Source organism: Nocardia sp. NPDC058633, from assembly GCF_042717045.1.
Classification (GTDB): domain Bacteria; phylum Actinomycetota; class Actinomycetes; order Mycobacteriales; family Mycobacteriaceae; genus Nocardia.
On sequence record NZ_JBHXRA010000003.1, the window covers coordinates 226,844 to 282,511 of the forward strand.

Genomic DNA, 55,668 nt, shown 5'->3' on the forward strand with positions numbered 1-55,668 from the left:
ACCACATCGGCGGCACGCTGACGCAACGCGGCCACCGTGGGGGTGACCTCCGCCATGCGTTGCCCGGCAAGATATTTGGCGAGTTCGTCGGCGACGATGAGGCGCGCGGCGGCGGTGTCGTCGGCCGCGGCACCCGCGGCCGGATCGCGCTGCAGCGATTCGATGTCGATCACGGCGACGCCGGGCAGGCCCGCCACGGTGTGCTCCACATCGCGGGGCAAGCCGAGATCGCAGAAAACCAGAGGTCGTTCGGCGGCATCGGTGCGGGCCCGGCCGGCCAGCGCACGATGGGTGTCGGCCAGGGTCACCACGGACCCGACCGCGCCGGTACAGGTGATCACGACATCGGTGCCCGCCATGGCCTCGGTGAGCCGCGACATCTCGACCGCTTCGGCGTCGACACCGTGCATGGTGCGCCCGGTTTCGGCGAGGCGCTGTGCGCGTTCGAGCGTCCGGTTGACGACGATGATGCGCCCGATCCCGGCCCGCGACAGATGCGCCACAGCCAGCCCACCCATCGCGCCCGCGCCGACGACCACCGCGGTTCGCCCGGCGAGATCGCCGACGACTCCGCGCGCCCGATCCAGCGCGACCGACACCACCGACGCACCGGCCCGGTCGATCCCGGTCTCCGAATGCACCCGCTTGCCGACCCGCAACCCGTGCTGGGCCAACTCGTGCAGCGTGCGACCGACCGCCTGCTGACCGTCGGCGCTGGCATAGGCACTGCGGATCTGGCTGAGCACCTGCTGCTCGCCGACGACCATCGAGTCGAGGCCGCTGGCGACCGCGAACAGATGCTCGGCCGCGGCCTCGCTGTAGCGCACATAGGCGTGCTTGGTGAGATCGGGCAGTGCCAGTCCGGAATGCTTGGTGAGCAGGTCGCCGACCTCGCCGAGACCGCCGTGGAAGGCGTCGACGACGGCGTAGACCTCGACCCGGTTGCAGGTGGAGACGATCATCGCCTCCGACACGTGGCTCGAGGCGAGCAGCCGATCTACCAGCTTCGGCCGATCGGAGTCGCTGATGGCGACCTTCTCCAACACCGAGACCGGGGCACTGCGATGTGAGATCCCGACCAGAAGAACGCTCATGCCCGCACCACTCCCGCGCCCGGTGTCGTCATGCGCGTTCGCACACTGTGTTGCTGTTTCGCTCGCTCGCGCTCGCTCATGGCGTGATCACCGATCCCTTGGTGCCTGGCTCCGTTGCCGAGTGGGGGGTGGCCGAGTGCGGCGCGGTGCGACGCTGCGGCCTGCCGCGAGCCGGTTCGACCGGCGCGGCGTGCGTGAGGTGGTTCGGCGGCGTCACCCGGCGCGCGATCCGGCCGGAGCCGACCTCGGCGACCTCGGGCAGGGCGGGCGCGTCGTTGCGGGCGGCGTCGAAGGACAGCATCTGCAGTTCCATCGCCAGATCGACGCGGCGAACCTGGACATGGGCGGGCGCGCGCAGTTCCAGCGGCGCGAAGCTCAGAATCGACGGCAGCCCGGCGGCGACGAGCCGGTCGCACACGTCCTGGGCGGCCTCGTCGGGCACGGCCACCACGGCGATCGTCGGTGCCAGCGCCGGCACCTGCGCGGCCAACTGCTCGACATCGCGCACGACGAGACCGGCGTACGACTGGCCGATCACCGCGGTGTCGTTGTCGAAGATCCCGACCACGGTGAAGCCTCGTACCCCGAATCCGCCGTAACCGACCAGCGCGCGGCCCAGGTTGCCCGCGCCGATCAGCACTACCCGATGTCCCTGCGACAGTCCGAGCACATCTTCGATCCTGGTGCGCAACTTGGCTACGTCATAGCCGACACCCCGCACACCGTTGGGTCCGAGGAAGGAAAGATCCTTGCGCAGCTTCGCCGAATTGACACCCGCCGCGACAGCGAGTTCCTCACTCGATACGATGACTACACCCTCGTCGGCCAACCCGTCGAGAACCCGGAGATAGGTAGCGAGACGAGTCACCGTGGCCTGCGGAATGTCCCGCACGAGAGCCTTGCCGGAGACGCCACTCGGCGTCTCGTGCTGCTCTGTCACGTCGTCGGCTCCTCGTTCCGGGCCTGATCGCGGTCCGGATCCTCTGTTTCGTTCACCGGTGTGGGTCGCTGCGGTTGCGAGAGCGCGACCGGTGCCATAGGGGCGGTACAAACCCGGCCACCGCCGCTGCGTGCCAGGGGCGGTGCGGATTGCGTGTCACCACCGTAACTGCTTGTGCAGGCGTTCACAAAGTCGGTGAATTCGGCCTCATTTTCCTTCGCGACCAGCGATCCGGCTCAGGTCGGCCCGTAAACGCGGCTCGTCGACGTCGAAATAGCTGTGTTCACGGCCGTTCAACAGGACCACCGGCAGCCGATCACCGTATTCCGCGCGCAGTTCCGGGTCGCTGACCGCGGCTTCGTCGACGTCGAGGGTGGCGACCGGGAGACCGAAATCACCACAAATCCTCTGTAATTGCGTCAGTGCCGTGCTGCACAGGCCGCAACCGGCACGAGTCAACAAGGTCACCGTCGGTGTGGGATTCGTCATGAGCTCTATTTAATCCTCGAGCCCCCAGCGGGTTGTCGGTGCAGCCGGTTACTGTGGACATGGTTCGCGCGACTAGCGGAGGGTACTGGTGCCGGAACGTTCGAAGGTGACTAGGGCCGGATTCGTCGCAGGACGATTCGGGGAGTTCCCCGCCCGGTGGCAGCCCAGCCGCCTCGGCCAGGAACTGCAGGAACAGTTCGCACGGCTGCCACGCAGCCCGTTCGGGCCGAGCGAGGAAGAGCTACGCGCCAACCTGGCCGGTGAGGCGAGCGCCGACGCCGCGCTCGAGTTACACGATGCCGAGCTCGCCGAGCAGGGCACCGACGCGGGCCCCGAGGTCCCTCGCGACCTCACGGCCGCGGCGTTCTTCGACGTCGACAACACCCTCGTGCAGGGCGCCTCGATCGTCCACTTCGCCCGAGGGTTGGCCGCGCGCAAGTACTTCAAGACTTCCGACCTCGTCGACGTCGCCTGGAAACAGGTGAAGTTCCGGGTCACCGGCAAGGAGAACTCCTCCGACATGGTGTCGGGCCGGGAGAAGGCGCTCAGCTTCATCGCGGGCCGCCCCACCGCCGAACTCGCCGCGCTCGGCGAGGAGATCTACGACGAGATCATCGCCGACAAGATCTGGCCGGGCACCCGTGCGCTCGCCCAGATGCACCTCGATGCCGGCCAACAGGTCTGGCTGGTCACTGCCACCCCGGTCGAGCTGGCCAATGTGATCGCCAAACGCCTCGGCCTGACCGGTGCTCTCGGCACCGTCGCCGAGAGTGTCGACGGCAAGTTCACCGGCCGCCTGGTCGGCGACATCCTGCACGGACTCGGCAAGGCACACGCCGTGCGCACCCTCGCCATCCGCGAAGGCCTCAATCTCAAGCGCTGCACCGCCTACTCCGACAGCCACAACGACGTTCCCATGCTGTCGCTGGTCGGCACCGCGGTCGCCATCAACCCCGACTCCGACCTGCGCGAGGTCGCGAAGAACCGCGGCTGGGAAATCCGCGACTACCGCACCGGCCGCAAGGCGGCCAAGATCGGGGTGCCCACCGCCCTCGCGCTCGGCGCGGCGGGCGGGGCGGTAGCGGCTGTCGTAGCCCGCCACCGCGACAGCTAACCCAGAACCACGTTGCGGCGCTTGGCCAGCAGCTTGTAGAGGGTCTGCTGGATGGTCTCGCGGACCTGATCGGTGACCTCGAACATCGTCATCGGGTCGTCGGCCTCTTCCGGCTCGAACGCCGTGGTCGCGATGGGCTCACCGAACTCGATGTACCACTTCGACGGCATCGGCACCGCGCCCAACAGCCCAAGGTGCGGGAACAGCGGCGTCACCGGGAAGTACGGGAGCCCGAGCAGGCGGGCCAGCGGCTTGATGTCGGCCAGCTTCGGGTAGATCTCCTCCGAGCCGACGATCGATACCGGGATGATCGGCACCCCGGCCCGCACCGCCGCCGAGACGAACCCGCCGCGCCCGAATCGTTGCAGCTTGTACCGGTCGGCGTAGTTCTTCCCGACGCCCTTGAACCCTTCCGGGAACACTCCCGCGATGTGTCCCGCGCGCAGCAGGCGCTCGGCATCGGGATGGCAGGCCAGGGTGTGTCCGGCCTTGCGGGCGAGTGCTCCCAGCAGCGGCATCTCGAAGATGAGATCGGCGGCCAGCAACCGCAGAGCGCGCTGATTCGGGTGCTTGTCGTGCACGGCCAACTGCAGCATCAGCCCGTCGATCGGCACGGTGCCCGCGTGATTGGCCACCAGCAGCGCGCCACCGGCGGCGGGAACGTTCTCGATCCCCGACACCTCGACGCGGAACCAGTAGTCCGACAGCGGCCGCAGCGCGGGCAGGATGACCGATTCGAGCAGGTGCCGGTCGTAACCGAATTCGTCGACCTGGTAGTCGCCGGTGAGTCGACGGCGCGCGAACTCCGCGGTCCGTTCGATCTGCTCGCCGACGGCATCGCGCACGATGTCGGTCAACGATTTCGGCGGTAGCGCGGGCATTCCCGGACGGCGCTCGCTGAGGGAGGTGACCGGCATCGCCTGCGTCGGCTGATCCGGCCATCGCCGGGCCTGCGGTCGTTGCCGGGCCTCGACATTCACGTCGAGACGAATGACTTTCGCTCCCTCGTTCATGTACGCGCTCCTGTACCGGCCCCGATGAGGCCGAGCAGTTTGTGTTCTGCGGCGTCGATCCAAGCCGGATCGAAGACGGGCCGCAACGCTGCGCCCGCGATGAAGTCATCGAACGCCTGGACCGTGGTCCAGCGTGGGGTGAAACCGAGTTCGGTACGCATACGGGTGGTGTCGAGCCCGCAGCCGAAGTAGAAATAGTCGGGTTGTTCGCCACTGAATCCGCGCATGATCGGGCCCATCAGCGAGCGACCGACCGTGCGAAAGACGAAGAACGGCACCGGCGCGACAATGCGCCCGGCCCGGCGGATCGCCTGCGACATGGCCAGTGCGCCGTCGCCGGCGATATTGACCGTGCCACCATGTGCGCGCTGCGCCGCGTGCACCAGCACCGCGACCGCGTCTTCCTCGTGCAGTAATTGCAGCCTGGCTTCGCGACCGAGCACAGTCGGGGTGATCGGCGAGCGCAGATATTGCACGCCACGGTCGGCCAGGCGCGGACCGACGATCGGCGCGAAACGCAGGATCGATGCGGAGATATCGGGCCTGCGCCGCGCCATTCCACGCACCAGCGCCTCGATATCGATCATGTCGCGCGCGAACCACCCCGCGGGCGGAGTGCGCGCGCCCATTTCCTCGGTGAATTTCGCCGGATCCTTGGCGCTACAGCCGTAAACCGCCGAGGAGGACCGCACGACCACGCGCCGCACCGACGACGCTTTTTGACACACGGCGAGCAATTGCATCGCGCCGAGGACGTTGAGATCCTTCATCACCGCGCGACCGCCACCGGCGGGCGGGCGGGTGAGCACGGCCGCGTGCACGACGGTATCGACGTCGTTGCCCTCGACGACCTTGCGGATCAACGGATTTCTGATATCGGCGCGCACGAACTCGGCACTACCCATTTTGCGGCGGAGTTCACGGCTGGGGGTGACGGTATCCACGGCGATGACACGTTCGACGCCGGGTTCGGCAGCCAGACGTGCCGCGACATTGCCGCCGAAGAAGCGGCTGGCACCGGTGACCAGCACAACTTTCGGCTCGTGTCGTTCCCGTGTGTCGGAACTCGGACCTGACCCCACTCAAAGCCCCCTGCTGCTTCTCATGTTTCGCGTACCAGAGTAGCCGCATTCGCGCCACTCGCCGTCACGATCTACCACCTTTTAACACCGGCGACCCGTCCTCGCACAGCACCGTTCACAAACCCGGGCATTTCACAGCGAGAGCCCGCCACCTTCGAAGGTGACGGGCTCGTCGCAGGCATGCGGGCTTACTTGCCGAGTTTGCGCCGCTGAACACGCGTGCGGCGAAGCAGCTTGCGGTGCTTCTTCTTCGACATACGCTTGCGGCGCTTCTTGATCACAGAACCCATAGGGTTTCCTCGCGTTCTCTCTACTCGGCATACACACGCGGTGTTCACGTGCGTCGTTTGGCGTCCGCGCCGCCGGGGCAACCGGACACCACGAACGGTGCCACCGGCAGGCGGACACGAACCGGTTGTCCATGCTACCGGGGCACCCGAGCAGCAACGAAACCGCCGTATCTTTGGCGGCTGGCGCCGCGGGTTTCGCCAGGGACGGGACGAAACCACTCGGCTCATCCGGCGTCGAAGTACGACGTCTCCAGGTAGTCGTGCACCGCCTTCGCGTGCACTCGGAACGAGCGTCCGACACGCACCGCGGGCAGTTCACCCGAGTGCACGAGCCGGTACACCGTCATTTTCGACACCCGCATGAGATCGGCGACTTCGGCGACGGTGAGAAACTGCGTGCCACCGCCGATCACCGTTTGCGGGGTGGCGCCGACCCGCGGACCGGGCGAACCCGAACCACCGCCCGACGCCGAGGGATTACTTGACATTCTGTTCGCAGACATCATGGCACCATTGACCTCCGGCACGCCCGCGCCGCCGGCTTCCCCACCAGCGGAACAGACACGCACGTGCTTCTACGAGCTTAGCGGGACCAGTGGGATTACTGCGACGGGTGTGAGAAATCGGTTTTCAAACCGAGTACCCGATCGTCACTCGTTCGTTGCGCCCTGTTCGGCCGAGTGCCGCTTGGCCGCGTGTAGAGCTTCGGTGAATGTCGAGCGCAGCGCGCCACGCTCGAGTTCGCGCAGTGCCGCGGCGGTGGTGCCACCGGGTGAGGTGACCGCGGCCCGGAGCTCGGCCGCGCTCTGCCCGGTTTCGTCCAGCAGTGCCGCCGCGCCGATCATGGTCTGCACGACCAGTTCGTCGGCCACCTCGCGGGTGAGGCCGAGGCCGACACCGGCATCGATCATCGCCTCGACGACAAGGAAGAAATACGCCGGTCCCGAACCGGACACCGCGGTGACCGCGTCCATCTGCGCCTCGGGCACCGTCACCACTTTGCCTACGGCTTCGAGCATCTCGCCGACCTGCTCGAGCTGCTCGGGCTTGGCGTAGCGGCCGGGCGCCTGCACACACATCCCCTGGCCCACCAGCATCGGGGTGTTCGGCATCACCCGCACGACCGGGTAACCGGCGGGCAGTTTCGACTCGAGCCGAGCGGTGGAGACACCGGCGGCCAGCGAGACGAGCACCTGGTCGCGGCCGCTGTCGAGGTCGGCCTTGGACAGGTCGGTGAGCACCGAGTCGACCACCCCGGGCTTGACCGCGATGACCACGATGTCGGCGCCCTCCACGGCGTCGGCGACCGAGCCGCTCACCCGCACCTTGAACCGCTCCGCGAGCTGCGCGGCGCGCGGTGCGTTCGGCTCGACGACGACCAGATCCTTGGTCGCCCGGCCGGATTCCAACAATCCGGCCACCAGCGCCTCACCGATCCGACCGCCACCGATTACCGCAATTCTCGTCATGAGAACAAGGTTAGTTGGCCCGGTGGCCTCAGCGCGCCGCCGGGATCAGGGCCAGCTGGCGGCTCTGGGCGACAACGGCACCGGTGGAGTCGATGACCAGGTGGTCCTCGTCGAACATCCGCTCACCGACCTCACGGGCGGTCGCGACGACGCGCAGCCAACCGGGGGCGGGGATGCGACGCAGGTAGGTGGTCATCTGCACCGTCGGCGACCAGCCGAAGTGACCGAGGTTCATCGGCACCGGCGGGCTGATGTCGGCGGCCATCATCGCGAAGGCGGCGCGTGCCCGCGGATCGGATTCGTCGCCGTCGAACGGCCGGATCCACAACCGCAGCCGCGGCGGGCCGGTCTCGCCGCGCAGGAACTCACCCCAGGTGGGGTCGATCACCATGTGGGCACCCTGGCTGACGTGCACGATCTTGCCCATCGGCGAATCGGGGGTGTATTGGAAGGCCTGATCGCTCGGCTCGGCGGGCATATCGGTGTCGGGGCCGCTCCAGCGGGTTTGCGCGGAGTCGAGGTGACCGAAGGTGAACGCGGTCCGCACGAGCGTGCGGCCGTTCTGGATCAGGTCGACGTCGGCCAGGCAGATCTGGCGGCCCTTCTTGCGGATGTGCACCGCGTACTCGACCTCGCCGGGGTCGGGGGCGCCGAGGAAGTCGGTGCTGGCCGCGATCGGCGCCATCTGGGCGAGCGCTGCGTCGGCTTCGGTGAGCCACCGGGTCGCCGCGGCGGCGGTGGCCGCGACCATGGTGCCGCCGTGCACCTTGGGCCCGATGGTCCAGGTGGGGTCGATGACGCCGGCGTAGCGGCCGGTCTCGGCGTCGGTGGTGGTGAGCTCGGTCAGGTCGAGGACCTGGCTGAACGGCGCGTCGGTCGCGAGTTCTCGCGTCATCGTCACTCCTGGTCGAGGGGCACAGCAATTCGTACAGCGTACAAGCATGCCGCGGGCGCGACTATTCCCCGCCGCGTACGCGAGTCACAGCAGGTCGTCCCGGCGCGACCGCTCCGGCGCGTCCGCACGCGGTCACGACGGCGTCCAGGTAGCGCGGGACCACGCCGACCCGCGGTCACGGCAGGTCGGCGTGACGGGGCTGCGGGTCCGGCGTCGCACCGGTGAGGTGGCGGCGCGCGAATTCGAGCGTGCGCGCCAGTTGCGCGGAGCGTTCGGCGGTGGTCTTCGCGTTCTGGGTGTTGATCTCGGCGACCGCGTGGCCGCGAAAACCGGTGTGGATCAGGTGTTCACACAGTTGCGCGCACGGCTGAGTACCGTCACCGGGCACCAGGTGTTCGTCGTGCGCGGCCCCGCGACCGTCGGCCAGGTGCAGGTGCACCAGGCCCTCGCCCATCCGCCGTGCCAGGTCGAGCGCGTCGGTGCCCGCGGTCGCGGTGTGCGAGAGGTCGAGGGTGTAGTGGTCGAAGCCGGTATCGGTCGGATCGTAGGACGGGCTGAAGGCACTCACCGCGCGTCCGGGGCCCGCGCGCCGTTCCAGCCTGCGCACCGCGCCTTCGCGGAACAGGGTGTCGGCCCGCATCGGGAACATGTTCTCCACAGCCACCTTCACCGGGTGATGCGCCTCGAGCTCACCGACCTGGTCGGCGAAGCCCCTGGCGTAGCGGCGTTGCCAACGAAACGGCGGGTGCACCACCACGGTGTCGGCGCCGAGCGCTTCGGCGGTGCGCACACTGCGTTCCAGCTTGGCCACCGGGTCGGCGCCCCACACCCGCTGGGAGATCAGCAGGCACGGCGCGTGCACCGCGAGCACCGGAACGCCGTAGCGCTTCGCGTAGGACTGCACGGTCGCGATGTCCTGGCTGGCCGGTTCGGCCCAGACCATCAATTCGACGCCGTCGTAACCCAATTCGGCGGCATAGCGAAACGCCGCCTGCGTGTTCTCCGGATACACCGAGGCCGTCGAAAGCCCGATCGCGATGTCCGCCCGTGCGTTCCCCACAACCCACTCCTGTATTCAGCTGGTACTGAGGAGAAAGGCTAGCGGTCCCAGCGTCACGAAGACGCCGACGACGACGGCGATCACAGTGCTGAAGATGTCGTCGGTGCGGCGCAGGATGCGAACCAGCGCCACCAAACCCAGGATCACCACCATCGCCAGGGCCAGCGCCACCCACGGCAGCGTTTCCCACATCGTCTCGAAACCCTTGAACAGCAACATTCCGGCGATCGCCGCGCCGGTGCTCTGCGCGCCGAGGATCATCCACTGGCGGCGGTTGTCGTTGTCGGCGTTTCCGCGCGCCATGCTCGACACCCGGGCCGCTCGGCTCGCCACCGACCCGCCCGCGCGATTGCCCGCCATCCGGCTCGCGGCCCGTGACTCGGCCGGGCTCGCCACCTTCGACTTGCCCCGGCCCGCGATCTTCGACCTGGCTCGGTCGGCCACCTTCGACGCGGCCGCCTTGGTGGCGGCCCGCCTGCTCGCTCTGGTCGACTTCGGTTCCGGCTCGTAGTCGTCGTCGTAGTCGTCGTCGTAGTCGGACTCGGCGTAGTCGGCATCGGAGTAGTCGTTGTCGACGTAATCCCGGTCGACGTAATCGGATTCGGCGTAGTCGTCGGTGTCGGGCTCGTCGTCGTCGATCCGTTCGGCACCGACGCGATGGACCTCGGTGTGCGCCTCGGCACCCTGATCGGCCCGCTGTCGCAACAGATCCCCGGCCACCGACTGGCCGGACACCAGCGGCTGTTCCTGGCTGACCGGCGACCACGCGGCCGTCGGGAAACCACCGCTCTCCGGTGCGGGCGCGGCCTTGTCCGGGCGATGTCTGCGCGCCGACCACGACGGCAGCCCACCGGATTTCGGCTCCCCGCCGCGGCGGCGATCCAGTGCCGGGCGCTGATCCGCACCGCGTGCGGGCGGCGCGTCGGCGCCCGGCGCGAGGGTGAAGGCCTGCGTGGCATCGGCACTCGGCGGATACCCGTTGAACGCCTGCGCCGCATCGCCTCGACCGGGTGCGGGCTGCCCGTGAAAGCCGGGTGCGGGCGCGCCGTTGCGTCCCGAACCGTTGAAGCCCGGCGCCGGCCTGCCGTCGAAGGACTCACCCGGTCGCCCGTTGAAGCCCGATGCGGGCCGACTGTCGAAGGCCCCCGCGCCCCGCTGCTCGTCGAAGCCGGATCCGGGCTGATTGTCGAAACCGGGGCCGATGTCGGGGAGAGCGTCCAAGCCGCGCGATTGGCCCGGCCGACCCATGAACGCCTGCGGCGCATCGATGCCCGCCTCGTACAGCGACGCGTCGAACGACGGACGGCCGGGTGCCTGGCTCGGCTCGGCGGCCTCCTCGGCGGCTTCGGCGGCCCGCCTGCGCGCCGCCCGCCCGCCGGTGGTCGGCGGCTTCGGCGGCTCGGGATACGGCGCGACCTCCGGCTCGTCCGGGCGGTGCCGCCTGCCCCCACCGACCGCGGGGAGCGCACCGGAACCGAACATCTCGGCGATACCGGGATCCACCGGCTGCGCGGGACCGCCGGGAACGCCGAGCCGACCCGGTCCACGTCCGCCGCGTGCGGTGCTGTCGCGTGCTTCGGCCCGGAACGGCCCGAACGGATCCGACGAAGGACGCTGTTCGGCGAGACCGAGTGGATCGCGCGGATCGGGCGCGGAGTACCCCGCATCGGGGTCGAATCGGGTGATCGGGCCCGACATCGGCGAGAAGGCCGGTTCGGCGGGGCCGGGCGGCGGGTAGGGCGCCGGCTGGTAGCTCGCGGGCGGTTCGTAACTCGGCGTCGGCTCGGGCGCGTAGGTCGGCGGGGGTACATAGGCGGGTGGGGGTTCCGGGGCGGGCGGCGCGGGCGCGGCATGCGAGGTCGGCTTCACTGCCGCGTTCTCACCGGTCAGGTCGTTGACCGAGATCCCGCGCCCACTGCGCCGCCGTCGTCCACCGCCACCGGAAGCGGCGGGCGCGGCCCCCTGCGCGGCATTGCGAGCCAGCAGCTCGGCCACTGACAGCTGTTTGGAATCCTCGCCGCTCATGCCGACTCCACTTCCGCGACCGGCGTGACCGGCGGCGCCGCGGCCGGTCCACCTCCGTTGGGCTCGGCGTCCAGTTTGCGCAAGATGAGGCCTTCGCGCAGCGCCCATGGGCAGATTTCGATGCTGTCGAGCGACAGGGCTCGCATACTCGCCTCCGCGACCAATGCGCCGGCCACCAATTGCTGGGACCGGTCCGAACTCACGCCTTCCAGTTCCGCGCGGTCCGAGGCGGTCATCCGGGAGATGAACGCGATCAGCTGGCGCAGACCGGAGCTGGTCAGTGTACGTCGCACCCGAGGGCCCGCGGCCGAGGGCGCCGCACCCGTCAGCCGGGCCAGTGATCGGAAAGTCTTCGAGGTACCGACGGCCAGGTCGGGTCGACCGGCCTCGATGATGGTCTTGGACGGCACCACCAGTTCGGCGTCGAGCCAGTCGCGCAGGACCGCGATTTTGCGCTTGCCCGGCGGGTCGTCGCGCAGCCACTCCCTGGTGAGCCTGCCCGCCCCGAGCTGCAGCGACAGCGCCACATCGGGTTCCTCGTCGCCGCCGTTGGAGACCTCCAGCGAGCCGCCGCCGATGTCGAGATTGATGATGCGCCCCGCGCTCCAGCCGAACCAGCGGCGCACCGCCAGGAAGGTCAGCCGCGCCTCGTCGTCGCCGGAGAGCACCTGCAGATCGACGCCGGTCATTGCCCGCACGCGCGCGAGCACTTCCTCGGAGTTGGTCGCCTCGCGCAAGGCCGAGGTGGCGAACGGCATCAGCTCGACACACCGGGAATTGCGTGCCAGGTCGGCGAATTCGAGGATGGTGGCGATCAGCCGCGCCTCACCTTCCTCGGTGATCCGGCCCATCGCGTCCATGCTCTCCGACAGGCGCAACGCCGACTTCGACGAGCTCATCGGCATCGGGTGGCCACCACGATGCGCGTCCACCACGAGCAGGTGGACGGTATTGCTTCCGACATCGAGAACACCAAGCCGCACACGAATACGGTACTTGGTGATCCGGTACAACAGGCCAGGCGACTGAACTGTTAGCGTCAGCAGCTGTGACCGAAGGCGCATCTGGCACCGCGGAGACCGGGCTCCGACCTGGGCGAAAGATCGATCCTGCCCCGGAAGTCGAGCTCGATTTCCCGCGGGAGTGGATCGAGTTCACCGACCCAGCAAACGACGAGCACCAGATCGTCGCCGATCTGACCTGGCTGCTGTCGCGCTGGTCGTGCGTGTTCGGCACGCCCGCCTGCCAGGGCATCATCGCCGAACGTCCCGACGACGGCTGCTGCTCACACGGCGCGTTCCTCGCCGACAAGGACGACCGCAAGCGCCTGTCCGGTGCTGTGAAGATGCTCACAGCCGCCGACTGGCAGCACATGGGTGAGGCCACCGAGAACGGCAAGGTTGTCAAGAAGGGTTATCTCGAACTCGACGAGTTGGAGGACGAACCGGCCCTGCGCACCCGCCGCTTCGACGGCGCTTGCATCTTCCTCAACCGCCCCGGATTCGCCGCGGGCCCCGGCTGCGCGCTGCACATCATGGCCGTGCGCAAGGGCATCGAGCCCTTGGAAGTGAAGCCGGACGTGTGCTGGCAGCTGCCGATCCGGCGGACCCAGGATTGGGTGGAACGCCCCGACGGCGTACAGATCCTGCGCACGGTGGTCACCGAGTACGACCGGCGCGGCTGGGGACCCGGCGGCCTGGACCTGGATTGGTACTGCACCGGCTCCCCCGATGCCCACGTCGGCGCGAAGCCGGTCTGGCAGTCCTACGGCCCGGAACTGCGCGAGTTGCTCGGCGCACCCGCCTACGACGAGCTCGCCCGGCACTGCCGTCGGCGCGAGGGCCTCGGCCTGGTCGCGGTGCATCCGGCGACGGTCGAAGCCGAGCGAATGGCCCCCTGAACCTCACACCGGCGAATCACTCGGGGTGTGCAAGCTCCCCAGCGGTCCGGTTCACCTACTCGACATCCGTACGACACCGCGGTGGGGTTGAGTAGCTGACCATGTCGAAGAAAGCGCTCTCCCTGGCGACCCTCGTGATCGGCGCCACCCTCACCATGACCGGCCTGGCCAACGCCGAACCGAACGGCGACCCGGCCCGGTACGCGGACTTCACGACCGAATTCGTGAACTACAACGACCCCGCCGCGATCGACGCGGCCAAGAACGGCAAGTACATCATCATCTCCACGAAGGGCACCTCCTCCACCATCGCCTGCCGTGGCACCGGCACCGACGTGCCGATCTACGACTGCATGCAGGAAGACGCCTACGGCTGGGTCTCGCTGAAGAAGATCGAAACCCCCCTCGGCACCGCCTGGAGCGCGATCTCGATCTGAGCTCCCCCGCCCGGCGAGTCATCGGTGTTCTCGCTGGATCGGTTATCCGTTCTCGAACGAAAGAGTCCCGCCGGCGTTCCGACGGGACTCTTTCGTTTCAGGCGTTGATCAAGCTTCGAGCTTGTAGCCGAGGCCTCGCACGGTCACGAGGTGTTCCGGCTTGGCGGGGTCGGCTTCGATCTTCGAGCGCAGCCGCTTGACGTGCACGTCGAGGGTCTTGGTGTCGCCCACGTAGTCGGCGCCCCACACCCGGTCGATCAGCTGTCCACGGGTGAGCACGCGCCCGGAGTTGCGCAGCAGGTACTCGAGCAGGTCGAACTCCTTGAGCGGCAACGTGACCTGACCACCGTTGACGTGCACGGTGTGCCGATCCACGTCCATCCGCACCGGCCCCGCCTCCAGTACCCCGTTCTCGCTGCCCGAGTCCAGCTCGTCACCGGCACCGCGGCGCAGCACGGCCCGGATCCGGGCGATCAGCTCGCGGGCCGAGTACGGCTTGGTGACGTAGTCGTCGGCGCCCAGTTCCAGCCCGACGACCTTGTCGATCTCGCTGTCGCGCGCGGTCACCATGATCACCGGCACGCCGCTGCGGGTGCGCAACTGCTTGCACACGTCGGTGCCGCTCATACCGGGCAGCATCAGGTCCAGCAACACGATATCGGCGCCCGAGCGGTCGAATTCGGCCAGCGCGGACGGACCGTCGCCGACGACGGTGACGTCGAAGCCTTCCTTGCGAAGCAGGAACGCCAGCGGATCGGCCAGCGACTCCTCGTCTTCGACGATCAACACACTCGTCATCTGCGTGCCTCCACACCGTTCGTTCGTCCCGCGAGAGTGCGCGGGACGGTGGTTTCTCTCGTGGTGGACTCCGGCGTCTGTTCCGCGTCCTCGTCCCCATCGGTTTCCAGATGGGCGGGGATGCGCAGCGTGAACGTCGAACCGGTGCCCAGTTTGCTCCACAGGGTGATTTCCCCGTTGTGGTTGGCCGCCACGTGTTTCACGATGGCCAGGCCGAGCCCGGTGCCGCCGGTCGATCGGGAGCGGGCCTTGTCGGAGCGGAAGAACCGCTCGAACACCCGTTCCTGGTCTTCCTTGGCGATCCCGATGCCTCGATCGGTGACCGCCATCGCGACATGATCGCCGCGCAGCGACCGGCTCACCGAGACGTGCGAACCCTGTGGTGAATACGCGATCGCATTCTCCACCAGATTCGACAGCGCGGTAACCAGCAACGTTTCGTCGCCGAGCACTTCCAGCCCGCTGGGCCGGTCGGTGCTGACGGTGATGCCCGCGGCCTCGGCGGCGGTGCGCGAGCGGTCGACCGCCTGCTGCACCACCGTGTCGACGTCGACCACGGCCAGATCGGGCAGTTTCTCGGCGCCCTGCAATCGCGACAGCGCGATCAGCTCGGTCACCATCTTGCCGAGTCGGCGCGATTCGCCGAGCACGCGCGAGCCGAAGTGACGCACGGCCTCGGGGTCGTCGGCCGATTCCAGCATGGCCTCGGCCAGCAGGCTCATCGCGCCGACGGGGGTCTTGAGCTCGTGGCTGACGTTGGCGACGAAATCGCGCCTGGTCGCCTCCATGCGCGCCTGCTCGGAATCGTCGTCGGCGAACAGCACGACGAAGCTGGTCTCCTCGCGGGAAAGTTTGCGGGCGACACCGCGCACGGCGATGCGGCCGCGACCGGGTAGCGGGTTCTTGGCGGTGAGGTCGTACTCGGCGGATTCGCCGGTGGCCAGCACCTTCTCCACCGCCGCCCACGCGCGTTCGTCGAGCAACCGGTTGCGGACCAGCCCGAGTTCCTCGGCGCGCGGGTTCACCAGCACCACGTCGCGGTATTCGTCGACGACGGCGATGCCGCTCTCGGAGGCCAGCACGATCAGGTCGAGCACCTGCGACATGGTCAGCCCCGTGTCTTCCTGGGAGCGCGCGGCATGTCTGGCGTTGACGTAAGGGATCAGCAAGCCACCGACTGCCAGCCCGACGACAGCCGCGAGGACTGCCAACAGCACTGCCTGCGGAACACTCACAAGATTGATCGTACGAGTGCGGACCGACATAAGGTCGGCGGGTCGACGAAGTTTCGCGCAGGTCACAGGCACTTGGCATGGCGTTCTCTTGCCGTTCACCCGGCGGGCACCCAGACCCTCGCCGGGCGTGTCAGTGCGGCGGTTCGCCGTAACTCGCGAGGGTCGCGGCGGACAGATCCATGCACTGCGGGCATAACTCGCGGCGAGTAGATCGCGGACCATGTCGCGTCATCCGCCCGCGGCTCTCGGTGGTGCTTCGGCCTGCCGCCGCCTGCGTGCGAGCGTCATCCGCTGGTGTCCGCCGCGATGGTGGGCTGCTCGGCTCCCGACCACTCCCACCGGCGCCTCCGAGAAGTTCGCTGTGACGTTGCGGACCCTACGCGGCAGGGACACGACAGCCGACAGCCACGACTTCGCGATCGCATCCACCCGCGAAGTTCAAGCCGCGATCCCGAGCCCCAACGCCACCGCGACCGGCGCCAGGTACAGCAGCGGGAACGCGACGGTCTTGTACGAGCGGGCGCGCAGCACCGTCACCACCGCACCGGTGAAGTAGAGGATCAGCCCCACCGCGGCGACCACGCCGATCACCCAGACGAACAGCCCCACCAGCAGCCCCACCGACCCGAGTGCCTTGGCGATCCCCAGCGGTGTCCACCAGCTCTGCGGGACGCCGTATTCCTCCAGCGGCTCCACCACGAACGGCGCTCGGCGCAGGAGTGAGAACGCCGAGAACCCCACCCAGAGCGCGGCGACGACAGTGACGATGACATAGGCGGTGTTCATGGCGTAACTCCCTCGGCAGCCGCGTGTTTCGCGGAATCTACCGAGGTGACGACACAGCAGGCACGTGTGTGACATCGCCCGGGGAAACGCAACGGCCCCACACCATGGAAATGGTGTGGGGCCGCGGCGAGAGACTTACTTGGCGCCCTGATTGGCGACAGCGGCAGCGCCGGCGGCAGCGGCCGCCGGGTCCAGGTACTCGGCGGCCTTCACCGGACGCATGTTCTCGTCCAGTTCGTAGACCAGCGGGATTCCGGTGGGGATGTTCAGGCCGGAGATGTCGGCATCCGAGATGCCGTCGAGGTGCTTGACCAGCGCGCGCAGCGAGTTGCCGTGCGCCGCGACCAGCACAGTCTTGCCGGTGCGCAGTTCCTCGGAGATGGTGTCTTCCCAGTACGGGATCATCCGTTTCACCACATCGAGCAGGCATTCGGTCTCGGGGACCTCGATGCCCGCGTAGCGCGGGTCGCCGACCTGGCTGTACTCGTTGTCGTCGGCGATCGGCGGCGGCGGCGTGTCGTAGCTGCGACGCCACAGCATGAACTGCTCCTGGCCGTACTGCTCGCGGACCTGCTCTTTGTTCTTGCCCTGCAGGTCGCCGTAGTGGCGCTCGTTGAGTCGCCAGTCGCGCACGACCGGGATCCACAGCCGGTCGGCGGTGCCGAGGGCGTTGTCGGCGGTGCTGATCGCGCGGCGCAGCAGCGAGGTGTAGACGATATCGGGCAGGATGCCCGCCTCTTTGAGCAGCTCTCCGGCCCGTTTACCCTCGGCGATGCCCTTGTCGGTGAGTTGCACGTCCACCCAGCCGGTGAACAGGTTGAGGGCGTTCCATTCGCTCTCGCCGTGGCGCAGCAGCACGAGGGTGTAGGTCATAGGGCCATTCTGACATTGCGACGATGTCAGGCCCACTCCACCTCGTCGAAGCCGATGACGATCTCGTACGGCCCCCCTTTGACCAGTGCGTCGACCTGTAATCGCGACGCCACCGAATCGACTTCGCGCACTACGGCGCACACTCCTTGGAACGGACCCTCCGGAATATGGACGACATCGCCCGGCACGTAGTCGGCAGCCACCTCACCGAGGCTACGCCCGCCGACGACCAGGCAGAACGAACGCGCCGAGCGCACCGCCAGTCGGACCGAAGAGTCCTCCCGCCGCCTCAGCCCGACGCGGCTTCGACCGCGAGCACCCCCGCGCCGATCAACGTGGCGCCCTCGCTCAGCGTCGACAGCTCCACCGACAACTCACCGATGAACTCGAGCCGGGAATGCCGGGCGACGGCGGCACGCAAAGGACCCCACAGGGGCTCCCCCGACTGCGCGAACCCACCGCCGATCACCACCCGATCCACGTCCAGCAGCGCGGCTGCCGACGAAATACCCTGTCCCAAGGCAGTTCCCGCACGAGCCATGGCGGCGAGCGGTATCGGATCACCACGGTGGGCCGCCGCAGCGAGTTCCACACCGCTCTCACCCGCCCAGCCACGCGCACGCGCCCAACGCACCGACGACATCCCGCTCGCGACCGCCTCCACGCATCCGAACCCGCCGCAGGGACAGGCGGTGTCGTCGCCGGGCACCACGAGGTGACCGAGGTGGCCTGCGTTTCCCGTGCGCCCCACCACCACACGCCCGTCGGCGATGATCCCGCCGCCGACTCCCGACGAGACCGTCAACGCCAGCCCGTTGTCCACCCCGCGCAGGCCACCCACCCGATGCTCGGCCAGCACCAGGCACGCGCCGTCGATCGCCAACCGCACCGCCGCGTCCGGGAACAGCGTGCGCACCTGGTCGACGATCGCGAACCCGCCACGCCACGCCCGCAGGTTCAACGGGCTGATCACCCCAGTGGGCACGTCGACCGGACCCGCCGACCCGATCCCGATCGCGCTCACCTCGTTGTCACCGGCCACAGCGACCAGTAGGTCTCGGCATACCGCCCACGGATCGGCCGAGGCGGCGGCCGCCCGGCGCACCTCGTGCACCCTGTAGTGCGGGTCCACAATTCCCGCGGCAAATTTCGTCGCCCCGATATCGAGCGCGAGCACCGCCATCACCACTCCTGTTCACCCTGTCGTGCCACGTCGCCGACCGATTCACCAGCACTCGGTGTGAGTCATCACAACATGTGGCACGCGACACTTTGACTACTGGTCGGTACAAATCTTCAGGTTTCGTTGGATACTTCGACAGGGTCGGGTCTTCTTGTTGGGCAGCACTACTGTTGATGAAGGAAAGCTGTGTCGAAATTCGCTGTACTGGTGTTGAGTCTGCTATCGGTGGGCTTGTTCGCCGCACCTGCGGGCGCGAACCCGCTGTATCCAACACCTGATCCGGATCCGTTCTTCACCGCACCGGCCGACATCGGCGCGCTGGCGCCCGGTGATGTCGTGCGGACCCGCCACATCGACACCTGGATGTACCCGGGCACCGAAGGCCACCAGGTCGCGTTCCGCTCCACCAATTCGGCGGGCGAGGCGATCATGGGCGTCACCACGGTGCTGCTGCCGGTCGGCGTGGAGAATCCGCCGCTGGTGTCCTACCAAGCGCTGATCAACTCGATCGGCACCCGGTGCAACCCGTCGCAGTCGCTGTTCAACGGCGAGCTGCAGGACGCGCCCGGCGCCATGCTGCCGTTGGCGCGTGGCTGGGCGATCTCGGTGCCCGATTACCTGGGCCCGACGGTGGCCTACGGTGCGGCCAAGCTCAGCGGCATGGTCACCCTCGACAGCGTGCGGGCCGTGCAGAAGGTCGCCGAACTGGGTGTCGGATCCTCGCCGGTCGCGATCGCCGGTTACTCCGGCGGCGGCATGGCCACCGCGTGGGCGGGCGCGCTGCAGCCCACCTACGCACCGGAGCTGAAGCTGGCGGCCGTGGTGTCCGGCGGTATCCCCGCCGACCTCGAATTGATGGCCGACGCACTGGGTTTCGCGCCGCACCCCGGCTTCGGCCTCGCCTTCGCCGCCGCGATGGGCATCGAGCGCGAGTACCCCGACCAGGTGCCGGTGTCGGACCAGCTCAACGAAAACGGCCTGTGGTTCCGTGAATTCACCAAGGACGCGTGCCGTCGCTTCCTGCTGTTCCACGGCGCCCTGCGCAACGCCGATCAGATGGCGGCGTCCAAGGAACTGCTGGGCAGCCAGGTTGCCCGCGGCGTCCTGCGCGAGAACAGCCTCGTGCACTTCCAGGGCGCGCCGACCGCACCCACCTACATCTGGCAGGGCAAGTACGACGTGCTCACCCCGTACGCCCCGGTCGCCGAGACCATCGCCCGCTGGTGCAGCACGGGTGCGCCGGTGCAGCTGAACACGGTGGAGATCTCCGAGCACATGACCGCCGCCGTGGCGGGCTTCCCCGATGCCTGGAACTACGTCGAGGCCCGTTTCCGTAACGAACCGGTCCCGTCGAACTGCTGAGTCGACAACCGATGCCGGGCAGGGATCCCCTGCCCGGCATCGTCGTGTTCAGGCCTTGTCGGCGTCGTCGATGATGTGCTCGAAGGCGCGCAGGTTCTTCAGTGATTCACCGCGCGAGACACGCCACTTCCATTCCCGGCGAATGGATTCGGCGAATCCGAGCTCGAGCAGCACGTTGAAGTCGGTGTCGACGGCTTCGAGCACCTGGCCGAAGATACGGTCGAGCTCATCGGCGGTCACCGACTCGGCGGACATGCGCCCGACCAGGTAGATATCGCCGACATTGTCGAGGGTGTAGGCCACGCCGTAGAGGCGGCGGTTGCGGCGCAACAGGTACTTGTAGACACCTTCGAAGTTCTCGTCGGGCTTGCGGCAGACGAACGATTCGATGCGGACCCCGTGCTTGCCGACAGTGAGCATCACCGTCGTCTTCAGCTTGCGCTCGCCCGGCAGCACGACGATGAACGTGTCGTCCCCGTGGCGGGTGTATTCGATCTCGCGATCGCGCAGTGTGTCGTCGATGATCTGCGAAACGGCGCTCACCTGCGCACTCCTGTCCGGCGCCGCCACAGCGCCCGCGATCTGGCCTGACTTGTCTCGCCCGCGTGCAGGGCGATCGGACCGCGTTCGGTGCGGAATCCGGCCATCGCGGCAGCGTAGCTGTCGAGCAGGCCGTCGGCGGTGTGCGCCCAGGAAAAGCGGCTCGCGTGCTCGACGGCGGCGGCGCCCATCCGGGTGAGGCGGTCGGGGTCGTCGAGCAGGGCGGCCAGCGCGTCGGCCCAGTCGGGTGTGCGATGCCCCGGCACCAGCAGACCGGATTCGTCGTTGCGGACCGCGGTGCCGAGACCACCGACATCGGCGGCGAGGACGGGCGTACCGCTGGCCTGCGCCTCGATGGCGACCAGGCCGAAGGATTCGTTGTAGCTGGGCACGGCGACCACGTCGGCCGCGCGATACACCTGCACGAGCGTGTCGGCGGGCTGCGGCGGCAGGAACGTGACCCGGTCGGCGATGCCGAGATCGGCGGCCAGTTCGATCAGCGCGTCGGGTCTGGCCAGTCCGGTACCGGACGGTCCGCCCACGATCAGCACCCGGAGCTTGCGGCCCGCATCGCGGCTCAACAGTTCGGCCGCGGCCCGCACGAGCACATCGGGGGCCTTGAGCGGCTGGATCCGGCCGATGAACGCGACGATCTGCTCGTCGGCGCGCAGACCCAGCTCGGTGCGCGCGGCCAGCTTGTCGCCGGGTCGGTAGCGGGTCAGGTCGGCGCCGGGGGGCACCACGTCGATGCGGTCGGGCGAGGCGCCGTAGAGGTCGACGAGCTGATGGGCCTCGTCCTCGGTGTTGGCGACGAGCCGGTCGGCCTCGGCGATCACCTGCTTCTCGCCGATCACCCTGGTCTCGGGTTCCGGGGTGTCGCCCTCGGCGAGCGCGGCGTTCTTCACCGCGGCGAGAGTGTGCGCGGTGTGCACCAGCGGCACCCGCCAGCGGTCGCGTGCGAGCCAGCCGACCTGGCCGGAGAGCCAGTAGTGCGAGTGCACGAGGTCGTAGTGGCCGGGCAGGTGGCGCGCCTCCTGGCGCAGGACCTCGGCGGTGAACGGACACAGCTGGGTGGGCAGCTCGTGCTTGTCGAGGCCCTCGAACGGTCCGGCGACCACGTGGCGCACGATCACGCCCGGTCCGGCTTCGGCGACCGGCGGCAGCTCCGACGAGGTCGCGCGCGTGAAGATCTCCACCTCGGTGCCCCGTTTGGCCAGCTCGAGCGCGGTCTGCAGCACGTAGACATTCATCCCGCCCGCGTCCCCGGTGCCGGGCTGCGCCAGCGGCGAGGTATGCACCGACAGCACCGCGATGCGATGGGGAAAAAGATCGGGACGACGCTGGCTCACACTCTCCAGTGTGCACGCCGCGACGCCGCCACCGTTGCCCCTACCGGGTTCGGTGACGGCTGTCACAGCGCGAAAGCATGTGAGTTCACGTACTCGTCGCGGTCGAGCCTGCCCGATTCGACGTCGGAGCGCGAGCGGATTTCGGACGTCACTCTCGGTGCAGCGCCGCCTCGAACACCGGCCACGATTTGTGCATGTCCTGTTCCCAGTAGCCCCACGAATGGGTGCCGTTGGGGCGCATGTCCACCGTCGCGGGGATGCCGAGCGATTGCAGCCGATCACGCAGCTGTTGGGTGCACAGATTCGTGACGGCTTCGAGCCCGGCGCCGAACAGCAACTGCATCGTCTGCTGGGCCGGGTCGCCCTGGGCGCCGATGGTGTCGTGCGGGCCGGGAATGCCGGTGCCGGTGGAGATGTAGACGTCGGTGCCGCGCAACGCTTCCGCGTGCAGGTAGGGATCGTTGTCCGACCATTCGGGGTCGGTGGGCGGGCCCCACATGTTGGCCGCGTTGCCGAGCCTGCTGCCCACCACGGTTCGCACGATCGCTTGGCCGCGTGGATCACTCGTGCGCACGCATCCGCTGTAGGACCCGATGGCCCGGTACAGGCCCGGCGCGGAGAGCGCGAGCTGGAACACCGAGGTTCCGGCCATCGACAGTCCCGCAATGGCATTGGCGCCGGTGCCGTCGAATTCCCTGTCGATCACGGGTGGCAGTTCTTTGGTGAGGAAGGTGGTCCACCGCTGCTTGCCGAGCACCGGATCGTCGGTGCGCCAGTCGGCGAAATAGCTGCCTGCCCCGCCGAACGGGATCACCACATTGACCTGTTTGTCCTTGAAGAACTCCACGACGTCGGTGCGATCGAGCCAGTTGCCGTCGCTGCCCCCGCCGACCCCGTTGAGCAGATACAGCGTCGGCGCAGGCTCTTTCGGGTCCGCGGCCCGCAGCACCCGCACTCGGGTGACGATGTCCATCGCCGGGGAATACACACCCACGTCGATGGTGCGATCCGGCTCGACCCGCTGATCCTCGATTCGTGCCACCCCCGGCTCGGCGCCCGCGGGCACCCCCACCACGACACCGGCCAACAGGCCCATCACGGCAACCGCAACCCGTGCGCCCACTGCCCGACCAAACATCATCGAACTCCGTTCTCGACGCCGAATCCTCTTCTCCACATACGATCCAACGACATTCCAGAACGCTACACACGAATTCAGCGGAAGTCTGTGACGGTTCCCAGAAGATTTTCCCGAACTCTGGACGTTGGATCTGATTGGTTAGCGAGCACAATCACAGACCGATCACGTCAGCGCGGCAGACCAATCACATCATCAACTCTACCTGCGTGGACTCCTGGCGGACCCGCAACTACCGGGCCTCCTCCGCCGCGAACGCCGACACATTTCCTCGCGACAAACAGACCGATGAGACCCCTTCGGCCGTGGCTGGGAATTGCGAAATATGACACAACCGGTCTGCGAAATTATTCGCAGCACAGGAATCCACGGCGAAATCGACACCGAAACCGCAGGCCCGCGTCAGTACCGCTGCCGGCGCGCACGGGCGGGTTCAGCCGACGCGCAGCGCCGCGGCGAACATCGACCAGGAGTGACGCAGGTCCTCGCGCCAGTAGCCCCAGGAGTGAGTACCGGTGGGGCGCAGGTTGACCGCGGCGGGGATCGCCAGTTCGCGGAACCGGGCGGCGAGCTGCTGGGTGCACAGGGCGGTGACCGCGTCGAGGCCGCCGCCGATGATCAGCTGGTCGAGCAGCTTCATCGAATCGCCCTGTAGTCCAGGGCCGTTGACGGTGTCGAGCGCACCGGGAAGACCGGTGCCGGAGGAGATGTAGATGGCAAGACCGCGCAGGCGCTCGGCATGCAGGAACGGGTCGTTGGCAGCCCAGAGCGGGTCGCCCGGTTGTCCCCACATATTCACAGGGTCGCCGTTCTGGCCGGAGACAACGGTGTTGACGATGGCGCGCCCCTGCGGACCACTGGTGGAGACACAGCCGCTGAAGGAGCCGACCGCTGTGTAGAGCCGGGGCGCGGCGAGTGCGAGCTGGAAGGCGGCGGTGCCCGCCATCGAAACTCCCGCCACGGCATTGGCGCCACTGCCGTGGAACTCGGTGTCGATGACGCGGGGCAGCTCGCGGGTGAGGAAGGTGGTCCAGCGCTGGCGCCCGAGGACGGGGTCGTCGGCCTGCCAGTCGGCGTAGTAACTGCCCGCGCCACCGATCGGCATGACGACGGTGACCTGTTTGTCGGCGAAGAAGGTGTCGGCGTCGGTGCGGGTCAGCCAGTTGCCGCCCTCGCGCCAGTCGCCGGTCGCGTCCGCGCCACCGTCGACGCCGTTGAGCAGGTACAGGACCGGCGCGTTCGCCGCACTGTCGGGCGCGGGCAGCACCGCGACGGTCACCGGTTTCGCCATGGCCGCCGAGTGCACCACCAGCTCGACGACCCGACCGGGGCCGGGCGTGACGGAGATCAGCCGCGCGGCGTCGAGGCTCGGACTCGCGACGGCAACCGGGGCTGCGCACGCCAATCCGGCCGCAAGGACGAGCACACATCGCGTCAAGACGCTCATGCGCCACCTCCATGCCCGGCCGCGGGACAAGGCCGTCGACCTCAGGGTAAGTCGGCCTCACCTGCCTCGGACATGTTTCTGAAACATTTACGGTTCAGAGCGGAGGCGGCGCGTCGGGCTCATTCCAGCGCGTCGACAAACGCGCTGACCTCGGCAACGAAGCGCGGCCGGTCCTCGATGAACAGCCCGTGCTGGGCGCCTTCCCAGAAGGAACCGCGGGCGTCAGGGGCGTTGTCGAGGATGTACTGGCCATTGGCTGCGGGAACCACCGGGTCCTCGGTGCCGTGCATCACGAGAACCGGAACATCGAGGGCACGAAGGGTTTCGGTGTTGTCGATCGTGCGGTAGAACAGCGCCTTGCGCACCGAAGGCGCGGTGGCGAGACTGCCGCCGAACAGCCGTTGCGCGTCCACTCCCTTGTCCGCACCCGGCCCGGTGTTGGCGTTGCCGAACACCGCGAAGGCCCGCACCGCCCGCCCGGCGGCCTCGTCGAACACCCCCGGAATCGCCTTCTCCATCGAGGGCCCCGGCGCCGCGCCGGGCACATCACGGCCGATGTGCGCGGGCGCGCCGCAGTAGACGACGCCCGCCACAGCCGAGGTGCCGTAGGTGGCGAGGTAGTCGGTGGCGACAATCCCGCCGTAGGACCAGCCGAGCAGTACCGCCCCGGCGTCGACGCCCTCGGCGGCCAGCACCGCCGCAACGTCGCCCGCCCACGCCTTGGGATCGTCGTACCCGGCGCCGGGATCGTCGGAGTAGCCGTGCCCGCGCAGGTCGACAGCGATCACCTGATAGCGCTCGGCCAGCTCGTCCGCGGCCGCACCCCAGCACCGCAGATTGCCCGCCCACCCGTGCAACAGCACCAGCGGCCTACCGGTACCACTGACCCGGTAGACGATCCTCGTTCCATCGGCACTGACAGCATCGCGAATAGCCATACCGACAGGCTAAACGGCGCGGTCGCGAAGCGTTCCCCAGCCGCTCATCCGCCGCAGCGAGGCGGCCTGAGCGCACCGTGATCGCAGCCATGGCGACCGCGAATCCGCAGCGAATAAGATCGACGAACATGAGCACTCGCACCGCCGTCGTCACCGGAGCCAGCTCGGGGATCGGTGAAGCCACCGCCCGAAAACTGGCCGAGCAGGGCTATCACGTCTATGTGGGGGCCCGTCGATTCGACCGGGTGCAGCACCTCGCGACCGAGATCGGCGGCACCGCCATCGAACTCGACGTCACCTCCGAGGAATCGGTGCGCGCGTTCACCGACGCCGTCACCCACGTCGACGTGCTGGTCAACAACGCGGGCGGCGCGAAAGGCCTGGCCCCTGTCATCGACGCCGACCTCGACGACTGGCGCTGGATGTGGGAGACCAACGTCGTGGGCACCCTGCGCGTGACCAAGGCCCTGTTGCCGAAACTGATCGCCTCCGGCGACGGCCTGATCGTCACCATCACCTCCATCGCCGCCTTGCACACCTACGACAACGGCTCCGGCTACACCTCCGCCAAGCACGCCCAGGCCGTCGCCCACCGCACGCTGCGCGGTGAACTCCTCGGCCAACCGGTCCGCCTCACCGAAATCGCCCCCGGTGCCGTGGAAACCGAGTTCTCCCTGGTGCGTTTCGACGGCGACGCCGACCGCGCCGCCAAGGTCTACGAGGGCATCGACCCGCTGCACGCCCAGGACATCGCCGAGATCGTCGGCTTCGTGGCATCGCGCCCGCCGCACGTCAACCTCGACACCATCGTCGTCAAACCCCGAGACCAAGCGGGCCCCGGCTCCTTCGCTCGCCGCTCCTGAGCACATCGGGTACCCACCCGGAGCACCCCGGGCGCGAGCCGTTTCTCCAGCACCACACCGTCCCCTCCTCTCAAACGTGAGCCTCGCCACCCCGCTCGCGCGCCCTTTCCCGCGTGCAGGCCGCATCCCACTGCCAGGCGGAGGGTCAATTCCCGGGCTGTCCAGGCAGATCCGGGATCGATCGCCCTCGACTGGCGGAGTCGGCGGCGGGAATTGACACTGGGAGCGAATCGTTCGGATGTTGCTGTGAATTCGCCATGCCTGGATGGCGACCCTTAACATGGCCGTTTGCCGTTTGCCAGTCCTGAGGAGTAGAAATTCGATGCTCGGTATGAAGTCTGTTTTCAGTGGGTTCAAAGATTTCCTGATGCGCGGCAACGTCATCGACCTCGCGGTCGCGGTCGTGATGGGTACCGCGTTCACCGCGGTGGTCACGTCGGTGACCAAGGGGGTCGTCAGCCCACTGCTCGCCGTGTTCGGATCGACCAACGAGCTGGGCCTCGGCGTGCAGTTGGTCGCGAACAAGCCGGCCACGTTCATCGCCATCGGCCCGATCATCACCGGACTGATCGACTTCGCGATGGTCGCCGCGGTGCTGTACTTCGTGCTGATGCTGCCCATGACCACGATCAAGAACAAGTTCGGCACCACCAAGGCGGCCGAGCCGACCGAGACCGAACTGCTCATCGAGATCCGCGATCTGCTCGCCAAGCAGCAGGGGCTGAGCACCGACCAGGCCGAGTCGTTGAGCAAGCAGCGCGCCAGCGAGTCCGCCGACGCCTGATCCACCGAAAACGAACCCTCGACGAGCAAAGTCGGGAGTTCGTTGCCGTCCGGCGCCGTTCACGCGTAGGACGCGGTCCTGGTCGGCCAGCGGGGATGGTCGGGGTCGATGACGTAGGGATGGGTGTGCCGAAAGTGGCGGGGGCCGATCTGGATCGCGTCGGCCAGGATCGCCGGGTCGACCGAGCCGAGTTCGTGGACGTGGGCGATCTCGGCCGGATCGTGGCGGGGCCACAGGCGAATCGCCGCGGTGGTGCCGAGCGCCGCGATGACGGCGAGGGTCGCCCAGGTGGCGGTGAAACCCGCGGTGGTGGCCAGCCAGCCGGTGATCGGGTAGGTGATCAGCCAGGCGAGGTGGGACAGGGAGAACTGGGCCGCGAACAGGGCGGGGCGGTCTTCTGGGCGCGCGGAGCGGCGCAGGACCCGGCCGGTGGGAGTGAGGATCAGGGCGGTACCCGCCCCGATGGTGGCCCAGGCACCGAGGGCGGCGGGCCAGTGCCACTCGCCGACCGGCAGGATCGACAGGGCGAGAGCCGCGCCTAGGCCGGCGAGGAGAACGGCCGCGCCGCCGAGCATGACCGGGCGCTCGCCACGGCGGTCCAAGATTCCGGGCAGGGTGAGGGCGATGAACATGGTGCCGAGCCCGTTCGCCGCCAGCAGCAGCGCGACACCGGATTGACTGCCGCCCAGCACATCCCGTGCGTAGTTCACGGTGTTGACCATCACCACCGAGCCCGCGGCAGCGACCACCAGGTTCAACCCGAGCAGTCCACGCAGTCGCGGAGTCGCCGCGAACAGTCGCAGACCGGCGGCCAGTCGTTCGGTGATCGCGCCGTCGCCGACCACCGCGTTCGGGATCCGCGCGGCCAGCACCAGCGCGACCGACACCGCGAAGCCGAGGCCGGTGCCGACGAACAGCCAGTGGAAGCTGATCAGGCTCAGCGCCAGCGCCGCCAGCATCGGACTGAGCAGCGTCTCCATGGTCGCCGCGAGCTGGGCCGCCGACAACGCCTTCGTGTAATCGCGTTCGTCGGGCAGGATGTCGGGCAGAACCGCCTGGTAGGTCGGGGTGTAGGCAGCCGAGGCGATCTGCAACAGCGTGATGAGCACATAGATCTGCCAGATCTGGTCGACGAAGGGCAGGGCCAGCACGATCGCGCCGCGAATGCCGTTGAGCGCCATCAGGAACTGCCTGCGCGGTACTCGGCCCGCGTACGCTCCCGCGATCGGCGCGACGGTCACGTAGGCGACCATCTTCAGCGTCAACGCGGTACCGAGCACGATGGCCGCGTTGCCGCCTGCCAGTTCATAGGCGAGCAGACCGAGGGCGACGGTGGTGAGTCCCGTGCCGAACAGGGCCGCGACCTGGGCGGTGAACAGCAGTCGATAGTCGCGGTGGGCGAACAGTGAGGTGGTCATGGCGCCTATCCTTCATAAGCTGCTTATCTGCGTATGAATGCAATAAGTAGCTTAAGGCCGAAAGTATTCCCGGCGGCCCAGATCTCCTCGGCTTGACCTCGAGCACCATTGAGGTAGGACGGTGGAGCGCAGCGGCGGCCGAGGGGCCGCCATCGACGAACAGGAACGTCATGAGCGCCACGGTCGACCACATCCGAACCGCCGACACCGCAGACGCGCGGCGGTCCTCAGCCACGCACGGCCGCGACGAAGGCGCGGGTACGCCCATCAGTCCACTACAGCTCGCGGTCGTCATCGGCAGCACCAGGCAAGGGCGCTTCGGGCCGACGATCGCGAACTGGTTCGTCCGGCAGGCCGCACTGCGCGACGCCGTCACCGTCGATGTGGTCGACACCGCGAGCACCGAACTGCCGCACGTGTTCGGCGCCGCCACCGACCACCCCTCGCTCGCCGAGGCCACCGAAAAGCTCGCGCGTGCCGACGTGTTCGTCGTGGTCACCCCCGAGTACAACCACAGCTACCCGGGCTCGCTGAAGAACCTGATCGACACCCACCACCTCGAGTGGCAGGCCAAGCCGGTCGGCTTCGTCTCCTACGGCGGCATCTCCGGCGGGCTGCGCGCGGTGGAACACCTGCGCCCGGTCTTCGCCGAACTGCACGCGGTCACCGTGCGCGACTCGGTCTGCTTCCCGAATCCGTGGGGCCGTTTCGACGCCGCGGGCGAGCTGACCTCACCCGACGATGCCGACGCCGCCGCCGCGACCATGCTGGATCAGCTGACCTGGTGGGGCGAGGCCCTGCGGTCCGCTCGCGCCGCCCACCCGTACGGGAAGTGACGGCGATGACCACTACCGTCCAGCCGGTCATCACCCGTGATCCGATGCGCGTCGCATTGGTGCTGGTGGTCGGCATGATCATGGCGACACTCGATCAGACCATCGTGAACGTCGCCATCAACAAGCTCTCCGTCGAGTTCGGCGCCGGCTTGAGCACCATCCAGTGGGTCGCCACCGGCTACTCGCTCGCCCTCGGCGCGGTGGTGCCGACCTCGGCGTGGCTGGTCGGCCGGTTCGGCGCCAAGCGCCTGTACCTGACGGCGATCGCCGCGTTCGTGGTCGGTTCCCTACTGGCCGGGCTGTCCTGGAACATCGAGTCGCTCATCGCTTTTCGGCTGATTCAGGGCGCGAGCGGTGGACTGCTGATGCCGGTGGGCATGACGATCCTGTTGCGCGCGGCCGGACCGGAGCGACTGGGTAGGCTGATGAGCACCCTCGGGCTGGCGATTCTGGTCGGCCCGCTCCTCGGCCCGGTGATCGGCGGGTACCTGATCGACGAGGTGTCGTGGCGCTGGATGTTCTTCATCAACCTGCCACTGGGCGCGTTGGTGCTGGCGCTGGTCGTCCGGGTCGTCCCCGAGGACTCGCCGGAACCGCCGCGGGCGCTCGACGTGCGCGGGCTGCTGCTGATGTCGCCCGGGCTGGCGCTGGTGATCTACGGCGTCACCGCGGCGGGCGAGAGTGCCGGATTCGCCACGCCCGCGGTGCTCGTGCCGCTGCTGGTGGGGGTCGGTCTCATCGCCGCGTTCGTGCGTCGTTCCCTGACCACCGCGGTGCCGCTGCTGGATCTGCGCGTGCTCGGCAACCGGACGACCGGCCTCTCCGCGGTGCTACTGGCCGTGTTCGCGGGCGGCTACTTCGGTTCGATGTTGTTGCTGCCGTTGTACTTCCAGGTGGTGCGCGGCGAATCAGCACTGGTGGCAGGCGCTTTGGGCATTCCGTTCGCCCTGGCATCGGGTGCGACGATGCAGGTGGCGGGCAGACTGATCGATCGGATTCCGCCGGGCCGGTACCTGCCGGCGTCGATCGCGGTGGCGCTCACCGGGTTCGTGCTGTTCGTGCTCCAGCTCGACGCCGACGCGCCGTACTGGGCGCTGTGCCTCACGATGGTGCTGATGGGAGCGGGCGGCGGCGGGACGTTGATGCCGGTGATGACCACCGCGACCCGGCCGCTGAGCCGCGAGCAACAGCCGGTCGGATCGACGGTGCTGAACATGATCAGCACCACGTCGATGGCCATCGGCACCGCGGTGGCCTCGGTGGTACTGGGTGCGCTGCTCCCGGTGACAGGCGGACTCCAGGCGCTGCACGCCATGACCGCTGACCAGCGAGCCGCACTCGCCCCCGCACTGGCCGATGCCTTCCAGCACACCTATCTGATCGCGCCCGTCATGATCGCCGCGGCGCTCGTCCCAGCACTGCTGCTACCTCGGCATCGGCAATAGCCGAACGTCGTGCCGTGGACGTCGAACCCCACGGCACGACGGCTGCCGCCGCCCTAAGCGGGGGGCAAGGCCGACATGGACTTCCACGTCGACCAGTCGATGGCCCAGTCGTAGATGTCGCCGTCGGCCTGGGACAACTCGATCGAGGTGCCGGTGACCTCCACCGGGTCGCCGTAGCGAGCCGTCGGGAAGTAGGCCTGGGCGTCGCCGGGTGAGAGGTTGATGCACCCGTTGGTGACGTTCGAAGACCCCTGGGCGGAGAGGGACTCGGGGTTGGCGTGGATGAATTCGCCGTTGTTGGAGATGCGGACGGCCCAACGTTCGCGAACGTTGGTGTAGTACGGCGGATTCGACATCATGAAATCCTCGTACTTCTCGGTGACGACGTGCACGCCCGAGCGGGTGACATTGCGCGGTTCGTTGCCTTCGCCGTAGGAGACCGCGAAGTCGAAGATCGTGGCGCCGTCGCGCACCACCTGCATGCGGTGACTCGGCGCGTTCGCGATGACGATCTGGCTGCGGCCGATGGTGAAGTCGGAGGTGACATCGGCGTCGCCGTAGGCGCCGCCGCCGAGGTCGACGCCGTAGAGCTTCGCGGCGACGTGCACGGTGGTGCCGGGCGTCCAGTAGTTCTTCGGACGCCAGTGCACGCGCGAGCCGCCGTCGTCGGGCAGCCAGGCCCATGCCCCTTCGGTGTCCTGGTCGGTGGTGACGGTGAGCGCCTTCTCCACCGCCGCCTTGTTCGTGACGGGCCCGGCGAACTTCAGGATGATCGGGGCCGCGATGCCCACCTCCTGGCCGTCGCCGATATTGATCGTGGCCGCGATGGTCGACTGCGGGCTGATCGTGGTGAAGGTGCCATCGATCGGGACCGGTTTTGCGTCGGCGCCGATGGCCGTGCCGGACCAGGTGTAGGACGCGCCGTAGCCGAGCGGTTCGGAGACCGTGTAGGTCGTGCGGTCCGGGCTGAGCTCGCCGGTGATCTGCTTGCCACCGGCGTTGGTGAGGGCGATCCGGTCGATCGTGCCCTGGGCGACCGTCACCGAAACGGGCGCGACCGGGTCGACATCGGTGGCGCCGGGCGTGGGCGCGATGGTGACCTGCGCGACCGGTCCGGCCGCCTCGGTGGCCTCACCCGGACCGTCCGACGAGCACCCCGTCAGCACGACGAGCACCGCCAGCAAGATCACCGCAACCACGGACCGCCCGCTTCGACTGCGCGGTGCACGCCACCGCGCAGTCGAACCCCGTCGCACAGCACTCGACGCGGGCAACATACCGGTTACCGAATGTTTGCTCACGCATCGAATGTACGCCGAGCTATCGACCCGTACCTCGTGACAGCTGTCTCACCGACGATGCCGGAACCGCCGGGCCGTTCGCGGCCCGGAGCGGCTACTGCCGGTTCAACCACTCCTCGGTGAAGGTGGCCTCGTTGCCGAGCAGTTCGATCAGCCGCTCCGAGATGGCCGCCTCGATCTTGCCGCCGAACAGCGGGATCTTCACCTCGATGGTGCCGTTGATGGCGGTGGTGGAGCCGGTGCCACCGTCGGGGGCCATGGTCACCGTGCCGCGGACCACCGCGGGGGCGCCGTCCACGTGCGCTTCGAAGATGCCGCCGGTGCCGGTGTAGCTCTCGGTACGCGGAATGACCAGGTCACCGGGGCGCACGGCGGTGATGGCGGGCGGGAGCTGATCGGCGGGGATGGACTGCACCATCTGGACGCGGACCTCGTCGCCGTCGACGGCGAACGCGTCGAGCCGGGCGCCGGGTCCACCGACCTCGGCGATCCGGGCCTTCCAGTACTGCTCGTCGGAGTACGCGGCGCGCACCGCATCGACGGAATGCGTGTAGGCGGCAGTGAACGCCAGAGGTGTAGCCATGCTCGACACGGTACCGTCTGCGGACGTGCGTACAACACGGGTGGTGTCCACCGATCAGCTGCGTGACCTGCTTGCCGATACCGGCGCGACGGTCCGGGATTCGGTGCGTTTGTCCGAATTGACGACGTTACGGGTGGGCGGGCCCGCGATGCTCGCCGAATGCTCGACCACCGAGGCCCTGGTGGCCACGGTGAAGGCCCTGGATACGGCCGGTATCGCGGTCCTGCTGCTGGCGGGCGGGTCGAATCTGCTCGTCGACGACGCGGGCTTCGACGGCGTCGTCGTCCGGGTCGGCACGACCGGTGTCGAGCTGGGCGCCGACGGCGTGGTGGCCGAGGCGGGCGCGAACTGGGACGAGGTGGTCGCGGCGACCGTCGCGGCCGGGCTGGGCGGCTTGGAGTGCCTGTCCGGGATCCCGGGTTCGGCCGGCGCGACGCCGGTGCAGAACGTGGGCGCCTACGGGGTCGAGGTCGCGTCGCTGTTGCGCCGGGTGCGCCTGCTCGATCGCGAGACCGGGGACGTGCGCTGGGTCGAGCCGGGCGAACTCGGCTTCGGCTACCGGACCAGCGTGCTCAAGCACAGCGACGACGCTGTGGTCCTCGCTGTCGAGTTCGCGTTGGATCCGAGCGGGACGAGCGCGCCGTTGCGCTACGGCGAACTGGCGAAGGTACTGGGCGCGGGCGACGGCGAGACCCGTCCGGTCGAGCAGGTGCGCGCGCACGTGCTGCGCCTGCGGGCAGGCAAGGGCATGGTTCTCGATCCGGCCGATCACGACACCTGGAGCGCCGGTTCGTTCTTCACCAACCCCGTCGTCACCGACGAGCAGCTGCCGCGAGTACTGGCCGCGATCGCCGCCCACGTCGGCGCCGACATCACGGTGCCCACCTATCCCGCGCCCGACGGCACCAAGCTGTCGGCTGGCTGGCTCATCGAACGAGCCGGTTTCGCGAAGGGCTTCCCCGGCGAAACCGCCGCCGCGCGCCTGTCGACCAAGCACACCCTGGCGCTGACCAACCGCGGCGCCGCGACCGCCGCCGACATCGTCGCCCTTGCCCGCACGGTTCGCGCCGGCGTCCAGCAACGATTCGGCGTGCCGCTGGAGCCCGAACCGGTGACCGTCGGCGTCGTTTTATAGGACCGAGCACAGACAACCCACCACTTCCCTCCGTCCGCGGCCCCACCACGTAACGTGTCCTGCCATGGCACGCAGACTGGATTACTCCGCTCGCTACCCCCTGCACACCACCGAAGAGCTGTACGCAGCCCTCCAGAGCAGGGACTACTGGGAAGCCCGCGTCGCCGAAATGCGCAAGTACGCCCCCAACAACGAAGTGGTCAGCCTCGACGTCACCGACGACGGCATCGACGTGGTCCTGCACCACACCCTGCCCCGCGAGATGCTGCCCGAGATCGCCCAGACCGTGATGCGCAAAGACATGGTGATCACCCGCAAGGAGAGCTGGGGCCCCTTCGCCCACGACGAGACCGAGGGCAAGTTCTCCGCCTCGATCCCCGCGGGCCCCGGCAGCCTCACCGGCACCATCCGCCTGTTTCCCACCGAGACCGGCGCCACCATGCGCTTCTCCCCCACCGCCAAGGTCTTCATCCCCATGGTCGGCCCGCGCCTGGAGCAGTTGATGCTGGTGAACCTGGTCGACCTGTTCCGCGCCGAGCAGGAGGAAACCGTGCGCTACCTGGATCGCCTGACCGCCGACAAGTCGGTCTGACGCACCCCGAGAGCCCGCGCACCAGTGGCCCCGAGCCGCAAGGCCATCCCCCCGGTCGGCACCATCACCCGCGGCACCACCGGCGTCAACCGCCTGCGGCGCAGCGATCGCTGGCTCGTCAACGACGAACTCGTCAGCACGACCCTGCGTGCGTCCCCGGCACCCCTTGTCGTCGATCTCGGCTACGGCGCCGCCCCCTGGACCACCTTCGAACTCGCCGCCCGCCTGCGAACGGTCCGTCCCGACGTCGAGGTGGTCGGCCTCGAGATCGACCCGGCCCGGGTCGTCGCAGCCCGCGACGGTGTCCGCTTCGCCCGTGGTGGCTTCGAACTGGCGGGCCTGCGCCCGACCCTGGTCCGCGCGTTCAACGTCCTTCGGCAATACCCCGAGGACGCGGTCGGCGACGCGTGGTCGCGTATGCAGTCCAATCTGGCCCCCGACGGCTTGCTCGTCGACGGCACCTGCGACGAACTCGGCCGCCGCTGCGCCTGGGTGCTGCTCGACCGCCACCGCCCGGTTTCCCTGACCCTGGCCTGGGACCCCTTCACCGTGGACCGCCCCTCCGACATCGCCGAGCGCCTGCCGAAGGCGTTGATCCACCGCAACATTCCCGGCGAGCGCGTGCACACCCTGCTCACCGCGGCCGACCGAGCCTGGGAGCGTTGCGCGCCCATGGCGCCGTACGGCCCACGGATCCGCTGGCGCGAGGCGGCGGACATCTTGCGCGCCAACGGCTTCCCGCTACAGACCTATCGCCGACGAATGCGCGATTGCGTGCTGTCGGTCCCCTGGGACGTGGTCGCCCCGTCAGGCCCGGCTTAACGCCCGCCGCACCCGCGCCGACGCCCGCGGCGCCAGTTGCTGTCCACCCCACCAGATCTCGTCGGTATCGCACCGGTGAATCGCCACCGCGTCGGCGACCACCTCGTCCAACGCCGACTGCGAGATCTCGGTCTCGGCCAGGTCCAGGACCGTCCGTACCGGCGTCGTCACCAGAAACGGCCCCGCCGACTCCACGTCCCCGGCGGCGAGCTTGCGCCGCGTCAGCACCAACCGCGGCGTGACCGGTGGGCGCCCCGCCGACACCGACAGATGCAGAAACCGCGGCTGCAACCGCCCGATCCCGTGTAGTTCCGCCGCGCTCTGATACGACACCGCGGCCGCGCCGTCGAACCACGCCGCCCACATCGCGTACTCGTCCAGCGGCCCCACCCGCCACTGCCCCAGCCGCATCATCCCGACCCCGGCCCTGGTCACCGACCCGTCCCCGAGGGCGGCCCTGACCTGCGATTCGCAGCCGGTGCGCAACACCTGACGCGTGGTGAAGAAGCCCGCGTGCCGCCCGGCGAGGCGCCGCAGCACTCGCCACCGATGCTCCGCTGTCCCCGCCACCCGGCGCGCGCCCTCGCCAGTCATGAGCCCAGGCTACGCCCGCTCCAGTGCGCCAGGTCACATTTTGCTGGGAAGGCTTTCACCCCGTCCTCAGAGCAGACTCATAAAGATCGGGAAGAATCCGATGCCATGACCACGTACAAGCCCCCACGCCCCAGGATCGGTCGGCGCCCGCTGGTGATCGCGTTGGCCGTGGTCGCAGTCCTTCTCGTCGCGGCCATCGGTGGAACCGAAGCCTATGCCCGGCACCAGATCTCCCGCTGCATCAGCGGCGCGTTCGAACAGCAGATGGGTTCGAGCATCGACGTGGGCTTCGGCCCCAAACCCATGCTGCTGTCCTACGTGGACGGCAAGGTCGGCTCGGTCACCGTCGACAGCGAGGACAACAAGTTCGGTCCCGCGATCGGCATGGTGGTGCACGCGAAGTTCAACAACATCGAACTCGTCGACCGCGGCCGTGGCGGCGGCACCATCGAGAGCTCGACCGCCGACGTGACCTGGAACAACGACGGCATCCGCCAGACGCTCGGCACCATGGTCAGCGGCGTGCGCTCCTCGGCGAGCACCGGCGTGCTCACTCTCGACGTGCTCGGCGGTCTCGCCCAACTCGAGGTGCAGCCGCTGGTCCGCGACGGCAACATCACCGTGGAAACCAAGTCGGCGCAGTTCCTCGGCATCGGCCTGCCCACCGATCTCGTGCAGGGCATCGTCGAAACCTTCACCCAGAGCTTGCAGAGCTACCCGCTCGGCCTGCGCGCCCAAGAGGTCGAGGTCACCGACGACGGTGTCACGGTGCACCTTTCGGGCGGAAAGACCGCACTGGAGTCCGCGAGCGATCCGTCCGGCAGGCAGGCCGACTTCACCTGCTGAGCGCGCGGCGGCAGCTACTCGGGAAATCCCGCGAGCACCGCGGCCGATTTCGAGAGCCCGAGCCGCGTGGCACCGGCTTCGATCATCGCGGCGGCGTCCTCGGCGGTGCGAATTCCGCCGCTGGCCTTCACCCCGAGTCGTCCGCCGACGGTCTCGGCCATCAACCGCACCGCGTGCGCGCTCGCACCGCCCGCGGGATGAAAACCGGTGGAGGTCTTCACGAAATCGGCGCCCGCCTGCTCGGCCGCCCGGCACGCGCCGACGATCGCCTCGTCGGTGAGCGCGCCGGATTCGATGATCACCTTGAGCACGGCCCGATCCGCGGTCGCCTCGCGCACGGTGATGATGTCGGCGAGTACGGCGTTGAAATCACCGGCCAGCGCGGCGCCCACGTCGATCACCATGTCGACCTCGGCGGCGCCCTGGTCCACGGCCAGTCGCGCCTCGGCACCCTTCACCAGCGAATGGTGCTTGCCGGAGGGGAAACCCGCGACGGTGGCCACCACCAGCCCCGGTGCGCGCACCGGCAGCATCGAGGGCGACAGGCAGACCGCGTACACCCCGAGCTTGCGCGCCTCGGCGACCAGCGCGTCGACCTCGGCCGGAGTCGCTTCCGGGGCGAGCAGGGTGTGGTCGATCATGTCGGCCACGTCGGCCCGGGTCAGCGGCGCGGAAGTCATTTCCCGAGCATGGCACACCCGCGGCCGAGTCCGGCAGCGAGGGCGTCGACGCATCCTCGAACATCGAGCGCCGCACATCATTGCGCTCACGTACCCAAATCCTGGACACTTGAACCTGTGCTGATCCGTCGCGAGACCCCAGCGGACGCCGTGGCGATCGCCGCGATCCACCACGCCGCCTTCGCCCCGCATTACGCGGGCGATCCCGACGTCACCGAACCCCCCGAACCCGCCCTCGTCGAGACGCTACGCAGCGACGAGTCGTGGATGCCGACCCTGTCGCTGGTGGCGCTCGAATACGACACCGTCGTCGGGCACATCTGCCTCACCAGAGCGGGCATCGGCCCGTTCCCCGTGCTCGCCCTCGGCCCGCTCGGCGTCAACCCGGAACAGCAGAAATCCGGCGTCGGCTCGGCGCTGGTCCATGCCGCCCTCGGCGCCGCCGACGCTCTCGACGAATCGGTCGTCGGCCTGGTCGGCGACCCCGACTACTACGCCCGGTTCGGTTTCGTCCCGGGCCCCCGCCTGGGCATCGTGCCCGACGAAGCCGACTGGGCGCCGCACTTCCAGGTTCGCGCGCTCACGGCCTACGATTCCGCGGTCATCGGCGAGTTCCGTTATCCCGCACCGTTTTACAACCTGTAGGTCACTCGAAGACAACCGTGCGCCGTCCGTGCACGAGCACCCGGCCTTCGAGGTGCCAGCGCAGGCCACGCGCGAGAACGACTCGTTCGATGTCGCGACCCTGACGCACCATGTCGCGCACGTCGTCGGCGTGATCGACCCGGATCACGTCCTGCTCGATGATGGGCCCGGCATCGAGTTCGGCGGTGACGTAGTGGCAGGTGGCCCCGATCAGCTTCACCCCGCGCGCGTAGGCCTGGTGATAGGGCCGCGCGCCGACGAACGAGGGCAGGAAGCTGTGGTGGATATTGATCGCGCGCCCGGCCCAGTGCTCGCACAGCTGTGCCGGTAGTACCTGCATGAAGCGGGCAAGCACCACCGCGTGGGGATCATGGGAGTCGACGAGTTCGCGCACCTGCTCGAAGGCAGGCCCGCGCTCGGCCGGGTCCTTCGGGAACGGCACGTAGTGGAATTTCACCCCGTGCGCCTCGGTCATGCCCGCCAGGTCGGGATGGTTGCCGATCACCGCCTCGATCGTCGCAGGCAGCTCACCGGCCTGCGCGCGACCCAGCAGATCGTGCAGGCAGTGCCCGTCTTTGCTCACCAACAGCACCGCCCGCCGCGGCGCCCCGGAATCGTGGAGCTGCCAGTCGGTCTCGGGACCGAACTCCGCGGCCACCACCGCGAAGCGCTCGCGCAGTTCGTCGATCGAGAACGGCACCGTCGAGGCCTTGACGGCCTGCCGGGTGAAGAACCAGCCGATGTCGCCGTCGGAGTGGTACCCGGCTTCTACGATCGAGCCGCCGAATTCGGCGATGAACGACGAGATCCGGGCGATGATGCCCGGCCGGTCCGGGCACCCGAGCGAGAGCACGAACCGGCGGTCGTCCGAGGTCGGCGAGGTAGAACTCATCCGCCAATACTCGCAGGCTGTCAGGCCAGGGCGCGCACGGGCTCGCTGACGGCGGCGAGTACCTCGGCCACCTCGGCGTTGAACAGGTCGAAGCGTTCGACGTTGCCCAGATGGCCGGTCGGCAGCACCTTGAACGCGGCGAGCGTGCCCGCTTCCTGCAGCAGCGCGGCCAAGCGTTCGGCGTGGATCGCCGGGGTCATGTCGTCACGGTCGCCCGCGAGCACGGTGGTGGGCACCGAGAAGTTCTTCGCGTCATCGCCCAGATGCAGTCCGGTGAGCAGGAACCCGTAGCGCGATCGCGTCATCATCGGGCACCCGCGCACCACCGACAGCGCGTAGTTCAGCTTCTCGCGCGAGGTGTCGAGGGTCATCACCTGCCGAGCGAAGATCCAGCGCACCGGCTTGATGGGCGGCAGGACCACCGGGGTACCGAGGATGAGCTTGCCGAGCCAGTCCGGCGTCGGCATCGACCGGCCGCGCAGAATCCGCAGCGGCACGTTGAGTCCGGGAACCATGGTCGACACCTCGACCAGCGAGTGCGCGCCGGTATTGGTGAGGATCACCGCGGCGGCCTGTTCGGCGACCCGCTCCGGGTAGCGGCCCGCCCATGCGATGAGCGTCATTCCGCCCATGCTGTGCCCGGCCAGCACCGCGCGTTGTCCCGGCAGCAGGACGGCGTCGAGCACGTCGCACAGATCGTCGGCGAGCAGGTTCGTGCTCGGGCGGGCGTACCCGTTGGTGCTCTCGCCGTGGCCGCGCTGGTCGTAGGCGACCACGCGGTACTCGCCGGCGAAGGCGTTGATCTGAGCGTTCCAGTACTCGAGCGAGCACGTCCAGCCGTGGGCGAACACGATCACGGGGGCGTCGACCGGGCCGTAGGCGTGCACCCGCAGGCGGGCCCCGTCGGCGGTGGTCACCGGGATCACGTCGTGGGGCATTCGCGGCGGATCGAAAGCCGCGATCCCGTGGGACCGTGTCCGCAGGTCGGCCCGGTGGGCCGCGAGGGTGGTCTCGACCACCGTGGACGCCTGCGCGATCAGGTTCCGCAGGGCCGTCGGCAACGTTGCACGCATCGGCACACTCCTTCGTGTTACTGCTAGATACAGTAACACTGCGTACCACTCACCCGCGAGCCCTTCGTCGGACCGATTACCAGCGCGGGCCGCGCTGCACCTCGTCGACCTTCGGGCGCACGTCCGCCAGATACACACCGGTCGCGACGATCCCGATTATCGCGATGAACCCCAACCCACCCGCGCCCAGCAGCAGAAACACCAGCGCACCGCCGAGAATGGCCAGCCAGATCGGCTTGCTCAACTTGTCGACGGCGGTGAAGGCGTCCGAACGCTGCCGAACCGCGTGAACGAGCGCGAACACCGTCGCACCAAGGGCACAGGCCCACAGGACCAGCAAGATCAACGAGGTCATCCCATTCACGATGTTCACGCCCCCATCATACGAACAGCGGCCCCGCACACGCAGGTGTGCGGGGCCGCTGTCAGCGGTGATGCTCGAAGGCTTTAGACCTTCTTGGCAGGGGCGGCCTTCTTGGCCGGCGCCTTCCTGGGGGCCGGAACCTTCTTGGCCGCGGGAGCCTTGGCCGGAGCCGGCTCGGTGGTGACGGCGACGACCTCGGCCTCGACTACGGCCTCGACCTTGTCGGCCACAGCCTCGGCCTCGGCCTTGCCACGGCCCAGCAGGTCGTTGACCTTGACGAGGGCGTCCTCGGCGCGAGCGGAGGCATCCTTGTAGAGGGTCTCGACGCGACCGATCTGCTCGTCGACGGCCTGGTTGGCACGCAGCCGGTCGACGGTCTCCTCACCGCGAACGGCGAGGTCGGCGTAGATGTCGAGCGCCTGGCGGTAGTACTGCTCGGCCAGCTTGCGCAGCTCTTCGGGGGTGAACTTCTCGCGCAGCTCGGCGAGGTCCTCCGGCAGCTCCGACGGCAGGCCGGAGATGCGGTCACGCAGGGTGTCGAACTGGGCCTGCACGTCGGCGGGCACGTTCGCGATGCGCTCGCGGGCCTCTTCGACGCGGGCCTTGGCATCGGTGGCGACAACGCGGCCACGGACGTCGGCGACGACGTCGTTCACGGCGGCGTAGAGGGCGTCACCGGCGCCGACGGTGGCGAACAGCGGCTTGGTCACAGTGGCGGTCTTCTCGGTCATCAGTCTTCATTCTCCTGGTGTGGCGGAGTGTCAGTTGTCGTGAACGAAACGTCAGTGTCTCGTTCGTTCCCCCCTGAGCCGGCTACTTCCCCGTTTTCCCGGCGAAACGACTCATAGATTTCCAGCAACACCTGTTTCTGCCGCTCGGACACCGAAGTGTCGGCCAACAGGGCGTCACGGACCGGGCTGTGCGGACGCTGTTCCAGAAATCCTGCCCGCACATACAACACCTCCGAGGAAACTCGCAGCGCCTTGGCGATCTGCGCGAGTACTTCGGCGGAGGGATTACGTAATCCGCGTTCGATTTGGCTCAGATACGGATTACTTACCCCCGCCAGAGCGGCGAGCTGACGCAGGGACACCTGCGCACCTTCGCGCTGTGCCCTGATGAAACCTCCGATGTCTTGAGCCGCGTGCGCTACACGACTCTCGGGTTGGTCTGTCATCGCTCACCTTCTGGCGTTGTAAGGCCAATACTAGAACAGGGTGCTAGCTATTGCAAGCACTACAGTTAGCACCGGTCGGCTAACCCTCGATCAGTGGAACAGCAGCTGCGAGATCGAGTAGATGGCCAGGCCGGCGAGCGAGCCGACGACCGTGCCGTTGATCCTGATGAACTGCAGATCCCGACCGACCTGCAATTCGATCTTCCTGCTCGCCTCGTCGGCGTCCCAGCGCGCGACCGTGTCGGTCACCAGGGTCGTGATCTCCGCGGAGTAGTTACCGACCAGATAGCGAGCACCTCGATCGATCCACCCGTCCACTTTGCCACGCATCGACGAGTCGTCACGCAGACGCTCGCCGAGCTGTTGCACATTCTCGGCCACCTTGCGCCGAAGTGTGGAATCGGGATCGTCGGCTGATTCCAAGATCAACCGCTTCGCCGCCCGCCAGGTGGCCTCGGCCATTCCGGTGATCTGCTCGCGGCCCATGATCTCGGCCTTGACCTTTTCCGCCTTGGCGATCATCGCGTCGTCGTTTTGCAGGTCGTCGGCGAAATCCTGCAGAAAACGATCGGCGGCTCGACGCAATTCATGATCGGGATCGGAGCGCACCTTCCAGGTGAACTCCACGAGCTCCCGATAGATTCGCTCGGAAAGCAACGTGTTCACGAATTTCGGTGCCCACTGCGGCGCGTCGCGCACCACGATCCGGTCGATCGTGTCCTGTGAGCCCAATGCCCACTGATGCGCGCGCTCGGCCAGCAGATCGATCAGCGGCCGCTGCCGGTTGTCGGCGATCATCTCCGAGAGCACCCGGCCCAGCGGCGGCCCCCACAGTGGTTCGGCGATCCGCTTGACGATGGTGTTGTCGATGATCTGCTCGACGTCCTCGTCGCGCAGCGTGTTCACGACCGCGGTCAGGATCGTCGCGCTCTCCTGCGCCACCCGGGACGCGTGCGCCGGATCGGCCATCCACCGACCCACCCGCAGCGAGATCTGCGCCGAGTCCAGGCGTGCCGAGACCACGTCGGGGGCGAGGAAGTTGGTGCCGACGAAGGCGCCGAGGCTCTCGCCGAGCTGGTCTTTCTTCTTGCGGATGATCGCGGTGTGCGGGATCGGCAGGCCCATCGGGTGCTTGAACAGCGCGGTCACCGCGAACCAGTCGGCCAGCGCGCCGACCATGCCCGCCTCCGAGGCCGCGCGCACATAGCCCACCCACTCGCCCCCGCCGCCGCGCGATTCCAGCCAGCGGCACAGCAGGTAGATCACGCTGGCCACCAGCAGGAAACTGGTCGCCAGCGCCTTCATCTTGAACAGGTCGCGTTTCTTGCCCGCCTCGTCGGCCATCACCGCGAAGCCGACGGGCTGGGCGGCGGGCTCGGTGCGCGGCGTGAGAACCGCCGTGTTGCCGGGAGATTTCTCCATAGCCCCCATTCTGCTGTGCGCGCGGCGAGTGCGCCGCCGCCAACCCCGCGTGGCGTCTCCCACGACACGGCGAACCGTCCGGTTTGTCGTACGCGCGGGTAGCGACCGGAGTGTGGTAAATGCCGCAACGTGGGCCAAAGGAGCGCCACCCCACACCCGCACGCCTAAGCTGTTCGCTAGAGACGCCAACAACGATCGCAAGGGGGCTGTTCTGTCCACCGAAGACCTTGTCGAGATCGGCGAGCAGTCGAGCCGAGCCACCCCCGTGCGCGGCGGCGGCCCGGCCGACGGCCGCAAACGGCGGTGGCGACAGCACAAGATCGACCGCCGCGAGGAACTGGTCGACGGCACTCTCAATGCCATCCGCGCGCGCGGCAGCCAGGCGGGCATGGACGAGATCGCCACCGAGATCGGCGTGTCCAAGACGGTGCTGTACCGCTACTTCGCGGACAAGAACGACCTGGTCCACGCCACCATGCAGCGCTTCATCGAGACCACTCTGCTGCCGCGGGTGTACGGCGCGATCAGCCTCGACGCCGACGAATACCAACTCGTGCGCGCCGCGATGACCGAATACGTCGGCACCGTCGACGACGACCCCGAGGTCTACCGGTTCATCATGAGCAACTCGGCGGGCGACAAGTCCTCGCTGGCGGAGTTCGAGCGGCTGTTCGCCGAAGTGGTCACCACGGTGCTGGTCGAACGGGCGGGCGACAAGGGTGTGCGCACCGACGGCGCGATGCTGTGGTCCTACGTGCTGGTCGGCGGCATCCAGCTGGCCACGCACTGGTGGACGACAACCGAGAAGGCCATGCCCCGCCAGGACGTCATCGACTACCTCACGATGATGGCGTGGAGCGCGCTGGAGGGCATCGTGCGCGCAGGCGGCTCACCGGCGTACTTCACCGCGCAGCCGCACCTGTTCCCTGAGGTTCCCGAACAGCTGTCCTGACCGGCACTTTCGAACGTTGACGGGAGCCGGACTCGACAATCCGGCGCGGTTGGCTACGCTGAACCCGGGCGGGACGCTGTGGCTTGTGTCACCGCCGTGCGCGTCGGCACCAACGGAGGTACCTCGATGGCGAAAAACGTGCCGACTTCCCGGCTTGCCCGCGGGACGAAGCTGGGGGCGGTCGCGGCGGGTTCGGTCATCCGCTCGAAGAAGACCAGGCTATCGATGCGCGGACGCTCGGAGGCGGTGCGCGCGCGGATGGCCGAGGAGTCGATGATCCGCACCACCGAACAGGTGGTCATGGTGCTGGGCACCATGAAGGGCGTCGCCATGAAACTGGGCCAGATGATGTCGGTGCTCGACCTCGACCTGGTGCCCGAGAACCATCGCGAGCGTTTCCAGCAGCGCCTGGCCGTGCTGCGCAACGCGGCGCCCACGGTCTCGTTCGAGTCCATGCGCGAGGTGATCGAGCAGGATTTCGGTGCCCCGCTGGCGGAGGTCTTCGCCGAGTTCGACCCGGAGCCGATCGCCGCCGCCTCGATCGGCCAGGTCTACCGGGCCACCCTGCACGACGGCCGCGCTGTCGCGGTGAAGGTCCAGTACCCCGGGGTCGACGCCGCCGTGCGCGCCGATCTGAAGAACCTCACCATGTTTCGCCGGGTGCTGGCCTCGGCGATGCCGTGGATCACCCCCGCGGTGCTCGACGAGCTGAAACTGAACATGGAGAGCGAGCTCGACTACCAGGCCGAAGCCGCCACGCAGGCCGAGATCGCGCACCTGTACCGCGACCACCCGTTCATCGTGGTGCCCTCCTCGGTGCCCGAGCTGTCGACCACCCGCGTGCTGGTGAGTGAGTTCATCGACGGCGACGGTTTCGACGAGATCCGTAAGATGCCCGCCGCGCAACGCGATCGAATCGGCGAGATCATCTACCGCTTCTACGTGGGATCGCTGTTCAACTTCAACGAGTTCTGCGGCGACCCACACCCGGGCAATGTGCTGCTCGCCCGCGACGGCCGGGTCGCCTTCCTCGACTTCGGGCTGTTCAACCGGATGGACCCCAAGCTGGTCGGTTTCGAGATCCTGTGCTTGCGCGCGGCCGCCGAAGACCGCGCGGAAGACTTGCGGCAGTTGATGATCGAGCGCGGCGTGATCGATTCGCCCGAGGAGATCGGCGCCGAGGAATGCCTCGAATACGTGCTGTCCGCCTCGGAGTGGTGCCTGGTCGACGAGGAACTCACCATCACCCCCGAACTGGCCAGCGGCGCGTTCCTGCTCGCCGTCGACCCGAGGGCCAGCGAATTCACCGGTATGAAGCAGCAGAATCTGCCGCCCGAACACCTGTTCTCCCGCCGTGCCGACTTCCTCACCTTCGGCATGCTCGGCCAGCTCGACAGCACCAACAATTGGCATCTGATCGCCAGGGAATGGCTCTACGGCGATGAGCCGGTCACCGAACTCGGCCTGGCCCATCGTGATTGGCTCAGCGCCCATCCACCGAAACCACCGAAGAAGACCCGCGCGCGCAAAGCCGGCGCACCCGCCATCAAGCCCTGATCACCTTTCGAAAGGCACGTCATGCCGCAGCACCGTGAGTTCGACCTGATCCTTTTCGGCGCCACCGGTTTCGTCGGCAAACTCACCGCCGAATACCTCATCACCGCGGCCCCGGCCGACGCCAAAATCGCCCTGGCCGGTCGCTCGGCGGCCAAGCTCGCCGCCACCCGCGCCGAGTTGGGCCCGGCCGCCGCGCAGTGGGAACTCGTCGTCGCCGATTCCAGCGACCCGGCCTCGCTCGCGGCGATGGCCGAGCGCACCAAGGTCGTGGTCACCACCGTCGGCCCGTACCTGCGCTACGGGCTGCCGCTGCTCGGTGCGTGCGCCGCGGCGGGCACCCATTACGCCGATCTCACCGGTGAGCCGTTGTTCATCCACGACGCCATCGAGAAGTACGAACAGGCCGCCGTCGACTCGGGCGCCAAGATCGTGAATTCCTGTGGCTACGACTCGATTCCGTCGGATCTGAGTGTGTACGAGATCTACCGCGCCACCATCGCCGACGACACCGGCGAGCTCGAGGACACCACCCTGGTCGCCTACCTCAAGGGCGGTATGAGCGGTGGCACCATCGATTCCGGGCGCGCCATGATGGAAGACGTCGCGGCCGATTCCGCGCGCGGCAAGATCCTGGCCCATCCGTATTCGCTGAGCCCGGACCGCAGCATGGAGCCCGATGTCGGCCGTCAGTCCGATCAGGCGCTGGCCCGCGCCGACAGCATCGACGCCAGCCTGGACGGCTGGGTCACCACGTTCGTGATGGCCTCGCACAACACCAAGGTCGTGCGCCGCACCAACGGCCTGCTCGGCTGGGCCTACGGTAAGCAGTTCCGCTACCGCGAGGTGATGAACGCGGGCACCTCGGCCGCCGCACCGTTGGTGGCGGCGGGGATCGCGGGCGGCATCGTGGCCGGAATGGCCTCGGGTGCGGTTCTTTCGCGCGTGTCGCTCGGGCGCAAGCTGCTCGACCGGATCCTGCCCAAGCCCGGCACCGGCCCCGACGAAAAGGCCCGCCGCAGTGGATGGTTCACCATGAAGACCTTCGCGCGCACCAGCTCCGGCGCCAAGTACCAGGCCACCTTCTCCGGCACCGGCGATCCCGGCTACCAGGCCACTGCCGTGCTGCTCGGCCAGAGCGGCCTGAGCCTGGCCTTCGACACCCTGCCCGAACGCGCGGGCGTGCTCACCCCCGCGTCAGCGATGGGCGAGGCACTCACCGCGCGGTTGCGCGAGGCGGGTATGACCATCGAGGTTGCACGACAGTGAATCTCGCCCGCAAGACCATGAACGCCCCGGCGCTGGCGGCGGTGTACGAGCACGCGTGGCGACCCACGCTGTTCTACCTCGCCAGCGGCCGGACCACCGGCACCGACCGCCGCGACGCGGTCGACACCCTGCGCCTGAGCGGCCCCATGAAGGTGCTCGACTTGGCTTGCGGCCCAGGGAATTTCACCCGCTACCTCAGCGAGTACCTGACCAAGGGCGGCTTCGTCACGGGCCTGGACTATTCGGCGCCGATGCTGGCCAAGGCCGCCACCGACAACGCGAGCCCCCGCGTCGGCTACGTCCGCGGCGACGCCCGCACGCTGCCGTTCGCCGACGGAACCTTCGACGCCGTCTGCTGTTTCGGCGCCCTCTACCTGATCCCCGACCCGCTGGTCGCCACCCGCGAGATGATCCGCGTGCTCGCCCCCGGCGGCCGAATCGCGATCAGCACCAGCTACGCCGAGGACAACCTCTTCGGCTCGGCGAGCAGCCTGGCCGCGAGCCTGAGCGGCCTGCGCCTGTTCGACCGCGACACCTTCCCGAAGCTGTTCGCCCGCGCCGGCCTGACCGACATCGACCAACGCGTCCACCGCTTCATGCAATACGTGGACGCCACCAAGCCGGCGTGACCCGGCCGCGCTACGTATGCCCGACCTCTCGCCTACCGCGGCCCCGCAGAGCTCAGCTGCGACCGGCAGACGCGACGCATCGGGTTACGTGCCGAAACCTGAATCGTTGAAGTGCACCTGTGGTGCGATTCCCGCTGAAAGCGCGCATCGGTTTGTCGTAGATGTGCTGCCGTAACTATCGGGCAATCTGGTGGGCCCGACGAGGTGGAATGGCGCGGACGACACGGATGGCCGTCCCATCCTGCAATCTCCCAATTCGGGACTCAGCTCAACCCTGAGTAGTCCCGATCGGGTGGTTTTCCGATGCATCGCAGTCACTCTGGGGCAACGTATTCGACGACCGCTCGTGGATGGAAGTCACGGCATGGTCGCCTCGACAGCGAGTTGCTCACTGTTGGTCCGTCTGCTTGGATTGCCGAAAGTTGTTCGGTCCGTTCCTACTAGGGGGAAGTCCAGTGACCCGTCCCGCGCCAGCCATATTCGGACTGGCCGTAGTGGTGTCCATTGCGAGTTTGACAGCTGGTTGTGGGGCCGACGAATCTGGCGGCAGCGCACAGACATCGAGCTCGACTGTCACCGTCGAGGGTCAACCTGCGTCCGCCATACCAGCTGTGTTCGAAGGCGTGGACCCGTGTGCACTGTTGACAGGCGATGATGCAAGCAATGCCATCGGAGTACCAAGTGTCCGACCCCCCAGACGAATGACCGGCACTGGAGAATCCAGCGCACTAGCCGACTGCGCATGGAGACCCCCCGAGGAAAGCCTGGGAGTGCACCTCGGGTTCACTACACCGCCTACGTTGCCAGTCACCGATAAGGTGGAGGCTTGGACGATGGAGATCGGGCATCCGGCCCGGGTTTCTACGATCTCGGGGGCGTGTCACGCGTTCGTTTGGTACAGCAACGATCGCATGGTTGATCTGAAGATCTACCCGCCTGAGCGGCAACGGGCGTCATCCCTGAACGACGACGTGTGCGCTCGGTCCAAGCCATTGATCAAACAGGTATTCGACAAAATTCCCTGGAAATAGCATCAACGCTTGGCGTTATACCCAATTTTGCGGAGGGGAAGAATAATGGGGATAGCATTCAAAGTCGAGGCTGGCGAAGTCGCCGGGCTTGGCAAGCTGATCGACGAGATCGGCATTAATGCCGACTATCTCACACGCACAACCGGAGTTATGGGTGGCCCCGCTACCGATGGCTACACCGGCATTATGCAATTGCTTATTACGCCGCTGAATTCGCTTCGAGATACGACGAGTGATCGCCAGCGAAAGATGACGACGATCCTCCAGAACACAGGTGTCGAGCTCAACAAAGCCGCGTGGATGTACGTCGACCAAGACGCTAAAAACTACGCTGCGCTGAACGCTCACACCAATGGGATCGAGACCGGTGACCCAAACACGGAAGAGCAGGGAACCACTGAAGCTTTCGTGAATGCCGTGCCGTACAGTGGCCCGGAGACCCTCTCGATCCCACTCTGCACAGTATCGGTACCTCCAAATCTCAATGAGATTCTGGCACAGGGCAACGAGTGGATACAGGATATCCTGGATTACTTCTCCGAGATCGGCTACAACCCGCTCACCGATGTCCTTGAGAAGATTGGCGGGAACTGGAACGACCTGAGACGTATCGGTGAGGTTTACAAAGAGGTCGGGGATAACTTCGAAAAGGGCGGACTAAATCTGGAATGGGGGAGAACCACAGTTGACTCGCATTGGGATGGGCAAGCTTCGACCAACTTCCAGGACTTTGCAGGTCGACTGTCCGCCGGTATGCAATGGGAAGGGCCGATAGGCAGATTGATCTGCACGGCACTCGAACGAGTTGCCGACGAGATCGAAAAGGCTGTCACCGAGGCTATCAACAAGATCATTGAGGTTCTGAAGAGCCAGGTCGTGGTCGATGGCGTCAAGTCGGGCCTCAAGTTCGCCCTGAAGAAGGTCCCGGTCGCCGGATGGGCATACCAGCTCGTCGACATCGCCGTACAACTCAAATCGGTAATGAACCATGTCATGACATTGGTTGAATCCATTCAAACAACCGTTAATTCAGTGAAGGATTTTGTCGAATTCGTCAAGGACCCGGTCGGCAATGTCGAAGAAGGGCTCGAAGCCAAGCTGAAACCGATCACCGACAAGATCGAAGACGCTCAGCAGAAGGCCGAAATGGCTCAGGATATTGCCGATGCGGGGAATATCGAAACGGTCAGAAACAAACCGGATTCGGCCTATGAGGTAGGCTCCGGATCGCAACCTTGGGGTTCGTGATGAATATTCCGGTAGGAGACGCAGACCCGCAACATTTGCGAGCATTCCAGCGCTTGATGGGAGCGGTAGACGCTCTGGCGACCCTGCGAATCCGCAGCGAGAACACCACCATTGACGAGCTGTGCGCTGTTCCGGTCACCGATGAGTTCATGAATCTCTTGGCAGCCTCTCCGACTGCGTCCGTGGAGTTGCAGACCTATGCCCGGCGAGTGGCATTCGGGGAAGCACGCTGGAACGACATCGAGCTTTGGGCCAACCCTGTGCCGCCGGAGGTCGCCGAGTTGAAGGCGTCACCGCGCCATGAGTGGCTGTATTGTCCCGTCGCGAAACCGACGCCGCCCGCTGAACCCGTTCGAGCTCTGACCTATGGGTCAGTCTTCCGCCGCGGCGAAATCGTCGGACCGAGCGACGATGATGATGATGGCGACGACAACAACACACCCCGATCTTGGCTCGTATAGCGCCTGATCGGGGATAGTCAGGCATTGCGGCGCGGCCGTTCGGCGGGCGTCGCCAACTTGACCGAAACGAGCACCCGATAGGCTGACGTGGCTGGTGACACCGAACGAAGGGGGCTACGGTGGCATTCGCTCAGTCGTGGCAAATGTTCAAGACCTCGGCCTCAGTGCTGAAGCAACGCAGGGAACTTGCGATCTTCCCGCTCTTGTCCGGCGCGGCCAGCGTGGCGGTGACCGTCACCTTCTTCGTGCCGATTGTGGCGACCGACGTGTGGGACAAATCGTCGGCGCTGACTTACATCTTGTTCGGGCTGATGTACCTGACGTCGGCATTCGTCACCCTCTTCTTCAACGCGGCGCTGATCTCACAGGCCGACGTGGCAATGCGCGGCGGCGATCCGAGCGTCGCGGGCGGAGTCCGTGCTGCGGCCGGGAGATGGCCGCGAATCCTGGGCTGGGCGTTGGTGACGGCAACGGTGTCCCAGCTGTTGCGGATGGCGCAGGACCGGGTGCCTTTCCTCGGCTCGATCCTGTTGGGGCTCATGGGTGCAGCCTGGCAGGTGGTGACCTTTCTGGTGCTGCCGAAGATGGTGCTCGCCGATCGTGGCCTGGTCGACGCGGTGAAGGATTCCGCCGAATCGATGAAGCGCACCTGGGGCGAGAATGTTGTCGGCAACGCCGGTCTCGGCCTACTCGGCTTCCTACTCGCCATCCCCGGTGCGGCTGTCGGCATTCTCGGCATCACCCTGATCGGCACCAGCATCGCACTGGCGATCCTGTTGTTCCTCGTGGGAGCGGCCATGCTAATCGCCGCCGCCGTCATAGTTTCCGCCCTGTCCGGGATCTACCAGACCGCCCTCTACCGCTACACCGTCGACGGTGTAGTACCCGCCGCGTTCACCGACGTGGACCTCGCCCACGCTTTTCACCAGCGCTGACCTACTACCGACGCCGATTCAGGTCAGGCCCGAGCAGTCAGCAAGCTCCGGCTTGCCGCCACCCGCCGACTGAGCTCGGTCTACCCAGCTAGACCAGGCTCAGCCAGTAGTCCTGGAACTTCAGGAACACCAGCAGCAGCACCACCGCGTAGAACACCACCACCAGGGTCCAGCGCCATTCGGCGAGGATTCCCATCGCCCCGCGCGAGCGGCCCCACAGTTCCTGGGTGGTCACCGCGAACAGCACCGGCACCGCCACCCACACCACCATGCAGTACGGGCACAGCGCGTTGATCCGGTACAGGCTCTGGAAGATCAGCCAGCACAGTCCGGCCATGCCGAGCACGGTGCCGATCCACAGCCCGCCCCAGATCCAGCGCGGGAAACCGACGCCGAGCACCGACAGCAACGCCAGCGTCACCACCACCGAGAACCCGACGACGCCGATCAGCGGGTTCGGGAAACCGAATACCGCGGCCTGGTCGGTCTTCATGATCGACCCGCACGACAGCACCGAGTTGATGCTGCACGAGGTGACGTAGTCCGGGTCGACGAACAGCTTGAACCGTTCGACGGTGAGGGTGAACGACGCCAGCCAGCCCGCCAGCCCGGCGATCAGCAACAGCCAGGCCGAGCGGGCGGGGGCGGTGATCACTTGGCCGCGTCAGCGATCACGGCGGCGAGGCCGTTCTCGGTGAAGATCGCGTCGGACTGGTTCAGTTGACCGTTGACGAACACCGACGGCGTCGACTTCACGCCGCTCTGCAGCGTGGTCTGGGTGACCTGCTGGATGTAGTCGTTGTACGGCTTGCCCTCGATGCAGGTGGCGACGGCCGGATCGGTGTAGCCGGCGTCGGCGGCGATCGTGATGAGCTCGTCGTTGCTCAGGCCGGCACCGCCCTCTTCGGGCTGCTTTTCGAACATGGCCTGCAACCAGGACTGGTACTTGGTCGTATCGGACTTCGCCACGCAGAACGACGCGTTGGCCGCGCGCGAGGAGTACTGGTTGGTCGAGGCCCTGTCGAGGAACGAGATGATCTGGTATTCCACCGAGGCGGTGCCGTCGGCGGCGGCCTTGGCCAGCGCCTCCCCGTTGGCGGCCTCGAACTGCTTGCAGGCCGGGCACTGGAGGTCGGCGACCACGCGCACCTTGACCTTCGCATCGGGATTGCCGATGACCACCGTGCCGGTCTCGGTGACCGCCCCGCCCGTCGCGGGCAACTGCGCCGCCGAAATAGTCGACGATTCCGTGTCGGAATCGGACTTGTTCACGGCGATTCCGATGCCGATGGCCGCGACCAGCGCCACCAGGACCGCGGCGACGCCGACCTGGATCGCGATCTTGCGCTTCTTGTCGGCCGCCTCGGCCGCCGCCAGCGGATTCTTGCCCGAGGGGCTCTTGCCCGTGCTCACCGTCGTCACACGCCTTTCGCTCGTTTGCTCCCCACCACCGAACATCATGCGGGCCGAACCTGAGAGTTTCCGCAAAGCTCGTTCAGGACTCGTCGAGTCGCCGTAACTGCTCGGCGATATCGAAGTCGGCGGGCGGCCAGTCGAGTTCCATTTCGGCCAGCGCGGCGATCAGCAATTCGGTGACCGCGAGGCGTGAGTACCACTTGTGGTCCGACGGCAGCACGTGCCAGGGCGCGTATTCGGTGTTGGTGCGGTCGAGAACGGCCTGGTAGGCCTTCTGATATTCGGGCCAGTAGGCGCGTTCGGTGATGTCGGAGGGGTTGAACTTCCAGTATTTGTCCGGGCGCTCCAGCCGTTCGCGCAGCCGGCGCTTCTGTTCGTCGAGGGAGACGAACATGGCGACCTTCACGATGGTGGTGCCCGCGTCGGCGATCTCCTTCTCGAAGGCGTTGATCAGGTCGTAGCGCTTCTCCCACTCCGCCTGCGGCACGAGATCGTGCACCCGCACCACCAGCACGTCCTCGTAGTGGGAGCGGTCGAAGACGCCGAGCTGACCGTGCGCGGGCAGTTTGTTGCGGATGCGCCACAGGAAATCGTGCTGGGCCTCCAGTTCGGTCGGCACGCCGAAGGACGCGTGATCCACGCCCTGCGGGTCGACCGAACCGATGACGTGGCGCACGATGCCGCCCTTACCCGCGGTATCCATGCCCTGCAGGATCAGCAGCACGCTGCGCTGGCCGCCGGTGCGACCGTGCGCGAACAGCTTCTCCTGCAAGGCCGACAGCACCGTCGCGCGTTCGGCGAGCAGGTCCTTGCCGAGTCGCTTGTCGCCGGTGAAACCCGGCGTGCTCGAGGTGTCGAGATCGGCGACGCGGTGACCGTCGGCGCGTAGTGCGATATCAGCCGATTCGGCCCAGTATTTCGCCATTTCCCATGCCTACCACTAGTGGGTGGGTTTACCGGGCAAGCTCGACGAAATCGTTGCCTGCCAGCACTGCACGCCCGCCGGGTCGGCGATGTCGGCGCTGTGTACGTACACGGGGTCCTTGCCCGCGCGGCGCTGGGCACGGTAGTCGGCGAGCAGGCGGAACGCGATGACGCCGAGCGGGATGATCGCGGCCAGGTTGACCAGTGCCATCACGCCCATGAACACGTCGGCCAGGTTCCAGATCAGGCTCACCGAACCGAGCGCGCCACCGAAGACCGCCACCAGCACCAGCACCCGGAAGGTCGTGAGCGCCTGGGGACGGCCGGTGATGAATTCGATGTTGGAACGGCCGTAGTAGAAATTGCCGATCATCGAGCTGAACGCGAGCATGAACACCACCGCGGTGAGCACGTGGCCGGCCCAGGAGCCCAGTGAGGTCTGGAGGGCGTTCTGGGTGAGGTCGGCGCTGCGACGCTCGGACAGGTCGGGGTCGCTGGTGAGGATGATGAACGCGGTGATCGAGCAGATCAGCAGGGTGTCGAAGTAGACGCCGAGCGACTGCACCAGCCCCTGCTTCACCGGGTGCGACACGTCCGCGGCCGCGGCGGCGTTGGGAGCGGAGCCGAGACCGGCCTCGTTGGAGAACATGCCACGCCGGATTCCCTGGGTGATAGCGACACCGATACCGCCGCCGACCACCTCACGCAGCCCGAACGCCCCGCCGACGATATCGGCGAACACCCGCGGCAGATCACCGATGTTCAACACGACCACCGCGATACCGAGCAACAGGTACACCAGGGCCATCACGGGAACGAGCACCTCGGTGATGCGGCTGATCCGGCGCACCCCACCGAAGATCACCAGCCCGAGCAGCACGACCAATCCGAGCCCGACCATCGGGGCGTACCAGTCACCGTCGAGCCCCGACAGCGAGGCGCGACTGGTGACCACGATGGTGTTGGCCTGCACGGCGTTGAACACGAAGCCGAAGGTCAGCGTGATGATCACCGCGAACGCCAACCCCTGCCAGCGGCGCCGCAGCCCGTGCTCCATGTAGTACGCGGGGCCGCCGCGAAAGGTCCCCGGCTCGCCTTCTCGCCGCTTGTAGAGCTGGGCGAGCGTGGATTCCACGAACGCCGACGCGGCGCCGACCGTGGCCATCGCCCACATCCAGAACACCGCCCCGGGTCCACCGACACTGATCGCTGTCGCGACACCCGCGATATTGCCGGTCCCCACCCGCGCGGCCGCGGAGATACTGAACGCCCCGAACGCCGACACCGACTTCTTCCCGTCGGGCGCGGTCGGCCCCTTCTCCGTGACCACCCGCAACATCTCGGGCAGCATCCGCAGCTGCACCACGCCGCTACGCACGGTGAAGTACAACCCGGCCACGATGACCAGCGGGATCAGCAACCAGTTCCAGAACGCGTCGTTGATGTCGACGATCACCGAGTTCAGGGTGTCCATCCGGCGAACGCTACCGCCGCCGCCCACCTCGACCGGTCAGGCCCCGGCTCATGTTGCCGGATCAGTGCGCCGGGAGCCGGGCTGTTCGTCGGCGGAGGCGGTGCCGGACTCGGCCTTCTTACGCTTTTTCTTCTTCGGCGGCGGGGCGTCGGCCTCTTCGGTGACTTCGTATCGCCGCACGTAGGCGCCCGCGAAACCCTGCAGTGTGGCGGTCACGGGAATCGCTAGCAGGGCGCCGGTCGGCCCGAGTAGCGCGGCGCCCGCGATCACCGCCCCGAAAGCCACCGCCGGGTGCATGTCCAGGGTGGTCGCGGTGATCCGCGGTTGCAGGACATAGTTCTCGAACTGCTGATAGGCCACGATGAACAGCAGGATCCACAGGGCGCTGATCGGATCGTGCACCAGCGCGACCAGCACCGGCAGCGCTCCGGCCATATACGTGCCGACAGTCGGGATGAACTGGGAGACGACGCCGACCCACAACGCCAGGGCGAACGCCGACGGCACATCGAGCACTCGCAGCGCGACGTAGTGCGCGATGGCCGAGCACAGGGCGAGCAGCGCCCGAGAATAGATGTAGCCACCGGTCTTGTCGACCGCGATGTCCCAGGCCCGCAGCACATGTTTCTGCTGTCTCGGAGGCAACAGCGAACACACCCAGGTGCGAAAGCGCGGTCCGTCGGCCGCGAAGTAGAACGTGAACAGCAGCACCCCGAGCAGCTGGAACAGCGCCCCGATCGCGACGGTGCCGATGCCCCAAACGTTTCCGGCCAGGCCCACCAGGTACTTCTCGATCGTGGAGCTCCACTCCGAGGCGTACTTGGTCAGGTCGTCGCCCGAAAGATC

At 67.5% G+C, this 55,668-nt stretch carries 60 protein-coding genes (2 of these 60 only partly in view); 21 read left to right on the forward strand and 39 right to left on the reverse strand.

Translation table 11 applies throughout. The annotated features are described in order from the left end of the window. The 3 genes from ACFWUR_RS05015 to ACFWUR_RS05025 all read right to left on the reverse strand — a co-directional run. Positions 1-1,094 carry the 5' portion of a glutamyl-tRNA reductase gene (locus ACFWUR_RS05015; RefSeq protein ID WP_378902030.1) on the reverse strand. Its footprint begins 379 nt before the window's first position, so 1,094 of the gene's 1,473 nt are visible here — the first part of the coding sequence; its start codon is at positions 1,092-1,094; its stop codon lies beyond the left edge, outside the window. A 76-nt stretch (positions 1,095-1,170) separates the two neighbouring features. Further along, positions 1,171-2,034 (reverse strand): redox-sensing transcriptional repressor Rex, encoded by an 864-nt coding sequence (locus ACFWUR_RS05020; protein WP_378902032.1) that lies wholly within the window; start codon positions 2,032-2,034, stop codon positions 1,171-1,173. Between the two features lie 207 nt (positions 2,035-2,241). After that, the gene (locus ACFWUR_RS05025) at positions 2,242-2,523 is read right to left on the reverse strand and encodes a glutaredoxin family protein (protein ID WP_378902035.1); all 282 of its coding nucleotides are present in this window, start codon (positions 2,521-2,523) and stop codon (positions 2,242-2,244) included. Between the two features lie 88 nt (positions 2,524-2,611). On the opposite strand from ACFWUR_RS05025, the gene ACFWUR_RS05030 reads away from it, so the two are divergent. After that, entirely contained in the window at positions 2,612-3,637 is a 1,026-nt protein-coding gene (locus tag ACFWUR_RS05030; RefSeq protein WP_378902038.1) for an HAD family hydrolase, read from the forward strand. Here ACFWUR_RS05030 and ACFWUR_RS05035 read toward each other — a convergent pair. The 9 genes from ACFWUR_RS05035 to ACFWUR_RS05075 all read right to left on the reverse strand — a co-directional run bounded on the left by ACFWUR_RS05035 (position 3,634) and on the right by ACFWUR_RS05075 (position 12,454). After that, positions 3,634-4,650 (reverse strand): lysophospholipid acyltransferase family protein, encoded by a 1,017-nt coding sequence (locus ACFWUR_RS05035; RefSeq protein ID WP_378902041.1) that lies wholly within the window; start codon positions 4,648-4,650, stop codon positions 3,634-3,636. The genes ACFWUR_RS05030 and ACFWUR_RS05035 overlap by 4 nt on opposite strands. Continuing rightward, positions 4,647-5,681, reverse strand: coding sequence for an NAD-dependent epimerase/dehydratase family protein (locus tag ACFWUR_RS05040; RefSeq protein WP_378902044.1), 1,035 nt, complete (start codon positions 5,679-5,681; stop codon positions 4,647-4,649). Before ACFWUR_RS05040 ends, ACFWUR_RS05035 begins: the two co-directional genes overlap by 4 nt. A gap of 239 nt (positions 5,682-5,920) precedes the next feature. Beyond that, entirely contained in the window at positions 5,921-6,022 is a 102-nt protein-coding gene (locus ACFWUR_RS05045) for a 30S ribosomal protein bS22 (RefSeq protein ID WP_003402602.1), read from the reverse strand. 224 nt (positions 6,023-6,246) lie between these two features. Further along, entirely contained in the window at positions 6,247-6,528 is a 282-nt protein-coding gene (locus ACFWUR_RS05050; RefSeq protein WP_378902047.1) for a helix-turn-helix domain-containing protein, read from the reverse strand. A 144-nt stretch (positions 6,529-6,672) separates the two neighbouring features. Then, a complete protein-coding gene (proC, locus tag ACFWUR_RS05055; RefSeq protein ID WP_378902050.1) occupies positions 6,673-7,491 on the reverse strand; it encodes a pyrroline-5-carboxylate reductase in 819 nt (272 codons plus the stop codon). 28 nt (positions 7,492-7,519) lie between these two features. Beyond that, entirely contained in the window at positions 7,520-8,386 is an 867-nt protein-coding gene (locus tag ACFWUR_RS05060; RefSeq protein ID WP_378902053.1) for a thioesterase family protein, read from the reverse strand. Positions 8,387-8,561: 175 nt separating this feature from the next. Next, complete coding sequence (locus tag ACFWUR_RS05065; RefSeq protein ID WP_378902056.1) at positions 8,562-9,446, reverse strand: sugar phosphate isomerase/epimerase family protein; 885 nt, start codon at positions 9,444-9,446, stop codon at positions 8,562-8,564. 15 nt (positions 9,447-9,461) lie between these two features. Beyond that, positions 9,462-11,471 carry a hypothetical protein gene (locus ACFWUR_RS05070; protein ID WP_378902059.1) on the reverse strand — a complete coding sequence of 670 codons (2,010 nt, stop codon included), beginning with the start codon at positions 11,469-11,471 and terminating at the stop codon, positions 9,462-9,464. Continuing rightward, positions 11,468-12,454 carry a hypothetical protein gene (locus tag ACFWUR_RS05075; RefSeq protein WP_378902062.1) on the reverse strand — a complete coding sequence of 329 codons (987 nt, stop codon included), beginning with the start codon at positions 12,452-12,454 and terminating at the stop codon, positions 11,468-11,470. Before ACFWUR_RS05075 ends, ACFWUR_RS05070 begins: the two co-directional genes overlap by 4 nt. Positions 12,455-12,573: 119 nt before the next feature. On the opposite strand from ACFWUR_RS05075, the gene ACFWUR_RS05080 reads away from it, so the two are divergent. Continuing rightward, on the forward strand, positions 12,574-13,371 hold the full coding sequence (locus ACFWUR_RS05080; protein ID WP_378902501.1) for a hypothetical protein: 798 nt from the start codon (positions 12,574-12,576) through the stop codon (positions 13,369-13,371). 101 nt (positions 13,372-13,472) lie between these two features. Then, a complete protein-coding gene (locus ACFWUR_RS05085; protein ID WP_378902065.1) occupies positions 13,473-13,808 on the forward strand; it encodes a hypothetical protein in 336 nt (111 codons plus the stop codon). A 108-nt stretch (positions 13,809-13,916) separates the two neighbouring features. Here the strand turns inward: ACFWUR_RS05085 and ACFWUR_RS05090 are convergent, their stop codons facing one another. The 6 genes from ACFWUR_RS05090 to ACFWUR_RS05115 form a co-directional block, all read right to left on the reverse strand. Next, the gene (locus tag ACFWUR_RS05090) at positions 13,917-14,606 is read right to left on the reverse strand and encodes a response regulator transcription factor (RefSeq protein WP_019049472.1); all 690 of its coding nucleotides are present in this window, start codon (positions 14,604-14,606) and stop codon (positions 13,917-13,919) included. Then, complete coding sequence (locus ACFWUR_RS05095; RefSeq protein WP_378902068.1) at positions 14,603-15,841, reverse strand: sensor histidine kinase; 1,239 nt, start codon at positions 15,839-15,841, stop codon at positions 14,603-14,605. Before ACFWUR_RS05095 ends, ACFWUR_RS05090 begins: the two co-directional genes overlap by 4 nt. A gap of 438 nt (positions 15,842-16,279) precedes the next feature. Beyond that, positions 16,280-16,627: a DoxX family protein gene (locus ACFWUR_RS05100; protein WP_378902071.1), complete on the reverse strand. Its 348-nt coding sequence runs from the start codon at positions 16,625-16,627 to the stop codon at positions 16,280-16,282. A 135-nt stretch (positions 16,628-16,762) separates the two neighbouring features. Beyond that, entirely contained in the window at positions 16,763-17,500 is a 738-nt protein-coding gene (locus tag ACFWUR_RS05105; protein ID WP_378902074.1) for a phosphoglyceromutase, read from the reverse strand. Positions 17,501-17,526: 26 nt separating this feature from the next. After that, positions 17,527-17,703: a hypothetical protein gene (locus ACFWUR_RS05110; protein WP_170112119.1), complete on the reverse strand. Its 177-nt coding sequence runs from the start codon at positions 17,701-17,703 to the stop codon at positions 17,527-17,529. 86 nt (positions 17,704-17,789) lie between these two features. Further along, complete coding sequence (locus ACFWUR_RS05115; RefSeq protein WP_378902077.1) at positions 17,790-18,683, reverse strand: ROK family protein; 894 nt, start codon at positions 18,681-18,683, stop codon at positions 17,790-17,792. Between the two features lie 186 nt (positions 18,684-18,869). Here ACFWUR_RS05115 and ACFWUR_RS05120 point away from each other — a divergent pair, with 186 nt between their 5' ends. Next, complete coding sequence (locus ACFWUR_RS05120) at positions 18,870-20,045, forward strand: lipase family protein (RefSeq protein WP_378902079.1); 1,176 nt, start codon at positions 18,870-18,872, stop codon at positions 20,043-20,045. A 48-nt stretch (positions 20,046-20,093) separates the two neighbouring features. Here ACFWUR_RS05120 and ACFWUR_RS05125 read toward each other — a convergent pair whose 3' ends face one another. From ACFWUR_RS05125 to ACFWUR_RS05145, 5 genes are all read right to left on the reverse strand, one after another. Further along, the gene (locus tag ACFWUR_RS05125; protein ID WP_378902082.1) at positions 20,094-20,588 is read right to left on the reverse strand and encodes a YbjN domain-containing protein; all 495 of its coding nucleotides are present in this window, start codon (positions 20,586-20,588) and stop codon (positions 20,094-20,096) included. Next, positions 20,585-21,943, reverse strand: a complete 1,359-nt coding sequence (gene mshA / locus ACFWUR_RS05130; protein WP_378902504.1) for a D-inositol-3-phosphate glycosyltransferase — start codon at positions 21,941-21,943, stop codon at positions 20,585-20,587. Before mshA ends, ACFWUR_RS05125 begins: the two co-directional genes overlap by 4 nt. 139 nt (positions 21,944-22,082) lie before the next feature. Continuing rightward, a complete protein-coding gene (locus ACFWUR_RS05135; RefSeq protein WP_378902085.1) occupies positions 22,083-23,075 on the reverse strand; it encodes an alpha/beta hydrolase in 993 nt (330 codons plus the stop codon). A gap of 430 nt (positions 23,076-23,505) precedes the next feature. Continuing rightward, complete coding sequence (locus tag ACFWUR_RS05140) at positions 23,506-24,519, reverse strand: alpha/beta hydrolase (protein WP_378902088.1); 1,014 nt, start codon at positions 24,517-24,519, stop codon at positions 23,506-23,508. 119 nt (positions 24,520-24,638) lie between these two features. Next, positions 24,639-25,457, reverse strand: coding sequence for an alpha/beta fold hydrolase (locus tag ACFWUR_RS05145; RefSeq protein WP_378902091.1), 819 nt, complete (start codon positions 25,455-25,457; stop codon positions 24,639-24,641). Between the two features lie 128 nt (positions 25,458-25,585). Between ACFWUR_RS05145 and ACFWUR_RS05150 the strand changes: the two genes are divergently transcribed. Next, positions 25,586-26,320 carry an SDR family NAD(P)-dependent oxidoreductase gene (locus ACFWUR_RS05150; RefSeq protein ID WP_378902094.1) on the forward strand — a complete coding sequence of 245 codons (735 nt, stop codon included), beginning with the start codon at positions 25,586-25,588 and terminating at the stop codon, positions 26,318-26,320. Between the two features lie 331 nt (positions 26,321-26,651). Then, entirely contained in the window at positions 26,652-27,104 is a 453-nt protein-coding gene (gene mscL, locus ACFWUR_RS05155) for a large conductance mechanosensitive channel protein MscL (protein WP_378902096.1), read from the forward strand. 59 nt (positions 27,105-27,163) lie between these two features. Here the strand turns inward: mscL and ACFWUR_RS05160 are convergent, their stop codons facing one another. Further along, positions 27,164-28,522: an MFS transporter gene (locus ACFWUR_RS05160; protein ID WP_378902099.1), complete on the reverse strand. Its 1,359-nt coding sequence runs from the start codon at positions 28,520-28,522 to the stop codon at positions 27,164-27,166. A 170-nt stretch (positions 28,523-28,692) separates the two neighbouring features. On the opposite strand from ACFWUR_RS05160, the gene ACFWUR_RS05165 reads away from it, so the two are divergent. Beyond that, positions 28,693-29,358, forward strand: a complete 666-nt coding sequence (locus tag ACFWUR_RS05165; RefSeq protein ID WP_378902102.1) for an NADPH-dependent FMN reductase — start codon at positions 28,693-28,695, stop codon at positions 29,356-29,358. Positions 29,359-29,363: 5 nt separating this feature from the next. After that, positions 29,364-30,803 (forward strand): DHA2 family efflux MFS transporter permease subunit, encoded by a 1,440-nt coding sequence (locus ACFWUR_RS05170; RefSeq protein ID WP_378902105.1) that lies wholly within the window; start codon positions 29,364-29,366, stop codon positions 30,801-30,803. Between the two features lie 53 nt (positions 30,804-30,856). Here the strand turns inward: ACFWUR_RS05170 and ACFWUR_RS05175 are convergent, their stop codons facing one another. Then, on the reverse strand, positions 30,857-32,080 hold the full coding sequence (locus tag ACFWUR_RS05175) for an Ig-like domain-containing protein (RefSeq protein ID WP_378902507.1): 1,224 nt from the start codon (positions 32,078-32,080) through the stop codon (positions 30,857-30,859). A gap of 118 nt (positions 32,081-32,198) precedes the next feature. Beyond that, a complete protein-coding gene (locus ACFWUR_RS05180; RefSeq protein WP_378902108.1) occupies positions 32,199-32,687 on the reverse strand; it encodes a DUF2505 domain-containing protein in 489 nt (162 codons plus the stop codon). Between ACFWUR_RS05180 and ACFWUR_RS05185 the strand changes: the two genes are divergently transcribed. The 3 genes from ACFWUR_RS05185 (at position 32,686) to ACFWUR_RS05195 (ending at position 35,236) form a co-directional block, all read left to right on the forward strand. Further along, positions 32,686-33,822 (forward strand): UDP-N-acetylmuramate dehydrogenase, encoded by a 1,137-nt coding sequence (locus ACFWUR_RS05185; RefSeq protein WP_378902111.1) that lies wholly within the window; start codon positions 32,686-32,688, stop codon positions 33,820-33,822. The two genes, ACFWUR_RS05180 and ACFWUR_RS05185, sit on opposite strands and share 2 nt — an antisense overlap. Before the next feature lie 64 nt (positions 33,823-33,886). Then, positions 33,887-34,414, forward strand: coding sequence for a DUF2505 domain-containing protein (locus ACFWUR_RS05190; protein WP_378902114.1), 528 nt, complete (start codon positions 33,887-33,889; stop codon positions 34,412-34,414). Between the two features lie 24 nt (positions 34,415-34,438). Next, positions 34,439-35,236 (forward strand): class I SAM-dependent methyltransferase, encoded by a 798-nt coding sequence (locus ACFWUR_RS05195; protein ID WP_378902117.1) that lies wholly within the window; start codon positions 34,439-34,441, stop codon positions 35,234-35,236. Here the strand turns inward: ACFWUR_RS05195 and ACFWUR_RS05200 are convergent. Then, on the reverse strand, positions 35,222-35,830 hold the full coding sequence (locus tag ACFWUR_RS05200; RefSeq protein ID WP_378902120.1) for a hypothetical protein: 609 nt from the start codon (positions 35,828-35,830) through the stop codon (positions 35,222-35,224). The two genes, ACFWUR_RS05195 and ACFWUR_RS05200, sit on opposite strands and share 15 nt — an antisense overlap. Positions 35,831-35,935: 105 nt before the next feature. Between ACFWUR_RS05200 and ACFWUR_RS05205 the strand changes: the two genes are divergently transcribed. Next, complete coding sequence (locus ACFWUR_RS05205; protein ID WP_378902123.1) at positions 35,936-36,676, forward strand: DUF2993 domain-containing protein; 741 nt, start codon at positions 35,936-35,938, stop codon at positions 36,674-36,676. Between the two features lie 14 nt (positions 36,677-36,690). On the opposite strand, the gene deoC is transcribed toward ACFWUR_RS05205, so the two are convergent. Continuing rightward, the gene (gene deoC, locus ACFWUR_RS05210; RefSeq protein ID WP_378902126.1) at positions 36,691-37,356 is read right to left on the reverse strand and encodes a deoxyribose-phosphate aldolase; all 666 of its coding nucleotides are present in this window, start codon (positions 37,354-37,356) and stop codon (positions 36,691-36,693) included. Between the two features lie 117 nt (positions 37,357-37,473). Between deoC and ACFWUR_RS05215 the strand changes: the two genes are divergently transcribed. Then, a complete protein-coding gene (locus tag ACFWUR_RS05215) occupies positions 37,474-38,001 on the forward strand; it encodes a GNAT family N-acetyltransferase (RefSeq protein WP_378902129.1) in 528 nt (175 codons plus the stop codon). A 1-nt stretch (position 38,002) separates the two neighbouring features. On the opposite strand, the gene purU is transcribed toward ACFWUR_RS05215, so the two are convergent. From purU to ACFWUR_RS05245, 6 genes are all read right to left on the reverse strand, one after another. Beyond that, the gene (gene purU, locus ACFWUR_RS05220) at positions 38,003-38,893 is read right to left on the reverse strand and encodes a formyltetrahydrofolate deformylase (protein WP_378902132.1); all 891 of its coding nucleotides are present in this window, start codon (positions 38,891-38,893) and stop codon (positions 38,003-38,005) included. Positions 38,894-38,913: 20 nt separating this feature from the next. Continuing rightward, positions 38,914-39,966, reverse strand: coding sequence for an alpha/beta fold hydrolase (locus tag ACFWUR_RS05225; protein WP_378902134.1), 1,053 nt, complete (start codon positions 39,964-39,966; stop codon positions 38,914-38,916). A gap of 76 nt (positions 39,967-40,042) precedes the next feature. After that, on the reverse strand, positions 40,043-40,321 hold the full coding sequence (locus tag ACFWUR_RS05230) for a DUF2516 family protein (RefSeq protein ID WP_378902510.1): 279 nt from the start codon (positions 40,319-40,321) through the stop codon (positions 40,043-40,045). 92 nt (positions 40,322-40,413) lie between these two features. Beyond that, positions 40,414-41,061 (reverse strand): heparin-binding hemagglutinin, encoded by a 648-nt coding sequence (locus ACFWUR_RS05235; protein WP_378902136.1) that lies wholly within the window; start codon positions 41,059-41,061, stop codon positions 40,414-40,416. Continuing rightward, positions 41,061-41,507, reverse strand: coding sequence for a helix-turn-helix domain-containing protein (locus ACFWUR_RS05240; RefSeq protein WP_378902139.1), 447 nt, complete (start codon positions 41,505-41,507; stop codon positions 41,061-41,063). The genes ACFWUR_RS05235 and ACFWUR_RS05240 overlap by 1 nt, the downstream gene beginning before the upstream one ends. Positions 41,508-41,597: 90 nt before the next feature. After that, positions 41,598-42,929: a DUF445 domain-containing protein gene (locus ACFWUR_RS05245; RefSeq protein WP_378902142.1), complete on the reverse strand. Its 1,332-nt coding sequence runs from the start codon at positions 42,927-42,929 to the stop codon at positions 41,598-41,600. Between the two features lie 235 nt (positions 42,930-43,164). Here ACFWUR_RS05245 and ACFWUR_RS05250 point away from each other — a divergent pair, with 235 nt between their 5' ends. The 8 genes from ACFWUR_RS05250 (at position 43,165) to ACFWUR_RS05285 (ending at position 51,008) form a co-directional block, all read left to right on the forward strand. Next, on the forward strand, positions 43,165-43,881 hold the full coding sequence (locus tag ACFWUR_RS05250; RefSeq protein ID WP_378902512.1) for a TetR/AcrR family transcriptional regulator: 717 nt from the start codon (positions 43,165-43,167) through the stop codon (positions 43,879-43,881). Positions 43,882-44,007: 126 nt separating this feature from the next. After that, positions 44,008-45,438, forward strand: coding sequence for an ABC1 kinase family protein (locus tag ACFWUR_RS05255; RefSeq protein WP_378902145.1), 1,431 nt, complete (start codon positions 44,008-44,010; stop codon positions 45,436-45,438). Between the two features lie 21 nt (positions 45,439-45,459). Further along, entirely contained in the window at positions 45,460-46,704 is a 1,245-nt protein-coding gene (locus ACFWUR_RS05260; RefSeq protein ID WP_378902148.1) for a saccharopine dehydrogenase family protein, read from the forward strand. Beyond that, entirely contained in the window at positions 46,701-47,333 is a 633-nt protein-coding gene (locus ACFWUR_RS05265) for a methyltransferase domain-containing protein (RefSeq protein ID WP_378902151.1), read from the forward strand. The genes ACFWUR_RS05260 and ACFWUR_RS05265 overlap by 4 nt, the downstream gene beginning before the upstream one ends. A gap of 350 nt (positions 47,334-47,683) precedes the next feature. Further along, a complete protein-coding gene (locus tag ACFWUR_RS05270; protein WP_378902154.1) occupies positions 47,684-48,364 on the forward strand; it encodes a DUF3558 family protein in 681 nt (226 codons plus the stop codon). A 45-nt stretch (positions 48,365-48,409) separates the two neighbouring features. After that, on the forward strand, positions 48,410-49,612 hold the full coding sequence (locus ACFWUR_RS05275; protein ID WP_378902157.1) for a hypothetical protein: 1,203 nt from the start codon (positions 48,410-48,412) through the stop codon (positions 49,610-49,612). Beyond that, a complete protein-coding gene (locus ACFWUR_RS05280; protein ID WP_378902160.1) occupies positions 49,609-50,073 on the forward strand; it encodes a hypothetical protein in 465 nt (154 codons plus the stop codon). Before ACFWUR_RS05275 ends, ACFWUR_RS05280 begins: the two co-directional genes overlap by 4 nt. A 119-nt stretch (positions 50,074-50,192) precedes the next feature. Beyond that, on the forward strand, positions 50,193-51,008 hold the full coding sequence (locus ACFWUR_RS05285; RefSeq protein ID WP_378902163.1) for a DUF6159 family protein: 816 nt from the start codon (positions 50,193-50,195) through the stop codon (positions 51,006-51,008). A gap of 88 nt (positions 51,009-51,096) precedes the next feature. Here the strand turns inward: ACFWUR_RS05285 and ACFWUR_RS05290 are convergent, their stop codons facing one another. From ACFWUR_RS05290 to ACFWUR_RS05310, 5 genes are all read right to left on the reverse strand, one after another. Further along, positions 51,097-51,660, reverse strand: a complete 564-nt coding sequence (locus tag ACFWUR_RS05290; RefSeq protein ID WP_378902515.1) for a vitamin K epoxide reductase family protein — start codon at positions 51,658-51,660, stop codon at positions 51,097-51,099. Continuing rightward, positions 51,660-52,430, reverse strand: a complete 771-nt coding sequence (locus tag ACFWUR_RS05295) for a DsbA family protein (RefSeq protein ID WP_378902166.1) — start codon at positions 52,428-52,430, stop codon at positions 51,660-51,662. Before ACFWUR_RS05295 ends, ACFWUR_RS05290 begins: the two co-directional genes overlap by 1 nt. A 73-nt stretch (positions 52,431-52,503) precedes the next feature. After that, positions 52,504-53,349, reverse strand: a complete 846-nt coding sequence (locus ACFWUR_RS05300) for a PPK2 family polyphosphate kinase (protein ID WP_378902169.1) — start codon at positions 53,347-53,349, stop codon at positions 52,504-52,506. A 15-nt stretch (positions 53,350-53,364) separates the two neighbouring features. Continuing rightward, positions 53,365-54,822: an alanine/glycine:cation symporter family protein gene (locus tag ACFWUR_RS05305; RefSeq protein ID WP_378902172.1), complete on the reverse strand. Its 1,458-nt coding sequence runs from the start codon at positions 54,820-54,822 to the stop codon at positions 53,365-53,367. Positions 54,823-54,870: 48 nt separating this feature from the next. Beyond that, positions 54,871-55,668 carry the 3' portion of an AI-2E family transporter gene (locus ACFWUR_RS05310; RefSeq protein ID WP_378902175.1) on the reverse strand. The gene runs 426 nt beyond the window's last position, so 798 of the gene's 1,224 nt are visible here — the last part of the coding sequence; its start codon lies beyond the right edge, outside the window; its stop codon occupies positions 54,871-54,873.

What these genes read in the sequence shown, in the direction of transcription:
- deoC (WP_378902126.1), bottom strand. Translation starts at nt 37,356, where the DNA reads ATGACTTCCGCGCCGCTGACCCGGGCCGACGTGGCCGACATGATCGAC.
- ACFWUR_RS05235 (WP_378902136.1), bottom strand. Translation starts at nt 41,061, where the DNA reads ATGACCGAGAAGACCGCCACTGTGACCAAGCCGCTGTTCGCCACCGTC.
- ACFWUR_RS05275 (WP_378902157.1), top strand. Translation starts at nt 48,410, where the DNA reads ATGGGGATAGCATTCAAAGTCGAGGCTGGCGAAGTCGCCGGGCTTGGC.
- ACFWUR_RS05090 (WP_019049472.1), bottom strand. Translation starts at nt 14,606, where the DNA reads ATGACGAGTGTGTTGATCGTCGAAGACGAGGAGTCGCTGGCCGATCCG.
- purU (WP_378902132.1), bottom strand. Translation starts at nt 38,893, where the DNA reads ATGAGTTCTACCTCGCCGACCTCGGACGACCGCCGGTTCGTGCTCTCG.
- ACFWUR_RS05305 (WP_378902172.1), bottom strand. Translation starts at nt 54,822, where the DNA reads ATGGACACCCTGAACTCGGTGATCGTCGACATCAACGACGCGTTCTGG.
- ACFWUR_RS05245 (WP_378902142.1), bottom strand. Translation starts at nt 42,929, where the DNA reads ATGGAGAAATCTCCCGGCAACACGGCGGTTCTCACGCCGCGCACCGAG.
- ACFWUR_RS05185 (WP_378902111.1), top strand. Translation starts at nt 32,686, where the DNA reads ATGCTCGACACGGTACCGTCTGCGGACGTGCGTACAACACGGGTGGTG.
- ACFWUR_RS05035 (WP_378902041.1), bottom strand. Translation starts at nt 4,650, where the DNA reads ATGAACGAGGGAGCGAAAGTCATTCGTCTCGACGTGAATGTCGAGGCC.
- ACFWUR_RS05170 (WP_378902105.1), top strand. Translation starts at nt 29,364, where the DNA reads ATGACCACTACCGTCCAGCCGGTCATCACCCGTGATCCGATGCGCGTC.
- ACFWUR_RS05230 (WP_378902510.1), bottom strand. Translation starts at nt 40,321, where the DNA reads ATGACCTCGTTGATCTTGCTGGTCCTGTGGGCCTGTGCCCTTGGTGCG.
- ACFWUR_RS05165 (WP_378902102.1), top strand. Translation starts at nt 28,693, where the DNA reads ATGAGCGCCACGGTCGACCACATCCGAACCGCCGACACCGCAGACGCG.
- ACFWUR_RS05180 (WP_378902108.1), bottom strand. Translation starts at nt 32,687, where the DNA reads ATGGCTACACCTCTGGCGTTCACTGCCGCCTACACGCATTCCGTCGAT.
- proC (WP_378902050.1), bottom strand. Translation starts at nt 7,491, where the DNA reads ATGACGAGAATTGCGGTAATCGGTGGCGGTCGGATCGGTGAGGCGCTG.
- ACFWUR_RS05115 (WP_378902077.1), bottom strand. Translation starts at nt 18,683, where the DNA reads ATGGCGGTGCTCGCGCTCGATATCGGGGCGACGAAATTTGCCGCGGGA.
- ACFWUR_RS05025 (WP_378902035.1), bottom strand. Translation starts at nt 2,523, where the DNA reads ATGACGAATCCCACACCGACGGTGACCTTGTTGACTCGTGCCGGTTGC.
- ACFWUR_RS05175 (WP_378902507.1), bottom strand. Translation starts at nt 32,080, where the DNA reads ATGTTGCCCGCGTCGAGTGCTGTGCGACGGGGTTCGACTGCGCGGTGG.
- ACFWUR_RS05045 (WP_003402602.1), bottom strand. Translation starts at nt 6,022, where the DNA reads ATGGGTTCTGTGATCAAGAAGCGCCGCAAGCGTATGTCGAAGAAGAAG.
- ACFWUR_RS05205 (WP_378902123.1), top strand. Translation starts at nt 35,936, where the DNA reads ATGACCACGTACAAGCCCCCACGCCCCAGGATCGGTCGGCGCCCGCTG.
- ACFWUR_RS05145 (WP_378902091.1), bottom strand. Translation starts at nt 25,457, where the DNA reads ATGGCTATTCGCGATGCTGTCAGTGCCGATGGAACGAGGATCGTCTAC.
- ACFWUR_RS05070 (WP_378902059.1), bottom strand. Translation starts at nt 11,471, where the DNA reads ATGAGCGGCGAGGATTCCAAACAGCTGTCAGTGGCCGAGCTGCTGGCT.
- ACFWUR_RS05060 (WP_378902053.1), bottom strand. Translation starts at nt 8,386, where the DNA reads ATGACGCGAGAACTCGCGACCGACGCGCCGTTCAGCCAGGTCCTCGAC.
- mscL (WP_378902096.1), top strand. Translation starts at nt 26,652, where the DNA reads ATGAAGTCTGTTTTCAGTGGGTTCAAAGATTTCCTGATGCGCGGCAAC.
- ACFWUR_RS05160 (WP_378902099.1), bottom strand. Translation starts at nt 28,522, where the DNA reads ATGACCACCTCACTGTTCGCCCACCGCGACTATCGACTGCTGTTCACC.
- ACFWUR_RS05105 (WP_378902074.1), bottom strand. Translation starts at nt 17,500, where the DNA reads ATGACCTACACCCTCGTGCTGCTGCGCCACGGCGAGAGCGAATGGAAC.
- ACFWUR_RS05240 (WP_378902139.1), bottom strand. Translation starts at nt 41,507, where the DNA reads ATGACAGACCAACCCGAGAGTCGTGTAGCGCACGCGGCTCAAGACATC.
- ACFWUR_RS05135 (WP_378902085.1), bottom strand. Translation starts at nt 23,075, where the DNA reads ATGATGTTTGGTCGGGCAGTGGGCGCACGGGTTGCGGTTGCCGTGATG.
- ACFWUR_RS05225 (WP_378902134.1), bottom strand. Translation starts at nt 39,966, where the DNA reads ATGCGTGCAACGTTGCCGACGGCCCTGCGGAACCTGATCGCGCAGGCG.
- ACFWUR_RS05200 (WP_378902120.1), bottom strand. Translation starts at nt 35,830, where the DNA reads ATGACTGGCGAGGGCGCGCGCCGGGTGGCGGGGACAGCGGAGCATCGG.
- ACFWUR_RS05190 (WP_378902114.1), top strand. Translation starts at nt 33,887, where the DNA reads ATGGCACGCAGACTGGATTACTCCGCTCGCTACCCCCTGCACACCACC.
- ACFWUR_RS05260 (WP_378902148.1), top strand. Translation starts at nt 45,460, where the DNA reads ATGCCGCAGCACCGTGAGTTCGACCTGATCCTTTTCGGCGCCACCGGT.
- ACFWUR_RS05300 (WP_378902169.1), bottom strand. Translation starts at nt 53,349, where the DNA reads ATGGCGAAATACTGGGCCGAATCGGCTGATATCGCACTACGCGCCGAC.
- ACFWUR_RS05270 (WP_378902154.1), top strand. Translation starts at nt 47,684, where the DNA reads ATGGAAGTCACGGCATGGTCGCCTCGACAGCGAGTTGCTCACTGTTGG.
- ACFWUR_RS05140 (WP_378902088.1), bottom strand. Translation starts at nt 24,519, where the DNA reads ATGAGCGTCTTGACGCGATGTGTGCTCGTCCTTGCGGCCGGATTGGCG.
- ACFWUR_RS05100 (WP_378902071.1), bottom strand. Translation starts at nt 16,627, where the DNA reads ATGAACACCGCCTATGTCATCGTCACTGTCGTCGCCGCGCTCTGGGTG.
- ACFWUR_RS05050 (WP_378902047.1), bottom strand. Translation starts at nt 6,528, where the DNA reads ATGATGTCTGCGAACAGAATGTCAAGTAATCCCTCGGCGTCGGGCGGT.
- ACFWUR_RS05085 (WP_378902065.1), top strand. Translation starts at nt 13,473, where the DNA reads ATGTCGAAGAAAGCGCTCTCCCTGGCGACCCTCGTGATCGGCGCCACC.
- ACFWUR_RS05150 (WP_378902094.1), top strand. Translation starts at nt 25,586, where the DNA reads ATGAGCACTCGCACCGCCGTCGTCACCGGAGCCAGCTCGGGGATCGGT.
- ACFWUR_RS05255 (WP_378902145.1), top strand. Translation starts at nt 44,008, where the DNA reads ATGGCGAAAAACGTGCCGACTTCCCGGCTTGCCCGCGGGACGAAGCTG.